This is a genomic window from Vibrio sp. 1727 (assembly GCF_033344415.1).
In the GTDB taxonomy this organism is placed as follows: Bacteria; Pseudomonadota; Gammaproteobacteria; order Enterobacterales; family Vibrionaceae; genus Vibrio; species Vibrio alginolyticus.
Genome location: NZ_JAWPOT010000011.1, coordinates 115,343 through 164,281, shown reverse-complemented (window position 1 = coordinate 164,281; position 48,939 = coordinate 115,343). Strand labels below are relative to the sequence as shown.

At 45.8% G+C, this 48,939-nt stretch carries 52 protein-coding genes (1 of these 52 running past the window's edge); 46 read left to right on the top strand and 6 right to left on the bottom strand.

The window, feature by feature from the left end; translation table 11 throughout:
- From R8O10_RS12605 to fliJ, 15 genes are all read left to right on the top strand, one after another.
- Positions 1-105 (top strand): flagellin (locus tag R8O10_RS12605; protein WP_254661342.1); only part of this gene is annotated, 105 nt, incomplete at its 5' end.
- A gap of 288 nt (positions 106-393) precedes the next feature.
- Positions 394-1,524, top strand: a complete 1,131-nt coding sequence (locus R8O10_RS12600) for a flagellin (RefSeq protein WP_005380449.1) — start codon at positions 394-396, stop codon at positions 1,522-1,524.
- Positions 1,525-1,616: 92 nt separating this feature from the next.
- The gene (gene flaG, locus R8O10_RS12595) at positions 1,617-2,051 is read left to right on the top strand and encodes a flagellar protein FlaG (RefSeq protein WP_005384493.1); all 435 of its coding nucleotides are present in this window, start codon (positions 1,617-1,619) and stop codon (positions 2,049-2,051) included.
- Between the two features lie 21 nt (positions 2,052-2,072).
- Positions 2,073-4,067: a flagellar filament capping protein FliD gene (fliD, locus tag R8O10_RS12590; protein WP_047102855.1), complete on the top strand. Its 1,995-nt coding sequence runs from the start codon at positions 2,073-2,075 to the stop codon at positions 4,065-4,067.
- A gap of 3 nt (positions 4,068-4,070) precedes the next feature.
- Positions 4,071-4,376 (top strand): flagellar protein FliT, encoded by a 306-nt coding sequence (locus R8O10_RS12585; RefSeq protein ID WP_005380456.1) that lies wholly within the window; start codon positions 4,071-4,073, stop codon positions 4,374-4,376.
- A gap of 12 nt (positions 4,377-4,388) precedes the next feature.
- Entirely contained in the window at positions 4,389-4,799 is a 411-nt protein-coding gene (gene fliS, locus R8O10_RS12580; protein WP_005380457.1) for a flagellar export chaperone FliS, read from the top strand.
- A 287-nt stretch (positions 4,800-5,086) separates the two neighbouring features.
- On the top strand, positions 5,087-6,553 hold the full coding sequence (locus tag R8O10_RS12575; RefSeq protein ID WP_318191446.1) for a sigma-54 dependent transcriptional regulator: 1,467 nt from the start codon (positions 5,087-5,089) through the stop codon (positions 6,551-6,553).
- Between the two features lie 199 nt (positions 6,554-6,752).
- Positions 6,753-7,784: a sensor histidine kinase gene (locus tag R8O10_RS12570; protein ID WP_005380459.1), complete on the top strand. Its 1,032-nt coding sequence runs from the start codon at positions 6,753-6,755 to the stop codon at positions 7,782-7,784.
- 36 nt (positions 7,785-7,820) lie between these two features.
- A complete protein-coding gene (locus R8O10_RS12565) occupies positions 7,821-9,230 on the top strand; it encodes a sigma-54-dependent transcriptional regulator (protein WP_005380460.1) in 1,410 nt (469 codons plus the stop codon).
- Between the two features lie 122 nt (positions 9,231-9,352).
- Complete coding sequence (gene fliE, locus R8O10_RS12560; protein WP_005384482.1) at positions 9,353-9,664, top strand: flagellar hook-basal body complex protein FliE; 312 nt, start codon at positions 9,353-9,355, stop codon at positions 9,662-9,664.
- Positions 9,665-9,678: 14 nt separating this feature from the next.
- Positions 9,679-11,421, top strand: a complete 1,743-nt coding sequence (gene fliF, locus R8O10_RS12555; RefSeq protein ID WP_005380462.1) for a flagellar basal-body MS-ring/collar protein FliF — start codon at positions 9,679-9,681, stop codon at positions 11,419-11,421.
- Entirely contained in the window at positions 11,414-12,469 is a 1,056-nt protein-coding gene (fliG, locus tag R8O10_RS12550) for a flagellar motor switch protein FliG (protein ID WP_005380470.1), read from the top strand. The genes fliF and fliG overlap by 8 nt, the downstream gene beginning before the upstream one ends.
- 71 nt (positions 12,470-12,540) lie before the next feature.
- Positions 12,541-13,341 carry a flagellar assembly protein FliH gene (gene fliH / locus R8O10_RS12545; RefSeq protein WP_104979602.1) on the top strand — a complete coding sequence of 267 codons (801 nt, stop codon included), beginning with the start codon at positions 12,541-12,543 and terminating at the stop codon, positions 13,339-13,341.
- Positions 13,342-13,344: 3 nt separating this feature from the next.
- On the top strand, positions 13,345-14,664 hold the full coding sequence (fliI, locus tag R8O10_RS12540; RefSeq protein WP_042524104.1) for a flagellar protein export ATPase FliI: 1,320 nt from the start codon (positions 13,345-13,347) through the stop codon (positions 14,662-14,664).
- Positions 14,665-14,670: 6 nt separating this feature from the next.
- Positions 14,671-15,114 carry a flagellar export protein FliJ gene (gene fliJ / locus R8O10_RS12535; protein ID WP_005380474.1) on the top strand — a complete coding sequence of 148 codons (444 nt, stop codon included), beginning with the start codon at positions 14,671-14,673 and terminating at the stop codon, positions 15,112-15,114.
- A gap of 40 nt (positions 15,115-15,154) precedes the next feature.
- On the opposite strand, the gene R8O10_RS12530 is transcribed toward fliJ, so the two are convergent.
- Positions 15,155-15,469: an NIPSNAP family protein gene (locus R8O10_RS12530; RefSeq protein ID WP_042524102.1), complete on the bottom strand. Its 315-nt coding sequence runs from the start codon at positions 15,467-15,469 to the stop codon at positions 15,155-15,157.
- 39 nt (positions 15,470-15,508) lie between these two features.
- A complete protein-coding gene (locus R8O10_RS12525; RefSeq protein ID WP_215666825.1) occupies positions 15,509-15,652 on the bottom strand; it encodes a hypothetical protein in 144 nt (47 codons plus the stop codon).
- A gap of 97 nt (positions 15,653-15,749) precedes the next feature.
- Here R8O10_RS12525 and R8O10_RS12520 point away from each other — a divergent pair, with 97 nt between their 5' ends.
- The 31 genes from R8O10_RS12520 to R8O10_RS12370 all read left to right on the top strand — a co-directional run bounded on the left by R8O10_RS12520 (position 15,750) and on the right by R8O10_RS12370 (position 44,578).
- Positions 15,750-17,603: a flagellar hook-length control protein FliK gene (locus tag R8O10_RS12520; protein ID WP_047102858.1), complete on the top strand. Its 1,854-nt coding sequence runs from the start codon at positions 15,750-15,752 to the stop codon at positions 17,601-17,603.
- A gap of 85 nt (positions 17,604-17,688) precedes the next feature.
- Positions 17,689-18,192, top strand: a complete 504-nt coding sequence (gene fliL / locus R8O10_RS12515) for a flagellar basal body-associated protein FliL (RefSeq protein WP_005380477.1) — start codon at positions 17,689-17,691, stop codon at positions 18,190-18,192.
- A 7-nt stretch (positions 18,193-18,199) separates the two neighbouring features.
- Positions 18,200-19,246: a flagellar motor switch protein FliM gene (gene fliM, locus R8O10_RS12510; RefSeq protein ID WP_005380478.1), complete on the top strand. Its 1,047-nt coding sequence runs from the start codon at positions 18,200-18,202 to the stop codon at positions 19,244-19,246.
- Between the two features lie 58 nt (positions 19,247-19,304).
- Positions 19,305-19,715: a flagellar motor switch protein FliN gene (gene fliN / locus R8O10_RS12505; protein WP_005380479.1), complete on the top strand. Its 411-nt coding sequence runs from the start codon at positions 19,305-19,307 to the stop codon at positions 19,713-19,715.
- A 1-nt stretch (position 19,716) separates the two neighbouring features.
- A complete protein-coding gene (gene fliO, locus R8O10_RS12500) occupies positions 19,717-20,130 on the top strand; it encodes a flagellar biosynthetic protein FliO (protein ID WP_017820812.1) in 414 nt (137 codons plus the stop codon).
- The gene (gene fliP / locus R8O10_RS12495; RefSeq protein WP_005380487.1) at positions 20,117-20,986 is read left to right on the top strand and encodes a flagellar type III secretion system pore protein FliP; all 870 of its coding nucleotides are present in this window, start codon (positions 20,117-20,119) and stop codon (positions 20,984-20,986) included. The genes fliO and fliP overlap by 14 nt, the downstream gene beginning before the upstream one ends.
- Before the next feature lie 24 nt (positions 20,987-21,010).
- Positions 21,011-21,280, top strand: a complete 270-nt coding sequence (fliQ, locus tag R8O10_RS12490; RefSeq protein ID WP_005380488.1) for a flagellar biosynthesis protein FliQ — start codon at positions 21,011-21,013, stop codon at positions 21,278-21,280.
- An 8-nt stretch (positions 21,281-21,288) separates the two neighbouring features.
- Positions 21,289-22,071 carry a flagellar biosynthetic protein FliR gene (fliR, locus tag R8O10_RS12485; protein WP_005384463.1) on the top strand — a complete coding sequence of 261 codons (783 nt, stop codon included), beginning with the start codon at positions 21,289-21,291 and terminating at the stop codon, positions 22,069-22,071.
- Positions 22,072-22,074: 3 nt separating this feature from the next.
- Complete coding sequence (gene flhB, locus R8O10_RS12480; protein WP_005380490.1) at positions 22,075-23,205, top strand: flagellar biosynthesis protein FlhB; 1,131 nt, start codon at positions 22,075-22,077, stop codon at positions 23,203-23,205.
- Positions 23,206-23,415: 210 nt separating this feature from the next.
- A complete protein-coding gene (gene flhA / locus R8O10_RS12475) occupies positions 23,416-25,515 on the top strand; it encodes a flagellar biosynthesis protein FlhA (RefSeq protein WP_318191447.1) in 2,100 nt (699 codons plus the stop codon).
- A 28-nt stretch (positions 25,516-25,543) separates the two neighbouring features.
- Positions 25,544-27,061 carry a flagellar biosynthesis protein FlhF gene (gene flhF / locus R8O10_RS12470; RefSeq protein ID WP_017635950.1) on the top strand — a complete coding sequence of 506 codons (1,518 nt, stop codon included), beginning with the start codon at positions 25,544-25,546 and terminating at the stop codon, positions 27,059-27,061.
- 14 nt (positions 27,062-27,075) lie between these two features.
- A complete protein-coding gene (locus tag R8O10_RS12465) occupies positions 27,076-27,963 on the top strand; it encodes a MinD/ParA family protein (RefSeq protein ID WP_318191445.1) in 888 nt (295 codons plus the stop codon).
- Complete coding sequence (locus R8O10_RS12460) at positions 27,956-28,690, top strand: RNA polymerase sigma factor FliA (RefSeq protein WP_005380499.1); 735 nt, start codon at positions 27,956-27,958, stop codon at positions 28,688-28,690. The genes R8O10_RS12465 and R8O10_RS12460 overlap by 8 nt, the downstream gene beginning before the upstream one ends.
- Positions 28,691-28,735: 45 nt before the next feature.
- The gene (cheY, locus tag R8O10_RS12455) at positions 28,736-29,104 is read left to right on the top strand and encodes a chemotaxis response regulator CheY (RefSeq protein ID WP_017635949.1); all 369 of its coding nucleotides are present in this window, start codon (positions 28,736-28,738) and stop codon (positions 29,102-29,104) included.
- Positions 29,105-29,222: 118 nt separating this feature from the next.
- Positions 29,223-29,963 carry a protein phosphatase CheZ gene (locus R8O10_RS12450; protein WP_318191444.1) on the top strand — a complete coding sequence of 247 codons (741 nt, stop codon included), beginning with the start codon at positions 29,223-29,225 and terminating at the stop codon, positions 29,961-29,963.
- A gap of 9 nt (positions 29,964-29,972) precedes the next feature.
- Positions 29,973-32,213, top strand: a complete 2,241-nt coding sequence (locus R8O10_RS12445; RefSeq protein WP_318191443.1) for a chemotaxis protein CheA — start codon at positions 29,973-29,975, stop codon at positions 32,211-32,213.
- Between the two features lie 29 nt (positions 32,214-32,242).
- On the top strand, positions 32,243-33,355 hold the full coding sequence (locus R8O10_RS12440) for a protein-glutamate methylesterase/protein-glutamine glutaminase (RefSeq protein ID WP_238970030.1): 1,113 nt from the start codon (positions 32,243-32,245) through the stop codon (positions 33,353-33,355).
- A gap of 8 nt (positions 33,356-33,363) precedes the next feature.
- On the top strand, positions 33,364-34,143 hold the full coding sequence (locus R8O10_RS12435; RefSeq protein ID WP_005380505.1) for a ParA family protein: 780 nt from the start codon (positions 33,364-33,366) through the stop codon (positions 34,141-34,143).
- Positions 34,133-35,209 carry a chemotaxis protein CheW gene (locus tag R8O10_RS12430; RefSeq protein WP_318191442.1) on the top strand — a complete coding sequence of 359 codons (1,077 nt, stop codon included), beginning with the start codon at positions 34,133-34,135 and terminating at the stop codon, positions 35,207-35,209. Before R8O10_RS12435 ends, R8O10_RS12430 begins: the two co-directional genes overlap by 11 nt.
- A 35-nt stretch (positions 35,210-35,244) precedes the next feature.
- Positions 35,245-35,739 (top strand): chemotaxis protein CheW, encoded by a 495-nt coding sequence (locus R8O10_RS12425; RefSeq protein WP_005380507.1) that lies wholly within the window; start codon positions 35,245-35,247, stop codon positions 35,737-35,739.
- Positions 35,739-36,233: a DUF2802 domain-containing protein gene (locus R8O10_RS12420; protein WP_031777229.1), complete on the top strand. Its 495-nt coding sequence runs from the start codon at positions 35,739-35,741 to the stop codon at positions 36,231-36,233. The genes R8O10_RS12425 and R8O10_RS12420 overlap by 1 nt, the downstream gene beginning before the upstream one ends.
- A 289-nt stretch (positions 36,234-36,522) precedes the next feature.
- The gene (ccmA, locus tag R8O10_RS12415; RefSeq protein WP_005380511.1) at positions 36,523-37,140 is read left to right on the top strand and encodes a cytochrome c biogenesis heme-transporting ATPase CcmA; all 618 of its coding nucleotides are present in this window, start codon (positions 36,523-36,525) and stop codon (positions 37,138-37,140) included.
- 1 nt (position 37,141) lies between these two features.
- Positions 37,142-37,810, top strand: a complete 669-nt coding sequence (ccmB, locus tag R8O10_RS12410; protein WP_005380512.1) for a heme exporter protein CcmB — start codon at positions 37,142-37,144, stop codon at positions 37,808-37,810.
- Between the two features lie 109 nt (positions 37,811-37,919).
- Positions 37,920-38,663 carry a heme ABC transporter permease gene (locus R8O10_RS12405; RefSeq protein ID WP_005380513.1) on the top strand — a complete coding sequence of 248 codons (744 nt, stop codon included), beginning with the start codon at positions 37,920-37,922 and terminating at the stop codon, positions 38,661-38,663.
- An 11-nt stretch (positions 38,664-38,674) separates the two neighbouring features.
- Positions 38,675-38,881, top strand: a complete 207-nt coding sequence (gene ccmD, locus R8O10_RS12400; RefSeq protein WP_005380515.1) for a heme exporter protein CcmD — start codon at positions 38,675-38,677, stop codon at positions 38,879-38,881.
- Positions 38,878-39,363, top strand: coding sequence for a cytochrome c maturation protein CcmE (ccmE, locus tag R8O10_RS12395; protein ID WP_005380516.1), 486 nt, complete (start codon positions 38,878-38,880; stop codon positions 39,361-39,363). The genes ccmD and ccmE overlap by 4 nt, the downstream gene beginning before the upstream one ends.
- Positions 39,360-41,336, top strand: a complete 1,977-nt coding sequence (locus R8O10_RS12390) for a heme lyase CcmF/NrfE family subunit (protein WP_021034009.1) — start codon at positions 39,360-39,362, stop codon at positions 41,334-41,336. The genes ccmE and R8O10_RS12390 overlap by 4 nt, the downstream gene beginning before the upstream one ends.
- Position 41,337: 1 nt before the next feature.
- Entirely contained in the window at positions 41,338-41,892 is a 555-nt protein-coding gene (locus tag R8O10_RS12385) for a DsbE family thiol:disulfide interchange protein (protein WP_005380518.1), read from the top strand.
- On the top strand, positions 41,889-42,374 hold the full coding sequence (locus R8O10_RS12380; protein ID WP_053306688.1) for a cytochrome c-type biogenesis protein: 486 nt from the start codon (positions 41,889-41,891) through the stop codon (positions 42,372-42,374). The genes R8O10_RS12385 and R8O10_RS12380 overlap by 4 nt, the downstream gene beginning before the upstream one ends.
- Positions 42,374-43,588 (top strand): c-type cytochrome biogenesis protein CcmI, encoded by a 1,215-nt coding sequence (ccmI, locus tag R8O10_RS12375; RefSeq protein ID WP_017820807.1) that lies wholly within the window; start codon positions 42,374-42,376, stop codon positions 43,586-43,588. The genes R8O10_RS12380 and ccmI overlap by 1 nt, the downstream gene beginning before the upstream one ends.
- Positions 43,589-43,804: 216 nt before the next feature.
- Positions 43,805-44,578, top strand: a complete 774-nt coding sequence (locus R8O10_RS12370; protein ID WP_318191441.1) for a VacJ family lipoprotein — start codon at positions 43,805-43,807, stop codon at positions 44,576-44,578.
- 74 nt (positions 44,579-44,652) lie between these two features.
- Here R8O10_RS12370 and R8O10_RS12365 read toward each other — a convergent pair whose 3' ends face one another.
- The 4 genes from R8O10_RS12365 to R8O10_RS12350 form a co-directional block, all read right to left on the bottom strand.
- Positions 44,653-45,969, bottom strand: a complete 1,317-nt coding sequence (locus R8O10_RS12365; RefSeq protein ID WP_042522518.1) for an outer membrane protein transport protein — start codon at positions 45,967-45,969, stop codon at positions 44,653-44,655.
- Positions 45,970-46,278: 309 nt separating this feature from the next.
- A complete protein-coding gene (locus R8O10_RS12360; RefSeq protein ID WP_186584741.1) occupies positions 46,279-47,538 on the bottom strand; it encodes an outer membrane protein transport protein in 1,260 nt (419 codons plus the stop codon).
- A 297-nt stretch (positions 47,539-47,835) separates the two neighbouring features.
- Positions 47,836-48,567 carry a DUF3379 domain-containing protein gene (locus R8O10_RS12355; protein WP_318191440.1) on the bottom strand — a complete coding sequence of 244 codons (732 nt, stop codon included), beginning with the start codon at positions 48,565-48,567 and terminating at the stop codon, positions 47,836-47,838.
- On the bottom strand, positions 48,560-48,939 hold the 3' portion of the coding sequence (locus tag R8O10_RS12350) for a sigma-70 family RNA polymerase sigma factor (protein WP_005380528.1). The gene runs 196 nt beyond the window's last position; only the last 380 of its 576 coding nucleotides appear in the window; the start codon falls outside the window, past its right edge — the gene reads right to left on this strand; the stop codon is at positions 48,560-48,562. The genes R8O10_RS12355 and R8O10_RS12350 overlap by 8 nt, the downstream gene beginning before the upstream one ends.

The window sequence follows — 48,939 nt, the reverse complement described above, 5'->3', positions numbered from 1 at the left end:
GAAACGACGGCAATGACCAAATCACAAATTCTATCGCAAGCGTCAAGCTCAATCCTTGCGCAAGCGAAACAAGCGCCAAACTCAGCGCTAAGTCTGCTAGGTTAATTTCAAACCTAAGACGAGAACCTCATTGGCTCGTGGTGAGAGATGAGCGAGTAAACCCAGCTTCGGCTGGGTTTTTTTCTGTCTTTTGGGCCCCCAGGATTTCTGCGAATCACGACATTAGAGCTTCATCACATTTCAGTAAGCCAAAGAAAATAATCGCAAAAAATTGAAAATTTCTTCTAAAGGATATTCATCGGTCGCCGTTAAAGGGACTGAGAGAAATGAGATGTACCTAAGTGAGGTGAGAGACACGACGGTACATTCACTAAAGCCTTAAGGAGATCAATTATGGCGATTAACGTTAATACTAACGTTTCTGCGATGACTGCACAGCGTTACCTAAACCAGGCAGCTGACGGTCAACAAAAATCAATGGAGCGTTTGTCTTCGGGTTATAAAATCAATAGCGCGAAAGACGATGCTGCAGGTCTACAGATTTCAAACCGCTTGAATGCACAAAGCCGTGGCCTAGACATGGCAGTGAAAAACGCAAACGACGGTATTTCTATTGCACAGGTTGCTGAAGGTGCAATGAATGAATCTACCAACATCCTACAACGTATGCGTGATCTTTCGCTTCAATCGGCGAACGGCTCTAACTCAAAAGCAGAACGTGTAGCGATCCAAGAAGAAGTAACAGCGCTAAACGACGAGCTAAACCGTATTGCTGAAACTACCTCTTTCGGTGGTAACAAGCTTCTAAACGGTACTTACGGTACTCAGTCTTTCCAAATCGGGGCGGACTCAGGTGAAGCAGTGATGCTGTCTATGGGTAACCTACGCTCAGACACTTCAGCAATGGGTGGTAAGAGCTACGCAGCAGAAGAGGGTAAAGACGCATCTTGGACTGTTGGTGAGAAAACAGAGTTCAAAATGAGCTACACCAACAAGCAGGGTGAAGAGAAAGAGCTATCAATCAGCGCTAAGCAAGGCGATGATATTGAACAGCTAGCGACATACATCAACGGTCAAAACGATGATGTAAAAGCCTCTGTTGGCGAAGATGGCAAACTACAAGTATTTGCTTCTTCTCAAAAAGTTGAAGGTGATGTTGAGTTTTCTGGCAACCTAGCAGATGAGATCGGCTTTGGTGGTCCGAAAGACGTAACAGTGAAAGACATCGACGTAACCACAGTAGCTGGCTCTCAAGAAGCAGTAGCGGTTATCGACGGCGCTCTTAAGTCCGTAGACAGCCAACGAGCTTCACTCGGTGCTTTCCAAAACCGCTTCAACCACGCAATCAGCAACCTAGACAACATTAACGAGAACGTTAACGCGTCTAAAAGCCGTATTAAAGATACTGATTACGCGAAGGAAACCACTGCGATGACTAAGTCGCAAATTCTTCAGCAAGCAAGTACTTCAATCCTGGCTCAAGCGAAGCAGTCTCCATCTGCAGCGCTAAGCTTGTTGGGCTAAGTGGTAAACCCAGCCTGAGGTCAACACCTTAGTGCTGAGGCACCAAAGCGATAGATTCTATCGTTAGCCCATAAGGTGGAAGGGAGATTGTAATGGATATATCCTCCTACGCATCGAACATCCAGCCTTACGGCACGCCAAATGGCACAAAGTTTGCAAATAAAAATGGCAATGATATAGGCACGTCTAGCCCAGCAAATTCAAATGGTGAGATTTCGCCGCAAAAAGCGAAAAACACCGAATACGACTTCTCTGTTCAAGCTGCGATCGAGATGGCTGAAAGCCGTCAAGAACTGAACAAAGAAGAACGTGAAAAATTGGTCGCACAAATGAATGAATTTGTAACGTCCATAAACAAAGGAGTCGCATTTCGAGTGGATGAAGAATCCGGACGAGATGTGGTGACGATTTATGAAGCCAATACCGGTGACGTGATTCGTCAAATTCCTGATGAAGAAATGCTAGTGGTATTGCGTCGCCTAGCTGAGCACACAGCCAACAGCGGGTTGTTGACTGAAAAAGTGTAAGTCGTTTTTAGAGGTGATTTGATGAGTTTAGGCCCTTTGGGGATGTCTGGCGGCATGGATATTAATTCCATGGTCAGCAAAATTGTGGATGCCGAACGCGTACCAAAGCAGCAACGCATCGACAACGAACGCACGACAATTAATGCCAGTATCAGTGCTTACGGGCGACTCAGAGAATCATTGGATACGATGAAAAATCTCATGGCGAACTTTCGTCAGGAGAAAGCATTTGCCGTTCGCACTGTCGAAACGACCAATGACAATATCGTATCTGCCACGGCAACCACAGATGCTATCGCTGGCAAATATGCTATCGATGTGTTGCAGCTTGCTCAGAGCCACAAAGTCGCTTCTGACGTATTGCCAGAAGACGCAAAATTTGGCCCTGGTAAGCTGCAGATTTCGCTTGGTGATGAGCGTTTTAATATCGATGTTCGTTCCCGATCTAAGCTCATCGATGTCGTACGCGGCATCAATGGCGCTAAAGATAACCCTGGCGTTCGTGCATCTCTTATTAACGACGTCGAAGGTCCACGCCTTATCCTTGCTTCTAACCTCTCTGGTAAGGATCATCAAATCAGAGTCAGTGTGGAGGCAGAAAAAGGCAACCCTCTTAAATATTTCGAATACCAAACACTTGAAGACCGCGTCAACGCGCTTGAAGAAGCTCGTTCAGCGGCGGAAGATGTCTTAGGTCCTCTTAAATTTCCGGAACAACCAGCAGAAGAGCTGGATGCAAACGGCAATCCTCTACCTCCAGAAGAGCAAAAAGCGGCAGACGATGTACAAGATGATGCATCGCAAGCGCCAATCTCTGCGGCGGGTGCAGAAGCAGCCAAAGCTGGTCAAGAAGCCATTGATGAAGCCAACCGACGCGCGAGCTTACGCCCTGAAGACAGAATTCCAGGGTGGACAGAAACTGCGTCAGGTACTTTGTTGGACTCTTATGAAGAACCAGAGCTTGAACTCGACGAAAAGGCAATAGAGAAGGCACCAGATGTACCAGGCTGGAATAATGCCGCATCGGGCACCCTAACCGATTCTTACGTTACGACGAAAGAGGCTAAGCAGCTTCTTGAGCAAGAAAAAGCGGAAATCGAGCAAAAAATTGCGAGTGAAAAGCAAGCGTTAGACGAAAAAGTGGCACGTGGTGAACTTTCCGAAGCGCAAGCTAAGCAAATTCATCGCGCTAAACTTGATCCTCAAGAACGTGAGCGTCTGGAAAAAATTGATGAAGCAGAAGCGAAAATCGCAAAGGCACAATCTGCTTTTGAAGAATACCTTGGAATGACAGAAGTACAAGCAGGGCAAGATTCAGAAGTTCTGCTTGATGGAGTGGCAAAGCTATCTAGCCACAACAATGTGATTGAAGATGCGATCGAAGGTGTTGATTTAACGCTAAAAGGCAAATCAGAACCGAATAAACCGCCTGCTGAAATTGGTGTCGAGTACGACCGTCAAAGTGTACGCAACGATATCGAAAACTTTGTGGCAGCGTATAACTCGTTTTATCAAACCTCCCAAGCGTTGGCGAGTGTGGATCCGGTAACTGGCCAAAAAGGGCCGTTGTCAGGTGACAGCACCGTACGCAGTGCAGATTCACGATTAAAATCGGTCTTTTCTACTCGAATCGATAAAGCACCTGAAAACCTAAAGTCCTTAACAGAATTTGGCATTACGACCACACGTCAAGGCACCCTAGAAATCAACTATGACATGCTAGACCGCCAGTTGAACAATAACTTCAACGAGTTAGAAAAGTTCTTCGGTGGCAACACAGGTTTTGCTAAACGAGTAGAAGATGCGATTCACGGTATCACAGGTATTACAGGCAGTATTCGTACTCGAGAAAAAAGTCTCACAGAACAAAACTACCGTTTGAGTGACGATCAAGCGGCATTAGATCGCCGCATGGAAAGCCTAGAGAAGCGTACTCATGCGAAGTTTACCGCGATGCAAGATGCGACCGGTAAAATGCAAGGCCAGTTAGGCGCTTTGATGAGTGCGTTGGGTTAATAAATGCAAAAAGAACTCATGGAAATTAGTGATATAGATCAACTAATTACGCAAGAATTAGAAAAAATTGATTTTAATGCTGAAGAAATTCTTCGCTTGGTCGATATCAGGGAACGGTTATTGCAAAACCTGTTACCAATTATTCATCAAAATCCTTTGGTTAAGCAGGATGCAGAGTGGCAAGCATTGCTAACTCGTACCAAAAGAATTGTCGAGCTGATGCAATCGGAAACGTCAAAGGTCGGAAAAGAGCTCCATAAGTTTCGTTATGGCCAGCGTTCACTTCAGCAGTACAAAAAATTTATTTAAAAGAGGATTACTATGCGCGGTTCTTTGCAAGCATACAAAAAGGTATCAGTCGACAGCCAGCTTAGCGCGGCTTCTCCGCACAAAGTCATTCAAATGCTTATGGCTGGTGCGATTGAGCGCCTTATTCAAGGTAAAGCAGCCATGCAAGCAGGCAATATTCCAGCAAAAGGTGAGCGCTTAGGTAAAGCGTTAGACATCATTATCGCGCTACGCAGCTGTCTATCTATGGATGACGGTGGTGATATTGCTTCAAACTTAGATTCACTGTATGAGTTTATGATCACGCAAATTTCTGCTGCTAACCATCAAAATGAGCCTCAGCTGATCGACGACGTTATCGACATTATCCGTGAGATCAAGTCCGCTTGGGACCAAATCCCAACAGAGTTTCATAATCTTACCGCTGCTGAAGTTGGTATTTAATAGTCAAAACAATGCGTTAAGATACTAGACGAATATATTTGTCAATTGCGCAACGAGTTGTGTAGCAAAGTTTCTATCAAGCTCACACCTCTCCATTGCTTGGTTGCCTTATTTTTATATTCAAATAAAATAGAAGCCATTAGTAGCCCTAATGGCTTTTTTGTTGCTGATTTTCCTATTTTGTCTATCGTAAATTGAGTGTGGTGGTTCTGCCTTCTTTAGCACCCAATTGCGCAAATCAAGGTTTGGCCGCAACGCACCTAAAATAAAGGCAATCATTCTTACTTATGCATGGTTTGGCAAAGCTGCTTGTAATTGATGATGACGCATCAAGTCGTTTAAATTTAAGCAATATATTGGAATTTGTTGGAGAAAATTGCGAAGCGGTCAGTTCTGATCAGCTCAGCGATGTTGATTGGTCTAGCGTATGGTCGTGCTGTATTGTTGGTAATATTCCAGCAGGTCAAGCGGCGAGTACGGTTATCTCTCATTTAAACAGCGCTTACCACATCCCTCTTCTAGTCATGGGCCGTTTTCCTTTGCCTGTTGATGATCTTCCAAATTTTGTTGGTGAACTAGAGCTGCCGCTTAATTACCCACAGCTTAGTGAAGCGTTACGCCACTGCAAAGATTTTCTGGGGCGAAAAGGAGTGAATGTTGTTGCTAGTGCACGCAAAAACACGCTTTTTCGCAGCTTAGTTGGTCAAAGTAGAGGTATTCAAGAAGTTCGACACCTGATTGAGCAAGCATCAAACACGGAAGCAAACGTGTTGATCTTAGGTGAGTCCGGTACGGGTAAAGAAGTTGTTGCGCGTAACATCCACTATCACTCTTCATACCGCGATGGCGCATTTGTACCTATTAACTGTGGTGCAATACCGCCTGAGCTCCTAGAAAGCGAATTATTTGGTCACGAAAAAGGCGCGTTTACTGGTGCGTTAACTGCCCGTAAAGGTCGATTTGAGCTCGCAGACGGTGGCACTATCTTTCTTGATGAGATTGGCGATATGCCAATGTCGATGCAAGTAAAGTTGCTTCGTGTATTGCAAGAACGCTGCTTTGAACGTGTAGGTGGCAATAGTACCATCAAGGTAAATGTTCGAGTTGTGGCGGCGACACACCGTAATCTAGAAAATATGATTGAAGAAGGCACGTTCCGAGAAGACTTGTTCTATCGTCTGAACGTGTTTCCGATTGAGATGCCAGCGCTGAAAGAGCGCAAACAAGATATACCATTGCTGCTGCAAGAACTGATGACACGTTTAGAGGCGGAAGGCGGACAACCTATCTGTTTTACCCCTCGTGCGATCAATTCATTGATGGAGCACAACTGGCCGGGTAACGTGCGTGAGTTAGCGAACCTTGTTGAGCGAATGATCATTCTGTACCCAAATAGCTTGGTCGATGTAAACCACTTACCAACCAAATATCGCTACAGTGATATCCCAGAGTTCCAACCAGAAAGTAATCCGTTTATTTCGGTTGAAGAACAAGAGCGTGATGTGTTCCAAGACATCTTCTCTGAAGATTTTAGCTTTGAAGATCAAGACGACCTTGATCACAGCATGAACGCCCCGCAAGCGCTGCCACCGGAAGGGGTTAATTTGAAAGAGCTGCTGGCTGATTTAGAAGTTAATATGATCAGCCAAGCATTAGAAGCGCAGGGTGGCGTTGTAGCAAGAGCGGCCGACATGCTGGGTATGCGACGTACTACGCTGGTGGAAAAAATGCGTAAGTACAACTTACAGCGCTAGGTAAAGTGAAGTTTTAAGACGATATCTGAATTATCACTTGTGCTAGTTAACATCGTTTTTCTGGCATCCAAAACCGTTATCTCTGAGTGTCAACTTATTGTCGATAGCTTAACATACTGATAAATATAAAGAATAGCTTGGTACGCTAATTGCTTACCAAGCTATTTTAGTTTTAGCGGCGATATTTCGACAGGCAGTAATGGATAACAACACCAATCAATCCCATTTAGATTCCGTAGAGAATCAGGTTGAGCGCTACAAACAGGTGCTCGATGTGATGCCTGCTGGAGTGATTTTGCTCGATACGTACGGAGTAGTCCGTGAAGCAAATCCAGAAGCGCACCGAATTCTTGAGATTCCACTGGTTAACGAAAAATGGTTCAACGTTATCCAGGCGGTGTTTGACCCACGTGAAGATGATGGCCACGAAGTTTCATTACGTAATGGCCGTAAAGTTCGACTCGCCATCTCGGCGTCCACAACAGGTCAATTGATCCTGATTACCGATTTAACCGAAACCCGTTTACTTCAAGCTCGTGTCAGTGATTTACAGCGCTTATCGTCGTTAGGACGTATGGTTGCGTCGCTTGCTCACCAAGTAAGAACGCCGCTGTCGAGCGCTATGTTATATGCATCCAATTTGGGAGCGCCAAATCTTCCTCCAGCGACAAAAGATCGCTTCCAAACCAAATTAATGGATCGACTGCACGATTTGGAAAAGCAGGTTAATGATATGCTGCTTTTTGCTAAAGGTGGTGATAATAAAGTCATTAAGCCATTTACGATTGCCCAGTTGGTAGCGGAATATCAGCCGATGGTCGAAACCGCGCTAAAAAACAACAGTATTGATTACTGCCTAGAAGTGGAAGAAGAACAAACTGAACTACTAGGCAATGCGAACGCCATTGCATCCGCATTGAGTAATCTGGTCATGAATGCGATTCAAATGTCTGGTAAAGAATCGCAAGTCGATATTTTTTTCCGCCCGGTAAATGGTGAGTTACGCATTTCTGTGCAAGACAGCGGACCGGGAGTGCCCGAAGAACTGCAAGCCAAAATCATGGAGCCATTTTTTACCACACGTTCTCAAGGAACTGGATTAGGGTTGGCAGTTGTTCAAATGGTTTGCCGTGCCCATGACGGTCGATTGGAACTTATTTCAGAGCAGGGTGATGGAGCCTGCTTCACCATGTGCATTCCGCTAGAGCGAGTGCAAACAGAAGCGCAATAAGCGGCTTTTGGTAATAACAATTTCTGGAGAATCATAATGGCGCAAAGCAAAGTGCTGATCGTAGAAGACGATGAAGGTCTTCGTGAAGCCCTAGTCGATACTCTGGCTCTGGCTGGGTATGAGTGGTTGGAAGCGGACTGTGCTGAAGATGCACTGTTAAAGCTGAAATCGAATACGGTTGATATCGTCGTTTCTGATGTGCAAATGGCGGGTATGGGTGGCTTAGCTCTGCTCAAAAGCATCAAGCAGAATTGGCCTAACTTACCAGTATTGCTAATGACGGCGTACGCCAATATTGAAGATGCCGTGTCGGCAATGAAAGACGGCGCGATTGACTACATGGCGAAACCATTTGCACCAGAAGTGTTGCTAAATATGGTCAGTCGTTATGCACCGATAAAAAGTGATGACAACGGTGACGCTATCGTTGCTGATGAGAAAAGTCTGAGCTTACTCGCGTTGGCCGATAAAGTGGCGCGTACAGATGCGAATGTTATGGTGCTAGGTCCGAGTGGCTCAGGTAAAGAAGTGATGTCGCGTTATATTCACAACGCGTCAAATCGTAAAAATGGTCCTTTTGTCGCAATTAACTGTGCCGCGATTCCTGACAATATGCTCGAAGCAACACTGTTTGGCTATGAAAAGGGCGCATTTACTGGTGCTGTTCAGGCATGCCCAGGAAAGTTTGAACAAGCGCAAGGTGGCACAATCTTGCTTGATGAAATCAGCGAAATGGACTTGAACCTGCAAGCGAAGTTGTTGCGTGTTTTGCAAGAGCGAGAAGTAGAGCGCCTAGGCAGTCGCAAAAGCATCAAGTTAGATGTTCGTGTGTTAGCGACTAGTAACCGTGATCTTAAGCAATACGTGTCAGAAGGAAACTTCAGAGAGGACTTATATTACCGCCTGAATGTATTCCCAATTGCGTGGCCTGCACTTAAAGAACGTAAAGGCGATATTGCACCGCTTGCCAAGCATCTTGCTGAGCGTCATTGCAGCAAAATGGGCATGCCAGTGCCTCAATTCTCGACCGTTGCGTTAGAAAAACTATTGCAATACCCTTGGCCGGGTAATGTTCGTGAGTTGGATAACGTGGTTCAACGAGCGCTGATATTAAGTGAAAATGGCGACATCGATGCTGAGCACATTTTGCTTGAGGGCGTAGATTGGCAAGATGCCAATAGCTTACAACACGTGGTGCAAAATGCAGATATGGTCGTGCCCAATGTTAAGCCAGTTGCTCAAGCTGAGAGTGTCAGCCGCCCAGTAACTGGTGGAGAAGGCTTAGGCAGCGAGCTGCGCGATCAAGAATACGCCATTATTTTAGAGACTTTGGTTGAGTGTAATGGTCGACGCAAAGAAATGGCGGAGAAACTGGGTATAAGCCCTCGAACCTTGCGCTATAAGCTTGCCAAAATGCGTGATGCTGGTATAGATATCCCGAATTAACACAGACAACGGCCATAAGACGAAAAGTGTAAGTAAATTGATTGCTAATGTCTTATGGCACGTTAATTGCTTTGTCAATAATCAGTTTTGTTAATAGTCAATCTTTTGGCTTAGAGGTGCTAATGAAAATTGATGGTATTCAGGCAGAAATGCGCGCCATGATGGTAGAAGCAACCAATACGGCTCCTACTGCAAGTGGGGCGAAAGTTGGAGCGGATTTTAACGATCTCCTAACTAAAGCCATCAATAACGTGAACACACTTCAAAAAGCATCTGGTGATTTACAAACCCGTTTTGATCGTGGTGATGCCGATGTATCCCTTTCTGACGTTATGATCGCTCGTAACAAGTCTAGTGTCGCTTTTGATGCGACGGTTCAAATTCGCAATAAACTCGTTGAGGCATATAAAGATCTCATGAACATGCCAGTGTAATTTAGGTAATAAGTGTGGCAGACAAGTCTACAGATTTAACCGTCACTGAAGGCGGCTCAGATGGTGCACTGGTAGCAAGTTCCGATGTGGATGTGGAGAGTCAAAATCCAGATCTAGAAGAGCGCAGTGCGTCAAAATTCGATATGGCAGTGGGCGACCTCGATTTACTTCGTCAGGTTGTGCTTGTGCTGTCGATATCCATCTGTGTTGCATTGATCGTGATGCTGTTCTTTTGGGTCAAAGAACCGGAGATGCGCCCACTTGGTGCGTATGAGACCGAAGAATTGATCCCCGTTCTGGATTATCTGGACCAGCAGAAAATCAATTATAAGCTTGATGGCAATACTGTTTCTGTTGAATCGAGTGAGTACAACTCGATCAAACTTGGCATGGTTCGTTCCGGCGTTAACCAAGCTACAGAAGCAGGCGATGATATTTTGCTGCAAGACATGGGTTTTGGTGTTTCACAACGTCTCGAGCAAGAGCGTCTCAAACTCAGTCGAGAGCGCCAATTGGCTCAAGCAATTGAAGAAATGAAGCAAGTTCGCAAAGCACGAGTGTTATTGGCACTGCCAAAGCACAGCGTGTTTGTGCGTCATAACCAAGAAGCGTCTGCGTCGGTATTTTTGACATTGTCGACAGGCACGAACCTTAAGCAGCAAGAAGTGGATTCTATTGTCGACATGGTAGCGAGTGCCGTGCCGGGAATGAAAACTTCTCGAATTACCGTCACAGATCAGCATGGCCGCTTACTCAGCTCAGGCTCCCAAGATCCCGCTTCTGCGGCGCGACGCAAAGAACAAGAATTAGAACGCAGCCAAGAGCAAGCGCTGCGCGAAAAAATTGATTCCGTACTATTACCGATTTTAGGTTATGGCAACTATACGGCGCAGGTTGATATCCAAATGGATTTCAGTGCGGTTGAACAAACTCGCAAACGCTTTGATCCGAACACCCCTGCGACCCGCAGTGAGTACGCACTCGAAGATTACAATAACGGTAACATGGTAGCGGGTATTCCGGGTGCGTTGAGTAATCAGCCTCCAGCGGATGCCTCAATTCCGCAAGATGTGGCTCAAATGAAAGATGGTTCTGTCATGGGGCAGGGGTCAGTTCGTAAAGAGTCCACGCGTAACTTTGAGCTAGATACCACCATCAGCCACGAGCGAAAGCAGACCGGGACGGTGGCTCGTCAGACCGTTTCTGTTGCGATTAAAGACCGTCGTCAAGTTAACCCTGATACGGGTGAAGTGACTTATACCCCAATGTCCGAATCTGAAATCAATGCCATTCGCCAAGTATTAATTGGTACCGTTGGCTTTGATCAAGGTCGTGGCGATTTACTGAATGTATTGAGTGTAAAGTTTGCTGAGCCAGAGGCTGAGCAGCTAGAAGAACCACCAATTTGGGAGCACCCTAACTTCAGTGATTGGGTTCGTTGGTTCGCAAGTGCATTAGTGATTATTGTGGTTGTGTTGGTTCTGGTTCGCCCAGCAATGAAGAAATTGCTTAACCCTACCAGCGATGATGAAGACGAAATGTACGGACCAGACGGCTTGCCGATTGGTGCGGATGGTGAAACTAGCTTGATTGGCAGTGACATCGAAAGCAGCGAACTGTTCGAGTTTGGCTCAAGTATTGATTTGCCAAACCTTCATAAAGATGAAGATGTATTGAAAGCGGTTCGCGCTCTGGTTGCGAATGAACCTGAACTGGCTGCTCAAGTAGTGAAAAACTGGATGAATGACAATGGCTAACGATATCGTACCTCAAGATGACAACGCCGCGGGAATGCCAGTAGAGCTGGATGTTTCAACCATTACTGGCGAAGAAAAAGCGGCAATTTTGCTACTGAGCCTTAATGAACAAGATGCAGCTGGCATTATCCGTCACCTAGAACCAAAACAGGTTCAGCGTGTTGGTAGTGCGATGGCTCGCGCGAAGGATCTCAGCCAAGACAAGGTATCTGCTGTTCATCGTGCGTTTTTGGAGGATATCCAGAAATACACCAACATTGGTATGGGCAGCGAAGACTTTATGCGTAATGCACTGGTTGCCGCTCTTGGTGAAGACAAAGCCAACAACTTAGTTGACCAGATCCTACTTGGTACGGGCTCAAAAGGCTTGGATTCTTTGAAATGGATGGACCCACGCCAAGTGGCGAGCATTATCGTCAATGAACACCCACAGATTCAAACTATCGTACTGTCTTATTTAGAAGCAGACCAATCTGCAGAGATTTTGTCTCAGTTCCCTGAGCGCGTGCGTTTGGATCTGATGATGCGTATTGCCAACCTTGAAGAAGTTCAGCCATCAGCATTGGCAGAGCTGAACGAAATCATGGAGAAACAGTTCGCGGGTCAAGCGGGTGCACAAGCAGCCAAAATTGGCGGCCTGAAAGCAGCAGCGGAGATCATGAACTACCTAGACAACAACGTCGAAGGTTTGTTAATGGAACAAATTCGCGATCAGGACGAAGACATGGCGACGCAAATCCAAGACCTAATGTTTGTCTTCGAAAACTTAGTCGAAGTGGACGACCAAGGTATTCAGAAGTTGCTGCGTGACGTACCACAAGACGTGTTGCAAAAAGCACTCAAAGGTGCAGATGACTCGTTACGTGAGAAAGTCTTCAAGAACATGTCTAAACGTGCTGCTGATATGATGCGTGATGATATAGAAGCGATGCCGCCAGTACGAGTGGCAGATGTAGAAGCCGCTCAGAAAGAAATCTTAGCAATTGCCCGTCGAATGGCGGATGCTGGTGAGCTCATGCTATCTGGCGGTGCTGACGAATTCTTATAATTTCTATTGCTTCGCAATTATCCTATTGCGGAGCACCCTCACTTCTTAATCGAACACACAATAGGTAACCCATGGCTGGCGATAGAAAACGTGGATTTATCCGTCCTGATGAAGATGATTCGATGATCGAACCTCAACGTTGGGGGCTGCCTGATTATGGCGAGCCTAAAGCCAAACAAGCAAAACAAACCGCGTTCAACTATGACCCGGGATGGGTGCCGAATTTTGATGAGCCTGAAGAAGAGCAGCCACTTGCGCTAACCGAAGAACAAATTGAACTGATTAAGCAAGGTGCTTATCAAGAAGGCTTACATCAAGGTCAGGAAGCTGGCTTTAAGCAAGGTTACGACAAAGGTAAAGAAGAAGGGTTGCAAGCCGGCCATGCTGAAGGTCTCGAGCTCGGAAAATCTGAAGGGGTAACTGCAGGGCAAGAATACATTCAGCAGCAAGTTGAAACCTTCATGAACTTGGCCAATCAGTTTGCTCAACCTTTGGAGTTGATGAATGCTCAGGTTGAAAAGCAGCTGGTGGATATGGTGCTCTGTTTAGTTAAAGAAGTGGTGCACGTTGAAGTACAAACCAACCCTCAAATTATTTTAGATACGGTGAAGCAGTCGGTCGAAGCGCTACCAATATCAGGCCACCCTATTACCTTGCACCTGAATCCAGAAGATGTCGCGATTATTCGTTCAGCTTATGGTGAAGAAGACCTTAATTGTCGCAACTGGACGTTAGTTGCTGAGCCATCGCTCAATCGAGGTGACGTCCAGATTGAAGCAGGTGAATCAAGCATTAATTATCGCATGGAAGAACGCGTCAAAAGCGTATTGCACAGCTTTTGTGGCGCAAACCGTCATCAAGAGGGTGAGTAATCCATGCAAGCACTCGCTGACCGCTTAAAAAGCTACAAAGTTGAAGGCCTTACGACGCGCCCTGTCGCCTCTGGCAAACTGGTGCGTGTGGTTGGGTTAACGTTGGAAGCAACCGGCTGTCGCGCACCAATTGGCAGTTTATGCTTAGTGGAAACCATGTCAGGTCAGATGGAAGCCGAGGTTGTCGGCTTTTCAGGTGACAACCTATTTTTAATGCCAAGCGAACAAATTACGGGCATTTTACCTGGCGCGAGAGTCACCCCTTTAACCAGTGACGCTGGTTTGCCTGTCGGCATGGAGTTACTTGGGCGCGTGATAGACGGGGTTGGGAATCCACTTGATGGACTTGGCCCTTTGTATACCGATCACCGTGCCTCTTTTAATGCCGAACCAATCAACCCATTGGCTCGAAAGCCAATTTCTGAACCGCTCGATGTTGGCCTAAAAGCTATCAATGGTTTGTTGACGGTTGGTAAAGGTCAGCGTATCGGTCTGTTTGCAGGTTCTGGTGTGGGTAAATCGGTCACGCTTGGCATGATGACGCGAGGCACCACCGCACAGGTTGTGGTCGTCGGCCTGATAGGTGAGCGTGGACGTGAAGTTAAAGAGTTCATCGAAGAGATCTTGGGTGAGGACGGTCGTCGCCGCTCAGTGGTGGTCGCGGCGCCTGCCGATGCTTCACCTCTAATGCGCTTAAAGGGGTGCCAAACGGCATTAACGATTGCTGAATACTTCCGGGACCAAGGGTTAGATGTTCTGCTATTGATGGACTCGTTGACTCGTTTTGCACAAGCACAGCGTGAAATCGCACTTTCTGTTGGTGAGCCGCCAGCGACGAAAGGCTACCCGCCTTCTGTATTTGCCAAGCTGCCAGCGCTGGTTGAGCGAGCGGGTAATGGAAGTGCCGAACAAGGCTCGATTACGGCGTTCTTTACCGTGTTGACCGAAGGGGATGATTTGCAAGATCCGATAGCGGACGCATCGCGAGCCATTCTTGATGGCCATATTGTACTTTCTCGTGAAATGGCGGATGCAGGCCATTATCCGGCGATTGATGTCGAGAAGTCGGTGAGCCGTGTTATGCCGCAAATCACGACCGAAGAGCACGTTCTGATGTCAAAAGCGGTGCGACAGGTCTTGTCTATTTGTCGCAAGAATCAAGATTTGGTCTCGATTGGAGCGTACAAACCGGGTACCGATCCTGCTATTGATGGCGCATTTACTTTGAAACCGAAGTTAGACGAATACTTGCAGCAGAGCATGAAAGAATCGGTGCCATACGATATGTGCATCAATATGCTTAGAAACATTTTGGGTGGGTGATAGCGCGTGAATAATGCGATGGAGTTTCTACTTGAGCAAACTAAGGATCGTGAAGACCAAGCTGTGCTTGCACTGAACAAAGCGCGTTCTGAACTCGAAGATTATTACCGTCAGGTTGAACAAATTGAAAAGTATCGGCTTGATTATTGCCAGCAACTCGTCGACCGTGGTCAGGCGGGCCTAACGGCAAGTCAATATGGACACTTAAATCGATTCCTTACCCAGCTAGATGAGACTTTATCTAAGCAAAAGCAAGCAGAAAGTCATTTCAAAGAGCAGGTTGAAAACTGTAAAGAATATTGGTTAACCGTGCGTAAAGAACGCAAATCCTATGAGTGGATGATAGACAAACGCGAAAAAGAGAAACAACTTGCTGAAGCTAAGCGCGAACAAAAGCAAATGGACGAGTTTTCCACCTTACTTTACAGTCGAAAACCACATCGTTTCTAAAGGTTATCGGTTCGATATTGCATTACGGTGTTGCAGTTGACTACATCTCTACCGATTCAAGTAAGGTAACTTTGATTGAGTCTTGTTCAATTAGCTCAAATACCTTCGGTCGAATCTCGCGAACCCACCACTCGTTGTATGTTTTTTCGTAGAGAGTCTGGCGTGCTTGTTCATTGTCGAACTCTCTAAGCCAAACAAAATAGTCATGTCCATCATCACCAGTGTGGACGTAAGTATTCAGTACACGCATGCCTTGTGAACGTTGATAGGGCAACAGTTCTTCCTTCATCCAACTTAGCCACTGTTCTGTTTTGCCTGCTTTGATTCTATATTGGCGTAATTCTGTGATCTTCAAAGTGATTCCTTAATTGTTAAGTCAAATGTCTGTTTACGCTTATCGTTTTTCAAAGTCAATCAAGTAGCTGTACATCATGTTAGGAACCAGGTTCTCGGATAGTACTGTTGATGTTTGTTCCATAAACATGCCATCTATTAGCTTACCGAGAATTGACTCAATATTGTGGTGTGATTTTTGCATTTTAGCTGTCAGTGTCGGGTCTTTTTGACCTTTGTTTGCCGCCAGTATTGCTGTCTGTCAGCGATACGCTCAGAGCCACGAGAACGAGAGTTTCTAAATGAGTGTGAATTTGTCCCATGTATCTGCGACTACCAAGACGCCAGTTTCTGATGTGTCCGCTAAAGCGTCCGCAGAGAGCACTGAGAGCAAGGGATTTTTAGAAACGTTAACCGATGCGTTTGCTGGTAAACAAAAGCCCGAAAAAGTAGCAACAGAATCGACAGTGGTTGAAGAAAAAGAAAGAGCGGATGTAGGCAGTACTTCTTCTGCTAACGTCTCGGACGAATTGTTGGCGCAAGAAAGCCAAGAATCCGTCAGTGACGAGACCCATGGTTTTGATGAAATATCAGCAAACAAACCGAATGCAACCTTAAGTGAAGAAGCAAGTTTACAAAAGGCGGGTAACAGCACACCTTTGGAGAATGATGTTGAAGCTATTGAAAAAGTGAAATCAACATCAATCGATACGAGCAACCCATCAAATACAATGGACGTAAAAAGCACTATGGGCGAAGGACAACAGCTTCTTGGCCGAATTGAACAAGCGAATCAAACCCTGAATGCGAGTAATGCATCCATCAATAGTGGCAAAGTTTTGCCTCAGAGCGCGAATTTAGTGCATTCGTTCCACGAGCAAGCAACCGTTTCGACAAACCTTGATGAGCTGGCTTTGAATGAAACGCCATCAGTTCATTCTCTTGAACAAGCACAGCTGATCCCAGGGCAAGACTTAGAGCCAATTTTAGATAAGAATGGTCAACCTATCGATGTCGACAAACTCTCGTCTGAGTTTGCTGCTTGGCAAGAGCTAGCGAAACAAGCCAGCCATCCGACGACTAAGAGCGCAGTCAGTGGTGAAGTAGCTAATGATCTGTCGCCGTTGTTAACAGATGTTGATTGTTCCAACATCGACGCGCTTCCACGAGTATCCTTGGATGAACTTGAAGTTATAGATACTAAGTTGGCGCAAGGAAAACCACTGACTCAGCAAGAAGCTCAGATCATTGAAGGGTTGAAACAAGGAAGGATCACGGCGGATATTCCTGATCAAGACCTTGCCCAATTTGTTGCGCTCCCTAATGACATTAAACAGATTCTCGCAGAGCAACAAGTACAACATAATTTAACTCGCCAGGCTGGACCTATGGCAGTGTCTCAGCAAATCCAGCATACAGCGGCTCAAGTACCCCAGCCACAAACTGCTCATAGTGGAGAAAAAGTCGCATTATCTCCAACGCCTGATACGTTGATAGCCGCGCAAGTGCCGACGTCGCTTCAAGGTGTGAAAGACGGAGAGATTAGCCAGAAAGTGATGAACGCAGCATTGGAGACTGGTGCGCTAAAGGCGACTGCGGATAAACAAGATAAGCCGGACCTCCAACATGGCTTCGCTGGACAACTTCAGGCTATGGCAGGTCAGCAAGGAATTAATGTGCAGCAACAAGCGCGTATTGATGCTGCACAACAAGCTCAGCTTCCGTTGCAACTAACTAAAGAGCTAGCCAACGAGCAAGTTGCGGAAAAAGTGCAAATGATGATGTCGAAGAATCTGAAAAATCTCGATATTCGTCTTGATCCACCAGAGTTAGGTCGTATGCAAATTCGTATGACCATGAATAACGACGTTGCCAATGTACATTTTACAGTGAACAACCCGCAAGCTCGTGACATTATTGAACAGACGCTCCCTCGTTTGAGAGAAATGCTAGCGCAACAAGGTATGCAGCTGGCTGATTCTTCCGTCCAGCAACAAAACAGCGGGCAACAGCAAGGTAGGTATACTGCTGAACAACATGGTCAAAGCGCGCAAAGTGGCGGTTTTTCTGGACAGTCCGAAGAGGGTTTTGAATCTGATGTCAATCTGGATTTGAATGTCGCTTCAAAGCGTGATGGAATTAGTTTTTACGCATAAAAGGCCGTTTAACGGCAATGGCATACGGTTACCAAGCAACTCACTAAAACGTCTTGGTAACTCAAAAGAACAATAAGAGACAAGAATGGCAGAAGAACAGTTACAAGGGGCCGATGCGCCGAAAGGAAAAAGCAAGTTACTTATCATCATCATCGCTGTTGTAGTATTACTACTTGGTGGCGGGGCAGCGGCATTTTTTCTAATGGGCTCTGATGAACCTGCTCAGGCTGAATCGTCTCAACAGGCTCAAGTGAAGGCATCGGATGCTGCGCCCATCGCGTATGTGAATCTTCCTCAGGCATTTGTATTTAACGTTACTGGGGATAGCCGCGATAGGTTGGTTCAAATTAAAGCGCAGTTAATGGTTCGCGGTGCAGAAAATGAAGAGTTGGCGCGGTATCACTCGCCACTGATTGAAAGCTCTATGCTATCAACGTTTGCTTCCGCGACGGTTGATCAATTGCGCTCTCCTACAGGACGAGTGGAATTGCGCGATCGTGCTTCCGAAGATATCAAAGCAGCGCTGAATGCTGCGGTCGGTAAGCCAGTGATTGAAAAAGTACTGTTTACAGATTTTGTTATTCAATAGGTAAAACGTGACCGATCTATTAAGCCAAGACGAAATTGATGCGCTATTGCATGGGGTTGACGATGTTGATGACGTCGATGAACCGATAGAAAACGACACTGAGGGCGCCGTCAATTTTGATTTCTCGTCGCAAGACAGAATCGTACGTGGTCGAATGCCGACGCTCGAACTTATCAACGAGCGCTTCGCACGGCACATGCGTATTAGTCTGTTTAATATGCTGCGTAAAACGGCAGAGGTGTCGATCAATGGCGTGCAGATGATGAAGTTTGGTGAATACCAGAACACATTGTACGTGCCAACCAGTTTGAACATGGTGCGTTTTCGTCCGTTAAAAGGCACTGCGTTGATCACCATGGAGGCTCGTTTAGTCTTTATTCTGGTAGAAAACTTCTTTGGCGGTGATGGTCGATTCCACGCCAAAATAGAAGGCCGTGAATTTACCCCAACGGAACGCCGCATCATTCAGTTGTTACTGAAAATTGTATTTGAAGATTATAAAGAAGCGTGGTCGCCAGTGATGGGGGTAGAGTTCGAATATCTCGACTCTGAAGTAAACCCAAGCATGGCAAACATTGTCAGCCCGACAGAAGTGATTGTCGTGAGTTCATTCCATATAGAAGTTGACGGCGGTGGCGGCGATTTTCATGTCGTTATGCCTTACTCCATGGTTGAGCCTATCCGTGAACTATTGGATGCAGGTGTTCAGTCCGACAAGATGGAAACGGACGTTCGCTGGAGCTCAGCACTACGTGAAGAGATCATGGATTGTCCGGTTAACTTCCGTGTGAACTTGCTCGAAAAAGACATTTCTTTGCGTGATCTCATGGAGCTGCAACCGGGCGATATCATCCCGATTGAAATGCCAGAACATGCGACGATGTTTGTAGAAGACCTACCGACCTATCGCGTAAAAATGGGTCGTTCGGAAGATAAATTAGCGGTGCAAATTTCTGAGGAAATTGAGCGCCCACATGTCGTCAAAACAGATTTAGCTTTCTTAGGTAAAGACATCATGTCCGAGCTTGAGAGTGAAGACGATATAGACCATTAAGATACCTTATTAAACAGACATGCTATGGCATGAGTAAGGCGTAACACAGGATAGAAAAATGGAACCAAGTGACGATCAAAAGCTAGCAGACGAATGGGCAGCCGCTCTTGGCGAAGACCCGTCTGCCCCTTCTGTAGACGTAGATGAAGTATTGGCTGCGCCACTGGAAGAGCTAAAAGACACTTCAAGCCCAATTAGCGAAGATGAGCGTCGTAAACTCGACACTATTATGGATATCCCGGTGACGATTTCGATGGAAGTCGGTCGTTCTCAAATTAGCATTCGGAACCTGTTGCAGCTTAACCAAGGTTCGGTTGTTGAATTGGATCGTCTAGCCGGTGAGTCGCTCGACGTATTGGTTAACGGTACTTTGATTGCTCACGGCGAAGTCGTGGTCGTCAACGATAAGTTTGGTATCCGTTTGACGGATGTGATCAGCCAAACTGAACGAATTAAGAAGCTGCGTTAAGATGAGTCGTTCAATCAAAATGCGATTGAAGCAAATCACTGGAGCACTGAGCTTAATACTAAGTGCTCCTTATGCATTTGCTGCCGCACCAAATAATCTAGATCTTGCGACGACACTTGGCTCGCTTGTGCTTGTAATCGGCGTGATTCTTTTGCTGGCTTGGTTGCTGAAACGTATGCAAGTGCCAGCGATGGGACAACAAAAGGGCTTGCGTATAGTGAGTCAGTTGCCAGTGGGTACAAAAGAAAGAATCGCAGTAGTTCAAGTGGGTGAAGAACAGTTTTTGGTTGGGATTACTAGCCAATCGATCCAAACTTTAGCCAAGTTAGATAAGCCACTGAAAGAGGAAGAGTTGGCGACCAATGCTTTTGCGACTCAATTTAGCCAGCTGATCAAAAAACATGACAAAGGGTAATCCAATTCGTTTGCTCCTGAGTACGTTGTTACTTTTTGTCGGCGTGCTGTTTTCTTCATTTACCTTTGCTGAAGCAGAGGAGTCAGCGCTGCCAGATAACTTAGCCGATGGAAGTAGTGTTACAGTTCAGGCTATGCAAAGTGATACTGGTGCTAGCCGTGCTATGTCCGTTTCTAGTGGCGGTGGTATTCCAGCATTCACCATGACCACGAACCCTGATGGCAGTGAAGACTACTCGGTTACACTACAAATTTTAGCGTTAATGACCATGCTTGGCTTCTTGCCTGCCATGGTGATTCTGATGACCTCGTTCACTCGAATTGTGGTGGTGATGTCGATATTGCGTCAGGCAATGGGTTTGCAACAAACGCCTTCTAATCAGGTTATTATTGGTATTGCGCTGTTTTTGACCTTTTTTGTTATGTCCCCTGTCCTGAACGAAATCAACGACAAAGCTGTTCAGCCTTATTTGAACGAGCAAGTCACGGCGCGAGAAGCGTTTGATGCTGCACAAGCGCCAATGAAAGCATTTATGCTTAAGCAGACCCGAATCAAAGACTTGGAGACGTTCGTAACCATGTCAGGAGAGCAAGTCGAGAATCCAGAAGATGTGTCGATGGCGGTGTTGATTCCGGCTTTTATCACCTCAGAGCTAAAAACTGCATTCCAAATTGGCTTTATGCTCTTCTTGCCGTTTTTGATTATTGACCTTGTAGTCGCTTCGGTACTGATGGCAATGGGTATGATGATGTTGTCACCAATGATTGTTTCGTTGCCGTTCAAGTTGATGTTGTTCGTATTGGTCGATGGTTGGAACTTGATACTCTCGACACTTGCGGGCAGCTTTGCCCTTTAGATAAGCGCAGATAGAGGATAAGACATGACACCAGAAATGTTTGTCGAGCTTTTCCGTGAAGCACTTTGGATGGTGCTTATCATGGTCTGCGCTATTATCATCCCAAGCTTGCTTATCGGCCTTGTAGTCGCGATTTTTCAAGCTGCGACATCCATCAACGAACAAACGTTGAGCTTCTTACCGCGTTTGATTGTCACGCTTTTGGCCCTGATGCTGTTTGGGCATTGGATGACGCAAATGTTGATGGAATATTTCTATGGCTTGATTGAACGCTTACCTCAGGTGCTTTATTAGAGGCGCCTATGGAGTACCCCACTAGCGTTGTCTTAGATTGGATCGCAAACTACTTCTGGCCCTATGTTCGTATCTCATCCATGTTGATGGTGATGACAGTAACCGGGGCCCGATTTGTTTCGCCAAGAATCCGCCTTTACCTCGGTTTAGCCATCACTTTCGCTGTCATGCCAGCTATCCCCGCCGTACCTCAAGACATTGAGCTACTCTCGTTTCGTGGCTTCATGACCATTGCCGAGCAAATGATCATCGGCATAGCGATGGGTATGGTTACTCAATTTATGATTCAAACCTTTGTCCTGCTGGGTCAAATATTGGGTATGCAATCAAGTTTGGGCTTTGCTTCTATGGTCGATCCCGCAAATGGTCAGAACACGCCATTGCTTGGTCAGTTATTCATGTTCTTAACGACAATGTTTTTCCTTGCCACCGATGGACACTTAAAAATGCTGCAATTGGTGGTGTTCAGTTTTAAAACTTTGCCGATTGGCTCCGGCTCGCTCAACGCGGTTGATTTCCGTGAAATGGCAGGCTGGCTTGGTATTATGTTCCAAACGGCATTGAGTATGTCTCTATCCGGCATTATTGCACTACTGACCATTAACTTGTCGTTTGGTGTAATGACCCGTGCCGCACCACAGCTGAATATCTTCTCGCTTGGTTTTGCTTTTGCTTTGATGGTGGGTCTATTACTTTGTTGGTACATACTGGCTGGTCTATACAGTCATTATGAAATGTTCTGGACAGTGGGTGAGGCGCAGATTTGTCGGCTCATTCGCTTGGAGTGCTAAGATTTGGCAGAATCAGACGGTCAGGAACGCACCGAAGAAGCCACGCCCCGACGGTTACAACAAGCCAGAGAAAAGGGGCAGGTCGCTCGATCTAAAGAGCTTGCATCAGCATCTGTGCTGATCGTTGGCGCCATTTCATTGATGTGGTTTGGCGAGGCGTTAGCACGTTCATTGTTTTCCATCATGAGCCGTTTATTTGATCTTCAACGAGAAGAGATTTTCGATACTGCAAAACTGTTTGATATCGCTTTGGGCGCGATGAGTGATTTGTTGTTCCCACTATTTTTGGTGTTAGCGACATTGTTTACCGCCGCCATGATTGGAGCAGCAGGTGTGGGAGGAATCAGTTTTTCTGCCCAAGCGGCCATGCCCAAGCTGTCGAAAATGAATCCGCTTAGCGGCTTAAAGCGAATGGTTGGCATGCAAAGCTGGGTAGAGTTGATCAAATCAATCCTTAAAGTGGTTCTGGTCACTGGTGTCGCCATCTATTTGATCCAAGCATCACAGGCCGATCTGATTCAATTGAGCATGGATGTGTATCCGCAAAACATCTTCCATGCTTTAGATATTTTGCTGAACTTTATTTTGCTGATCAGTTGCTCGCTATTGATTGTGGTTGCCATCGATATTCCATTTCAAATTTGGCAGCACGCCGATCAGTTAAAAATGACCAAGCAAGAAGTCAAAGACGAATACAAAGAGACTGAAGGTAAGCCGGAAGTGAAAGGCCGTATTCGTATGTTGCAAAGGGAAGCGGCTCAACGTCGAATGATGGCGGACGTTCCTCAAGCTGATGTTATTGTTACTAACCCAGAGCACTTCTCGGTAGCGCTTCGTTATAAACAGAAGACAGACCGTGCGCCAGTCGTGATCGCTAAAGGTACTGACCACATGGCGATGAAGATTCGAGAAGTCGCCCGCGAACATGACATTACGATTGTGCCCGCACCACCTTTGGCTCGTGCGTTGTACCACACGACAGAGCTCGAGCAAGAGATCCCCGATGGGTTATTTACTGCCGTCGCTCAGGTTTTGGCATTTGTATTCCAATTGAAGCAATACCGAAAACGAGGTGGACAGCGCCCGAAAATTCAAGATTATGATTTGCCAATCCCGCCCGAGCACCGTCATTGATACGAAAAGCTGTAAAGCCTTAAAAAAGCTCGTTTGATCAAAAGCTAAGCTCTATTTGAGTGTTTAGTCATTATTTTGGCGCTAATTATGGTACATAGATTGCTTAAAACGCTTTAATTATCAACCCTACCTAAACTTTTAGGCTAAAGCGGTCGCGTATTAATAGTAAGAGCTTACGTGACGCTTCAATCGATTGAGATCTCTCGCAGTATGAAGTTAAGCCTGCCGTTTGCAGATAAATTGCCACGAATCCCTCAACGTGAAATGCCAGCTATTGGTGCTCCGGTGATGGTTTTGGCCACCCTAGCGATGGTGGTACTGCCGATTCCAGCATTTTTGCTGGATATGTTCTTCACCTTTAACATCGCGCTGTCGATGGTGGTGTTGTTAGTGACCGTTTACACACGTCGCCCTTTGGACTTCGCTGCTTTTCCAACGGTATTGCTGATCGCCACGTTGCTCCGCTTGGCTTTGAACGTTGCCTCGACTCGTGTCGTCTTACTGCATGGTCATGAAGGCGGTAATGCGGCAGGTAACGTAATTGAGGCGTTCGGTAACGTCGTTATTGGTGGTAACTACGCGGTCGGCCTAGTGGTTTTCCTCATCTTAATGATCATCAACTTTATGGTGGTGACCAAAGGTGCGGGTCGTATCTCTGAGGTAAGTGCTCGCTTTACGCTTGATGCGTTGCCGGGTAAGCAAATGGCGATTGATGCGGACTTGAATGCCGGATTGATAGACCAAGAGCAGGCAAGAGTTCGTCGTTTTGAAGTGACCAAAGAAGCGGATTTCTATAGCTCGATGGATGGTGCCTCGAAGTTCGTAAAAGGTGACGCGATTGCCGGTATTTTGATTCTGTTTATCAACATCGTCGGCGGTCTGTCGATCGGTATGGCGCAATATGGATTGGGTTTCGGTGAAGCGATTGAAATCTATACCTTACTGACAATCGGTGATGGTTTGGTCGCACAAATCCCATCGCTATTGCTGTCAATTGCAGCGGCAATGATGGTGACACGCCAAAACACCGATGAAGACATGGGTGAACAACTGGTTTTCCAGATGTTCGACAACCCAAAAGCGCTGATGATTACTGCGGCTATTCTTGGTGTGATGGGCATCGTACCGGGCATGCCACACTTTGCGTTTTTGAGCCTGGCAGTCGCGGCCGGTGCAGCGGCATATTTCATCGACAAACGGCAGAAGCAGAAAGCGAAAGAGCCCGCTTTACCAGCAACAGCAGACGAAGGTACAGAACCTTCCTCACAGCGCGAACTGTCTTGGGATGACGTCCAGCCAGTCGATATTATTGGCTTGGAAGTCGGTTATCGCTTAATCCCTTTGGTGGACAGAGACCAAGGTGGGGAACTGTTAGAGCGCGTAAAAGGCGTGCGTAAAAAGTTATCGCAAGATTTTGGGTTCCTAATTCCAGCGGTTCATATTCGTGACAATCTTGAGCTGACCCCAAACAGTTACCGAATTACATTGATGGGGGTTGCGGTGGGCGAAGCAGAGATTCGTCCGGATCAAGAGTTAGCGATTAACCCAGGTCAGGTGTATGGCATGATTGATGGTGAGCCAACCATTGACCCTGCTTTTGGACTGGAAGCCGTATGGATCCGAGAAGATCAGCGTGAGCACGCGCAAGCCTTAGGTTATACGGTGGTTGATTCATCAACGGTATTAGCGACGCACCTAAGCCAGCTATTGACCAACAACGCATCACAGCTAATTGGCCATGAAGAAGTAGAGAATTTATTAGAAATGTTGGGACGCAGTGCGCCTAAGTTGGTCGAGAACTTTGTTCCTGACCAATTACCATTAGGTGTGGTGGTGAAAGTCCTACAAAACTTGTTAAACGAGGCCATTCCAATCCGCGATATTCGCACGATTGTTCAAACTTTGGCTGAGTACTCAAGTAAGAGTCAAGAAGCTGACATATTGACGGCAGCAGTTCGAATTAGTCTTAAACGTCTAATTGTTCAAGAAATCAATGGTATAGAGCCTGAGTTACCAGTGATCACTTTAATACCCGAACTGGAACAAATATTGCATCAAACTATGCAAGCATCAGGAGGCGAATCCGCGGGGATTGAACCGGGACTCGCTGAGCGATTGCAGTCTTCACTAAGCCAAGCGACACAGGAACAAGAACTGAAAGGCGAACCTGCCGTTCTGCTTACTTCTGGTGTATTACGCTCGACGTTGGCGAAATTTGTGAAGAACACAATACCTAATCTCCGGGTACTGTCTTACCAAGAAATCCCGGATGAAAAACAGATCAGAATTGTGCAAGCCGTGGGTAACTGATCTCACGCATCATTAATGGATTCATAGTTTGAAAATAAAGCGATTTTTTGCCAAAGACATGAGAACGGCGCTGCTCCAAGTGAAAGAGGAGTTAGGCGCGGAAGCTGTGATCATGTCAAACAAGAAAGTGGCTGGTGGAGTAGCGATTGTTGCGGCGATAGATAGTGAATCTAATCCGCCTCAAGCAAGCGCAGCGTCACAGCAAAATCGCGGTGCTTCTCAATCGAATCGCTATAACGAACATCGTCAAATGTCATCGTCTTCTGCTGATCGTTACCAAGATCGTCATTTAGATGAAGATAAAATTAGCCTGAACAGTAATAACAGTAACAATGAAAAAACAGGCTCAATGACGCAGCGATTCGCTAATATGCTTAAGCAATATAGCGGTGGTGCAGCAGATGCTGACGATCACGTAGCGGAAAATGAAGATTCGCTCTCTGCTTTGCTGCAACGCCAAAATAAGCATCGCGACGGCTACAACCAAGAAAAGCCAGCGCCATATCAACCAGATTCACCTTTGGCGAAGCTAATCGCACAGGACAATCGATTTGAACGTCCGACGCCCAAGCTGGATCCGACGCGATATGACCGACGTCGCCCAAGTGATGAGCGTGACGAATCGGCCGATGAGCTAGAAAGCATGCGCGAAGAGATGACGTCAATTCGTCGTCTGTTGGAGCACCAAGTTTCTGGCCTGATGTGGCAAGAAGTAGAACGCCGTGAGCCGCTAAGAGCAATGCTGATTAAGCGCTTAGAGCGAATGGGCGTTTCTCCGGAGTTAGCAGACCAGATGGCCTGTTATATTCCGGAAGATACAAAGCCAGCGCGAGCGTGGAAAGCGTTATTGTCGCTGGTGGCGGATCAAATCAATATTCCTAAACAGGACATTTTAAAACGTGGTGGCGTAGTCGCATTGTTGGGTCCGACTGGGGTTGGGAAAACAACAACCGTAGCGAAACTCGCAGCACGCGCAGCCATGGAATACGGTGCCGACAATGTGGCCCTTGTGACAACAGATACATATCGCATAGGTGCACATGAGCAACTCTCAATTTACGGAAGAATCATGGGTTGTCCCGTAAGAGTTGCTAAAGATTCTAACGAGTTAGCCGATGTTATATATCAGCTAAGAAACAGAAGACTGATTTTGGTCGATACGGCAGGGATGGGGCAACGAGATGTGAGGCTTTCCGAGCAGCTCGACACTCTAATGCAAGAGAGCGGAGAAGTGATTCACAGCTACCTTGTTTTGCCGGCTACCGCACAACGTCGTGTTCTACAAGAAACGCTGGATCACTTCCGACGTATACCACTTTCGGGTTGTATTATGACGAAGCTTGATGAGTCATTAAGCCTAGGCGAATTCATCAGTGTAGTGATTCAAAACGCAATGCCAGTAGCTTACATCGCTAATGGTCAGCGCGTACCAGAAGACATTGTGATAGCGCAACCAAAATATATGCTTGCGAAAGCAAATGAACTGTTAGAGAAGTCGACAGAGAACGAACCTCACTTTTGGAACAGTGACAGTGAAGGACTCTAAGGCGGCGGACTACTATGACTGAGAATATGATACACGATCAAGCAAGCGGCCTCCGTCGCTTAACACAACCATCGTTGACCAAAGTGATTGCTGTTACTGGCGGCAAAGGTGGTGTGGGGAAATCAAACGTAACACTGGGTCTGGCGATTTGTATGGCTCGCCAAGGCAAGAAGGTGATGGTTCTCGACGCTGATTTAGGTCTGGCCAATGTGGACGTGATGCTCGGAATTCGTGCAAAACGTAATCTAGGACATGTCTTAGCGGGTGAATGTGAGCTAAAAGATGCGATTGTCGAAGGGCCTTATGGTATAAAGATAATTCCTGCAACTTCTGGCACACAGAGCATGACAGAGCTTTCTCACGCTCAGCATGCTGGACTCATCCGAGCATTTGGTAGTCTTGAAGACGAAATGGATGTCCTGCTGATTGATACCGCTGCTGGTATCTCTGACATGGTAATCAGTTTTTTGCGAGCAGCTCAAGATGTGGTTGTAGTTGTGTGTGATGAACCGACGTCAATCACAGATGCCTATGCATTAATCAAGCTGTTGAGTAAAGAACACCAAGTTCAACGCTTTAAAGTTGTAGCAAATATGGTCAGAAGCTACCGTGAAGGGCGAGAATTGTTTGCAAAGTTGACACTAGTCACAGAGCGATTCTTGAATGTTAGCCTTGAACTCGTAGCATGTATTCCATTAGATGATAAAGTACGACAGGCTGTAAAAAGACAAAAAATTGTCGTTGATGCGTTCCCACGCTCGCCTGCCGCTTTAGCTATCAGCTCACTAGCAAACAAAGCGTTGACGTGGCCACTACCGAAAACACCAAGTGGACACTTGGAATTTTTTGTGGAAAGGTTGCTAAATCGTACCGAATTCGCAGAGGACCCTTTTGGTGAATAAAGCGATAACCTATGACCAACATGGCAAATTTAATAGCCAGCAGGCGTTCATTGAACGTTATTCAGTGTTGGTTAAGCGCATTGCTCACCACCTACTAGGCCGTTTACCGCCGAGTGTTCAGGTAGAGGATTTAATTCAGGCCGGCATGATCGGTCTTATCGAAGCTCAGCAGAATTATGATGGTTCTAAAGGTGCGAGCTTTGAAACTTATGCAGGTATCCGTATTCGTGGCGCAATGTTAGATGACATGCGTAAAGGCGATTGGGTACCGCGTTCTGTTCATAAAAATAATCGAGAGATTAACCAAGCGATTGCGGAGCTGGAAGGCGAATTAAATCGAGATCCTACTGATTCTGAAGTAGCCACGCATCTCGGTATGACACTGGATCAATATCATAGTGCTCTTACCGATATCAACTGCTCAAAATTAGTCGGTATTGAAGATTTAGGCGTTTCTGATGATGTGATTTCACCGGCGGATGAAACCGATGACAGCAACCCATTCAAAGGGGTAGTTGATGAATCATTTCGAAAAGCACTGGTTGAATCAATAAAACAGCTTCCAGAGCGTGAAGCTTTGGTTCTTTCGCTTTATTATGATGAAGAACTCAATTTGAAAGAAATTGGCGATGTGTTAGGCGTAAGCGAATCTCGCGTAAGTCAAATACTGAGTCAAGCGATGCAACGTTTACGTACCAAGCTCAGTGCGTGGACACAAAATGACTAAAAACACTGATTTTACGATTCAGTGGAGGCAATTTTGAATAAAAACATGAAGATCCTTATTGTTGATGATTTCTCAACAATGCGCCGTATTGTTAAAAACCTGCTTCGTGACTTGGGTTTCAATAACACTCAAGAAGCGGACGATGGTTTAACCGCATTACCAATGCTGAAAAAAGGTGACTTCGATTTTGTTGTAACTGACTGGAACATGCCAGGTATGCAAGGCATCGATTTGCTTAAACACATCCGCGCGGATGCAGAACTTAAGCATCTGCCAGTTCTAATGATCACGGCTGAAGCGAAGCGTGAGCAGATCATTGAAGCTGCTCAAGCAGGTGTAAACGGCTACATTGTTAAGCCATTTACTGCTGCAACATTAAAAGAAAAATTAGATAAAATTTTCGAGCGTTTATAACTCTCTCTTTCTCTTTGTTATTCGAGTCATTCATACCAATTATTAAATACCTATTAAATGACTCGTTTAGCGTTTTCAAAGTGATAAGAAGAACTAAACGTAAAAGGGTCTATTCAGAATGATCTCACTAGAGCAGGCGAAGTCACTCGTTCAAATGCTAGAAAACGGGGAACAAGACCAAGCCAATATGCTTGTTGCCTCGATCTACGAAGGTGCCGATAACCCAATGCTGCAAGAAATTGGAGCGTTAACTCGAGACCTTCACGAATCACTCAAGCAGTTCAGTCTCGATCAGCGCATGACCGAAATTGCGAAAGACGAAATCCCTAACGCTAGGGATCGTCTCAATTATGTGATCGAGAAGACAGAGCTTGCAGCCAACAAAGCAATGGATGCGGTCGACTGCTGCCTTCCTATCGCTGACAACCTGCATGATTGCCTTCTAAAAGTTCGTCCTCAATGGAATGAACTCATGCACGGGCGCATAGAATTAAGCGAATTTAAAGCACTGTGCCACCGAATCGACGGGCTATTAGTGCAAGTCGAAGGGGACAGCACTGAATTGCGCGGCCAGTTGACCGAAATTCTCATGGCGCAAGACTTCCAAGACCTAACTGGCCAAATCATTCGCCGCGTAATTACGTTGGTTAATGAAGTTGAAGGCCGCTTAGTGGAAATCCTAACCGTATTCTCTGGAAATAAACTTGAAGAACACATTCAAGTTTTGTCAGAACCGGCAGATAAAAAGAATACACAAACAAGCGAAGCCGAAGGCCCGATTCTTCATCCAGAACTGAGAGAAGATGCGGTTTCATCGCAGGACGAAGTCGATGACTTGTTGTCCAGTCTTGGATTTTAAAGGTAACGTATGAGCTACGATTTAGACGAAGATATTCTTCAGGACTTTCTCATTGAGGCTGGGGAAATTCTCGAGCTGCTTTCTGAGCAGTTGGTTGAATTAGAAAATAACCCAGAAGACAAAGACTTACTTAATGCTATTTTCCGCGGGTTTCATACCGTAAAAGGCGGTGCCGGCTTCCTTTCATTGGCAGAGCTAGTCGATACTTGTCATGGTGCGGAGAACGTGTTCGACGTTTTACGAAACGGTCAACGCACGGTAACGCAAAACTTAATGGATACGATGCTAAAAGCCTTGGATACGGTTAATACCCAGTTCCAGGCTGTTCAAGATCGTGAGCCGTTAGAAGCTGCGGACCCTGAGCTTCTTGAAGAACTTCATCGTCTATGCAAACCTGAGTCAGAAGATGAAGTAGCGGCAACCGTAGTTGAAGAACCAGTGGCTACTCCAGAGCCTATTATTCCCGAGCCTAGCATCGAAGAACCTGCTGCGCCGTCAGCACCATCAAGTGTCGGCTCTGTTGATGAAATTACCCAAGACGAATTCGAAAAGCTACTGGATGAGCTTCATGGTAAAGGTTCAGCGCCAGGCACCTCAATGTCTGCGACACCTACAACGCCATCTGAACCGCCTCAATCGAGTGCACCATCAGTTGAAAGTGGTGATATCACTGATGATGAGTTTGAACGTTTACTCGATGAACTGCACGGTGTAGGAAAAAGCCCTTCTACGGCAGAGGCTGCTGCATCTGCATCCGTACCAGTAGAGCCACCTAAAGCGGCAGAGCCTTCCGCTCCAGTGTCATCTTCATCAAATCAAGACAGTGACTTAATGACGGACGAAGAGTTCGAAAAGTTACTCGATGAGCTACATGGTTCAGGTAAAGGTCCAACGCTAGAAGAATTGGATATGGCAACGAAGCCAGCGTCAGCAAACGTAGAGCAAAGCCCTGCGAAACCTGAGCCTGTTGCTAAGCCAGCACCCGTTCAAGCAGCGCCAGCACCAAAGCCAGAATCTAAACCAGTCGCGGTAAAAGAAGAAGCCAAAACACCAGCGGTTAAAAAACCTCAGGCTGAAGCAACCGTTCGTGTTGATACCTCGACGCTTGATACCATCATGAACATGGTGGGTGAGCTTGTATTGGTGCGTAACCGTCTACTAAGTCTTGGCTTGAATAGCGACAACGAAGAGATGTCCAAAGCGGTCGCTAACCTTGATGTGGTAACTGCGGATCTACAAGGCGCGGTAATGAAAACGCGTATGCAGCCAATTAAGAAAGTGTTTGGCCGTTTCCCACGCGTTGTCCGTGACTTGGCTCGTAACCTAAATAAAGACATCGTGCTAGAAATGCGCGGTGAAGAAACCGATCTCGATAAAAACCTTGTAGAAGCATTGGCCGATCCGTTGATTCACTTGGTGCGTAACTCGGTTGATCACGGTATTGAAATGCCAGACGCACGCGCGAAGGCCGGCAAATCACGCACAGGTAAAGTGATTTTGTCAGCATCGCAAGAAGGGGACCATATTGAACTATCCATCGTAGATGATGGTGGCGGTATGGACCCGAACAAACTGCGTGGCATCGCGGTGAAGCGTGGCATGATGGATGAAGATGCGGCGGCACGTTTAACAGATAAAGAGTGCTTCAACCTTATCTTCGCACCTGGCTTCTCAAGTAAAGATAAAATTTCTGACATTTCTGGTCGTGGTGTGGGTATGGACGTGGTTAAGACGGCGATCAATACCTTAAACGGTTCAATCGATATCGATTCTGAGCTAGGCAAGGGCACTAAGATTACGATCAAAGTACCACTAACGTTAGCGATTTTACCGACTCTGATGGTTGGTGTTGGCGGTCATCCTTTTGCTCTACCATTGGCTTCGGTGAGTGAAATTTTCCACTTGGATCTTAGTCGTACAAACGTGGTAGATGGTCAGCTGACGATTATTGTGCGTGAGAAATCTATCCCACTATTTTACTTACAAAACTGGTTGGCATCCAAATCGCAAAACGTCCAAGAGCGTACTGGTCACGGTCACGTGGTGATTGTACAGATTGGTAACCAGCGCGTTGGTTTTGTTGTGGATACGCTTATTGGTCAAGAAGAAGTGGTTATTAAGCCACTCGATAATCTATTACAGGGCACTCCAGGTATGGCTGGTGCGACAATTACTAGCGATGGCCATATTGCATTAATTCTAGATGTGCCTGATTTACTTAAGCGATATGCTGCGGCTTCACGCCTTTAAGCAAAGCTGACGTTATTAAAAGGAATAAGATGGCGATTAAAGTACTAGTCGTTGATGATTCGAGTTTTTTCCGACGTCGCGTGAGCGAAATCATCAACTCAGAATCGCGCCTAGAAGTGATTGACGTTGCGGTAAATGGTAGAGAGGCGGTTGAGAAAGCCAAATCTCTCAAACCTGACGTCATCACGATGGATATTGAAATGCCAGTGATGGATGGCATTACAGCTGTACGTGAAATAATGGCCGCTGCTCCAACGCCAATTCTAATGTTTTCGTCCCTGACCCACGACGGGGCGAAAGCTACGCTTGATGCGCTAGATGCGGGCGCATTGGACTTCTTACCGAAAAAGTTTGAGGACATTGCGCGTAACCGTGAAGAAGCGGTGTCATTACTTCAACAGCGTGTGATTCAGATTGCCTCGAAGCGCGCTTTCATGCGTCGACCTATCGCTCGCCCAACAGCGAGTACCAGCACGACTACTCGATCATTAGGTTCAAGAACGGCTTCACCTGTGACTCCAACACCAACTCGACCTGCTGCGTCAAAGTACCGTGCTTCTGGTAAGAAGTATCAACTGACGGCAATTGGCACATCAACAGGTGGCCCCGTTGCTCTACAAAAAATTCTGACGCGCTTGCCGATGAACTATCCGCATCCGATTGTATTGATTCAACACATGCCAGCAACGTTTACTGCTGCGTTTGCCAGTCGTTTGAACACCTTGTGTAAGATTCAAGTGAAAGAAGCACAAGATGGCGATGTGTTACAGCCCGGTGTGGCATACCTTGCACCAGGTGGGAAACAAATGATGGTAGATGGACGAGCGGGCGCTGCTCGTCTTCGCATTATTGATGGCGGCGACCGCATGAACTACAAACCATGTGTGGATGTGACTTTTGGTTCTGCCGCAAAAGTATATGGCGACAAAGTGCTCTCTTTAGTGTTGACAGGCATGGGTGCAGACGGTCGTGAGGGCGCTCGCATGTTGAAGTCTTCAGGCTCAACAATTTGGGCACAAGATGAAGAAAGTTGTGTTGTTTATGGCATGCCCCAAGCGGTTGCTAAAGCAGGCATTTCTTCAGAAGATTTACCGCTTGACCGCATTGCTGAACGCATGTTGGTGGAAGTTGGCCTAGCTTAGGATTCATCATGATTGTTTGGAGTGTAGCTAACCAGAAAGGAGGCGTGGGTAAAACCACCTCAACAGTGACATTGGCGGGCTTATTGAGCCAGAAAGGCCATCGAGTATTGATGGTTGATACTGATCCTCACGCCTCACTGACTACTTATCTCGGTTATGATCCTGATGCAGTAACTTCGAGCCTATTTGATTTATTCCAGTTGAAGACGTTTTCTCGTGAGACGGTTAAGCCGTTGATTTTAGAAACAGAGCTGGAAGGAATGGATATCATTCCCGCGCATATGTCCCTTGCCACGCTTGATCGCGTAATGGGTAATCGCAGTGGTATGGGATTAATCTTAAAACGGGCGCTGCAAACTGTCTCACAAGACTATGACTATGTGTTGATTGACTGTCCGCCAATCCTTGGCGTGATGATGGTGAACGCGTTGGCAGCCAGTGACCGAATTTTGATTCCTGTTCAAACAGAGTTTTTGGCAATGAAAGGTCTAGAGCGCATGATGCGTACGCTAACCATTATGCAAAAATCTCGCCCGGGCGGTTTCAAAGTGACTATCGTCCCAACCATGTACGATAAGCGCACGAAAGCGTCATTGCAGACATTGATGCAACTGAAAAAAGATTACCCAAATCAAGTGTGGACCTCAGCGGTGCCTATTGATACCAAGTTCCGCGATGCCAGTTTAAAGCACTTGCCAGCGTCGCATTTTGCATCTGGTAGTCGTGGTGTGTTTGCCTATAAACAGCTACTGATTTATCTGGAGAGGTTGGCGTTCGATGAGCAGTAATGATGTGCTGTCCAGTGAACAAGCACTTGATGACTACTTTAATGCATTACTGGATGATGAAACTGAAATAACGACTCTTGAGGAAGACCTTGACCTGTTGGCTCAAGAGGTATCATCTGCAGAGCCAGAGCCAGAGCCAGAGCCAGAGCCAGAGCCAGAGCCAGAGCCAGAGCCAGAGCCAGAGCCAGAGCCAGAGCCAGAATTGCAGCTACAATACTCGGAGCCAGAAACGTACCAGTTTCAAGAAACATATCCGCCAGAGTTGGAAGCTCCAAACCTGGAAGATGTTCAAAGGCTATTAAGTCAGCTTGAAGCAAGCAACCCAGTGGCTGAGTTGGATATTGATAGTATTCTTGAACAAAATACGATTGATATTGCAGCAGAGATAAAAGCGGCTGAGCCTGAGGTACAAACCTTTACTGAGGTGCCTGAGCTTCAGGGTGTTGAGGAAATACAGGACTGGGTGATTGATGAGCCAGTTTTTGAGGAAGCTCAACCAGAGGTGGATGAACCTCACGCAGTGATCGAACAAAGTATCAATATAGAATCGAACGTCGATACTGAACTCGAAACACAAGCAGATTCCGATATACCAACGGTCTGGGAAAGCACGAAGCGAAGTGAGGACTTCCAAGTTCTTTACTTTGATGTGAATGGTGTCACGTTTGCTGTACCTCTTGATGAGTTAGGTGGTATTCATCGCATTAGCGAGCTTAACCATTTGATAGGAAAACCCGCCTGGTATTTGGGGCTACAAACAAATCGCGAGCAACAGTTTGATGTCGTCGATACCGCGAAATGGGTGATGGCAGATAAGCTTCGTGATGATAGCTATAAAGATAACTACCAATATGTCGTCATGCTTGGTGAGAGCATGTGGGGGTTGGCCAGTAACCAATTAATGGGGACTGAAACGCTTAATATCGACAAGGTTCGCTGGCGTGAGCAGGCGGGTAAACGCCCTTGGCTAGCGGGCATGGTAAAAGAAAAAATGTGTGCCTTAATTCATGTCCAGGCGCTCATTGACATGCTAAACGCCGGTTTAGATGTCAAATCACTGAATTAGATTTAAGTCGGGAACGACATTAACGAGGATTAACTATGTCTCAAGCTTTTGAAGTAGAAGTGAAGAAAGATGCATCGAATGACGAAGTTCTTCAGTGGGTGACGTTCCAGCTAGAAGAAGAAACGTACGGCATCAACGTAATGCAAGTTCGTGAAGTACTTCGTTATACTGAAATTGCCCCTGTTCCAGGTGCACCAGATTATGTACTTGGTATCATCAACCTACGCGGTAATGTAGTTACTGTTATCGATACACGTTCACGTTTTGGCCTGATGGAAGGCGAAGTCACCGACAACACTCGTATTATAGTGATCGAGTCTGAGCGTCAAGTGATTGGTATCTTAGTCGATAGCGTGGCAGAAGTCGTTTATCTGCGTTCTTCTGAAATTGATACGACGCCTTCAGTTGGTACCGACGAGAGTGCGAAGTTCATCCAGGGTGTGAGCAACCGTGACGGCAAGCTTCTTATCCTTGTGGATTTGAACAAGCTGCTAACAGATGACGAGTGGGACGAGATGGCTCACCTTTAATGGCTGAAGAGACTCTTTTATCTGCTCCATTCCTTGCGGGTGGCGTCGCTTTTATCGTGTTAGTATTGGTTGTTTTGCAACTGCGGATTCGCTCGGGGTTACAAAAGCAGTTAGACCAACAACGAGCTCAATCTCGACACGCAGATAAAGAAGTGCAAAAGTTGAGTAAGCAGTTACTCGAAGTGCGCTCGGTTGTTGTTGGTCTTGGACAAAAAGTGACGGAGCAACAAGACATTATTCAGCACTTAAACGAGAGAATTCGCGAACTCGAACACGCTGATACTGATGGTCGCTTGTATAGTCGTGCTTCTAAAATGGTTCAGCTTGGCGCTGATATCAACGAGCTGATTGAAGAGTGCGAACTACCAAAAGCCGAAGCTGAGTTGATGCTTTCACTTCAGAAGAAACTGGCGGGGAAAGAGAAGATTCCACCATTAAGTGGTCAGCCATCAGATGACGCAGAATATCCAACGCGTGGACGTCGTCGACGCTAAAGGTTATCAAGCGATAAAAAAGAGGCGTTATTACGCCTCTTTTTTGTTTTTAGCCGCTAATGCTCTTCTTAAATACAACCCTAGATAACCTTCAGTCGATCTTGCTCTTAGTTCTGGCCTCTCAAATTCAAAATGAGCGCTTATAACTACTTATAGTTAATTTTATTAAAGTGTGATGATTAATTAACAAAAATACATGAACTTACATGTAACCTAGCCCTCTTATCCTGTTTTGTCATAACTAAGCTGTGCTAATATAGCGGCTCGTTCATTTTTTAGTTGAAGCTCTATGTTAGAAGTGTCTAACCTGACAGCAATCCGTGATGAAAGGGTTCTGTTTGAAAACCTGCAGTTTGAAATTAAGCCTGGTGAATTGGTCCAGATCGAAGGGCGTAATGGTACTGGTAAAACTACATTGCTACGGATTGTGACAGGGTTAGGTGATAGAGAAGAAGGTGTCATTAAATGGAAAGGCGAAGAGGTTGAAAAATCTCGTGATGTTTTCCATCAAGATCTGCTTTTCTTAGGACATCAAACAGGAGTGAAACGAGAGCTTACCGCATTAGAAAACTTACGTTTTTATCAATCTATTCAAAATAATCGCTCTTCAGACGAAGAAATCTTTATCGCTTTGACTCAAGTAGGATTAGCTGGTCGAGAAGATGTGCCTGTAGCACAACTTTCCGCAGGTCAGCAACGACGAGTCGCATTGGCAAGGTTATGGCTCAGTAAGCAAATTTTATGGATTTTAGATGAGCCGTTGACTGCCATTGATAAGCAAGGTGTCAAGGTGCTTGAATCTTTGTTCGCAAGTCATGCTGATAATGGCGGTATTGTCGTGTTGACGACACATCAAGATATGTTTGCGGACAGCCCGAAACTTAGAAAAATAAAGCTGGGTGACTGATATGATTTCATCGATGACCACCATCATTCGTCGTGAGCTCCTAATCGCATTTCGCCGTCAGGCAGACATTCTAAACCCGCTGTGGTTCTTTATTATTGTCATTACTCTCTTTCCTCTGAGTATTGGACCAGAACCTAATTTGTTAGCACGTATTGCAGCGGGCATCGTTTGGGTTGCCGCATTGCTGTCCGCCTTATTATCATTAGAGCGTCTATTTCGTGATGATTTTCAAGACGGTGCACTAGAACAAATGATGCTAATGCCGATTCCATTGCAACTTGTAGTGGTTTCAAAGGTCATAGCACATTGGTTGTTAACAGGGTTACCTCTGATTTTAATTAGCCCATTATTGGCGGTTTTACTTTCGCTCGACTTCAATACTTGGCTATCGGTTGTATTAACCTTGATGATCGGTACACCAACACTAAGTTTTATTGGCGCCATTGGTGTGGCGTTGACTGTTGGGTTGCAAAAGGGTGGCGTTCTTTTGAGTTTGCTTATTCTTCCGCTCTACATCCCAATTTTGATTTTCGCAACATCGGCAATTGATGCTGCCGCACTCGGTATGGCGTATAACGGTCAACTAGCGATTTTAGGTGCGATGCTAATGGGGGCGATGACATTAACGCCTTTTGCCATCAGTGCCGCATTGCGAGTTAGTGTTAACTAACTCAATAAAGTGCCAATGAAGCGGCGCTTGATCAAAGAATTATTATTAAAGCACTGCTACGGTCTCAACCCTTTAGACAGTGTCCCTGAAGTAAGAGTGAGAACAAAACATGTGGAAATGGCTACATCCTTATGCCAAGCCAGAAGCAGCTTATCGTTTGAGTGGTAAGTTTCTGCCTTGGTTTTCTGTATTGGCCCTCGTATGCTTATCGGTTGGTACGGTTTGGGGGCTTGCATTTGCGCCTTCAGATTACCAACAAGGTGATAGTTTCCGAATCATCTACATTCATGTCCCATCAGCTATTTGGTCTATGGGCGTTTATATGTCGATGGCGATCGCTGCATTTATTGGCCTAGTATGGCAAGTTCGCCTATCTGATATGGCGGCACTTGCGATGGCTCCGATTGGTGCAGTATTTACTTTTATTGCTCTACTTACAGGTGCTGTTTGGGGCAAGCCTATGTGGGGCACTTGGTGGGTATGGGATGCCCGTCTTACATCTGAATTGATTCTTCTATTTCTCTACCTTGGTGTGATTGCGCTTTACCATGCGTTTGACGATCAAAAAACCGCCGCAAAAGCTGCTGGTATTTTAGCGATCGTAGGCGTAGTAAACCTACCTATCATTCACTTTTCCGTGGAATGGTGGAACACGCTTCATCAAGGTGCGACGATCACGAAATTTGAACAACCTTCTATTTCATCCGACATGCTTTGGCCGTTATTGCTGAACATCTTTGGCTTTGCGTTCTTCTTTGGTGCCGTGACGATGGTCCGTTTTCGTAACGAAATCATCAGTAAAGAAAGTCACCGCCCTTGGGTGCGCAAACTCGCAACAGAACAAACTCAGTGAGGTAACTGATTATGCATTTTGAATCTCTGAGCGACTTTTTTGCCATGGGTGGCTACGCATCATACGTATGGAGTGCGTTTGGTATTACTTTCTTATCCATGCTGATTCTTCTGATCACTAGCCTTCGCCGCGGTGATGCATTATTGAAAGAAGTGAAAGCAAAAATTGACCGTCAAGCTCGTATCGACGCAGCGAAGAACATGGAGAACACCTTATGAACCCGAGACGTAAAAAGAGGCTAGGTATTGTACTAGCGATCTTTATCGGTATTAGTGCCACCATTGGTTTGATACTTTATGCGCTTAACCAAAATATGGACCTTTTCTACACTCCAACGGAATTGGTTAATGGTAAGCCAGATGGCACCAAGCCAGAAGTAGGCCAGCGTCTGCGTATCGGTGGAATGGTGGTTGTGGGCTCAGTTCGTCGAGATCCTAATTCTTTGAAAGTGAGTTTTGACCTGCACGATGTCGGTCCGAAAGTGACGATTACCTATGACGGTATTCTTCCTGACTTGTTCCGTGAAGGGCAGGGTATTGTTGCTCAAGGTGTACTGAAAGATGCCACGACAGTTGAGGCATTTGAGGTCCTAGCGAAGCACGATGAAGAATACATGCCACCAGAAATTGCAGAAGCGATGAAGAAAACGCATGAACCGCTTCAATACAGCACCGAACAGAAACAAGGAAGCGGCCAATGATTGCTGAAATCGGTCACTTTGCTCTCATTCTTTCGCTTGCAATGGCAGTGCTGTTGAGCGTATTGCCATTGTGGGGAGCATCGAATAATAACACCATGCTCATGAACACAGCGCGACCGCTATCTTGGTCTATGTTCCTGATGCTGTTGTTCTCTTTCGCCATTTTATGTTGGGGATTTTATACCAACGACTTCACGTTACAGTATGTAGCGAGCAACTCGAATAGTCAGCTTCCTTGGTACTACCGTTTAACCGCAGTATGGGGTGCGCACGAAGGTTCACTGTTGCTATGGGTTTTAATCCAAGCTGCTTGGACTGTCGCTGTAGCGACGTTTAGTCGTGGTATGCCGCAAGAGTCGGTTGCACGTGTACTTGCTGTTATGGGCATGATCTCAGTGGGTTTCCTACTGTTTATCATCCTAACGTCGAACCCATTCCTACGTACGTTACCGTTCTTCCCGGTTGACGGACGTGACTTGAACCCTCTGCTTCAAGACCCTGGTTTGATTGTTCACCCGCCAATGCTTTACATGGGCTATGTTGGTTTCTCGGTTGCATTCTCTTTTGCGATCGCATCCCTAATGACCGGACGCCTTGATACGGCTTGGGCTCGTTGGTCTCGTCCTTGGACAACCGCTGCATGGGTATTTTTAACACTTGGTATCGCACTAGGTTCTTGGTGGGCTTACTACGAACTTGGCTGGGGTGGCTGGTGGTTCTGGGACCCAGTAGAAAACGCATCATTCATGCCTTGGTTAGCGGGTACCGCATTAATGCACTCTCTTGCCGTGACAGAAAAACGCGGCACATTTAAAGCGTGGACGGTACTATTGGCAATCTCTGCATTTTCGTTGAGTTTGTTGGGCACCTTCTTAGTCCGTTCCGGTATTTTAGTATCGGTGCACGCGTTCGCGTCTGACCCGTCGCGCGGTATGTTTATTCTAGGCTTCCTCGTTTTCGTTATCGGCGGCTCTTTATTGCTGTTTGCCGTAAAAGGGGCAGCAGTGCGTGTACGAGGTAACTTCGACTTAGTCTCACGTGAAAATGCGCTCTTAGCCAACAATGTATTACTTATCGCCGCTCTTGTTGTGGTGTTAGTGGGGACACTGTTGCCGCTCGTACACAAGCAGCTTGGTTTGGGGTCGGTCTCTATCGGTGCGCCATTCTTTGACATGCTATTTGCGTGGTTAATGATGCCATTTGCTTTTCTGCTTGGTATTGGTCCTCTTATTCGCTGGAAGCGAGACAGTTTATCTAAACTTGTGAAACCAATGCTCGTTTCAGGTGTGCTTGCTTTCGCTTTGGCCGCGCTATGCGTGTACCTGTTTGCCGATTTCTTCTCAACCATGGCTTACATTGGTTGGGTGATGGCGATTTGGATTATTGCGATGCATGGCTTTGAATTGTACGAGCGTGCAACGCACCGTCATAGCTTTAGTGAAGGTGTTCGCAAGCTGCAACGTAGCCACTGGGCAATGATGTTGGGTCATGTTGGTCTGGCGGTATCTGTTATCGGTATTGCGATGGTACAGAACTACAGCATCGAGCGAGATGTACGTTTAGCACCTGGCGAACACTTCCAAATTCAAGGTTATGATTTCTACTTCTCAGGCTTGCGTGATAAAGATGGTCCAAACTACGATGGCTACATCGCAGACTTTGAGATCACACATGATGGCAAATACGTGAATACGCTTCACGCAGAGAAGCGCTTCTACCGTACGGCTAAGTCTATGATGACTGAAGCAGCCATTGACCGTGGTATTAGCCGCGACCTATACATTGCAATGGGTGAACGTTTAGACGACAACCGATCTTGGGCTGTTCGTATTTACTATAAACCGTTCGTTCGTTGGATTTGGGCTGGCTCTTTGATTATGGCATTAGGCGGCGCACTAGCGATTTCTGATAAACGCTACCGCTTCCGTAAATCGCCGAAGAAAAATGCGAAGTCAAAAGAGCAGGAGGCATAACATGAATAAGAAAATCTTATTTATTCCGCTTGTCGCTTTCATGATTCTAGCGGGCATTTTCGCAACCCAATTAATGCGTAACCAAGAGGGCGATGATCCAACTAAATTGGAGTCGGTTTTGGTTGGCAAGCCAGTTCCTGAGTTTCATTTAGAAGACCTGGCTGAGCCTGGAAAACAGTACGACCAATCAATTTTTAAAGGTGAACCGTTGCTCTTGAACGTTTGGGCAACGTGGTGCCCAACGTGTTATGCAGAGCATAAATACCTAAACGAATTGGCGGGTAAGGGCGTTAAGATCATCGGTATGAATTACAAAGATGATCGTAATAAAGCAATAGGTTGGCTGAATGATCTCGGCAACCCGTACTTGATCAGCCTATTTGATGGCAGTGGTATGCTTGGCCTTGACCTTGGCGTTTATGGTGCTCCAGAAACATTCATTATTGATGCAAATGGTGTGATTCGCTATCGCCATGTAGGGGATGTAAACCCACGTAATTGGTCAGAAACACTGGAGCCGCTTTACAACAAATTGGTTGAGGAGGCGAAGCAATGAGAAAGCTAATTCTTGCCGTTTTTGCTGCGATGACATTATCTCTTGCTGCTCATGCGGCCATTGAAGTGTACGAGTTTGATAATTTGGAACAAGAACAGCAGTTCAAAGAGTTAAGCCATACGCTCCGTTGCCCTAAATGTCAGAACAACACGATCTCGGATTCTAACGCTGAACTTGCTCAGGACTTACGCCATAAGGTGTATGAAATGACCAAAGAAGGTAAGTCCAAAGATGAGATTGTTGATTACATGATCGCCCGTTACGGTAACTTCGTGACTTACAACCCACCATTTACGGTCGCGACTGCGATTTTGTGGCTAGGGCCACTCGCTGTAGTAATGGGTGGTTTTGGTTTGATTGTACTGCGTAGCCGTAAATCTAAAGTTAAGGCAAAAGCGAGCAGTGACGAGCAATGGGATGAGCAAAAAGAAGCTCGTTTAAAAGCATTGCTTGAAGAAGAGAACAACGGAGATAAGAAGTAATGACACTATTTTGGATTTCCACCGTTGCTCTCACGCTTATTGCTTGTGCGCTGGTGGCTTTGCCGCTGCTTAAACAAAAAGCGAACAATGATGATGTGTTACGCGATGAGCTTAACAAGGCATTTTATAAAGACCGACTATCTGAGCTTGCAGAAGAAACTGACGAAGGTCTAGTTGAAAGTGAAGACGAACTGATTTCTGATCTAAAGCAATCACTGCTTGACGATATCCCTGGTGATAAAGCGCAAAAAGAAACTAAGGTTTCTCCAATCGCGGTTTTAGTTCCATCGGTAATTCTGACGGTGGTGCTGAGCTATGGTTTGTATTATAAATTTGGCGCGTCAGACGATATTGTTCAATGGCAAGAAGTGTCTGCAAATCTACCTGAGTTATCGAAAAAGCTGATGTCGGCTTCTTCTGAGCCGCTGAGTGACGATGAAATGGCGGATTTGACCCTTGCCCTTCGAACTCGCTTACATTACCAGCCGGAAGACTCGACAGGTTGGTTACTGCTAGGTCGTATTGCGTTAGCAAATCGTGATGTCACCACAGCTATCGATGCGATGGAAAAATCGTACCGCCTAGAGCCCAAAGATCCTGATGTGATGTTGGGTTATGCACAAGCTCTGATGCTGTCTCAAGAGGAAATGGATCAAGCGACGGCTCGCTCATTACTCGGCAAGCTGATGCAGCAAGACTATGTCGATCTGCGTGTGTTTTCTTTGTTAGCGTTCGATGCGTTTGAGCGTCAAGACTTCCCGGCAGCCATCAAGTACTGGGGAATCATGCAGCAAATGATTGGTCCAGAAGATAGCCGCTACGAGATGTTGTCACGCAGTATTGAGAGTGCTCGTAAGCAAATGGGCGAAGCGGTTTCACCGGATAAGAGTGTAGCCGTGACAATTAATGTGGCACCAAATGCTCAGCTGGATCCAAACGCAGTTCTGATTGTGTCAGTACATCGTTCAGATGGCTCCCCGATGCCTGTGGCTGCTGCTCGTTATCCGCTAGGTACTTTCCCTCGCACAGTCGTATTAGATGATGGCAATGCCATGATGCAAGGGCAAAAGTTATCTTCACTCGATAAGCTAATCGTCCGTGTGCGTGTAGATTCTGACGGTAACGTAGCAACGCGTGATCAAGATTGGCACGGAGAAAGTGACGTCGTTGAATTTGGCGCACCAGTAGAAGTGACCATTGATCAGCAGTATTAATTGTTAACATCTGTCTCTGAAACATGACAACGAGGTAGAGTCAGTTGCCTTTAGTGGTATGACTCTAAACGATCGAGTAGAATACCGAAGGCCAGCGATTGCTGGCCTTTATTTATTCCCATATCTGAGTCATCTTTACTATGTATCCTGCTCAACATACGTACAATGGTTAATCGGGGTGACTTAGGTACATTAATAGTCGTTATGGAAAATAAAATGTATAACAAGGGTAATTCTACCTTCTTGTTGCTGTTAGCCGTTGGACTGGTTGGCTGTTCAAGTGCGCCTGATGAAGCAGTAACAGGACAAGAAACAAATCAAACGACTTCTGATGTGTATGACCCGTTGGAAGGCTTTAACCGAACCATGTGGGAACTCAACTACGAATATTTAGATCCGTATTTGGTTCGTCCTGTATCACTTGCGTATGTAGAATACACGCCAGTTCCTATTCGTTCTGGTATCGCTAACTTCTTATCGAACTTAGATGAGCCAGCAAGCATGGTTAATAACTTAATCATGGGTAATGGTACGAAAGCCGTGGACCACTTTAACCGTTTTTGGATTAATTCGACGTTCGGTATTTTCGGTTTATTCGATATTGCAAGTGCCGCGGGTATTACGAAGTACGACGAGAAAGCGTTCAGTGATGCAGTAGGCCACTATGGTGTTGGAAATGGTCCTTACTTCATGGTTCCGGGTTATGGTCCGTATACCTTACGTGAAGTGACAGATACCGTAGATAGTACGTATTTACCCCTCTCTTATCTCAACTTCTGGGCGAGTTTGGGTAAGTGGGCGTTTGAAGGCATGGAGAAGCGTGCTTTATTAGTGCCGCAAGAAGCGCAGCTAGACTCATCGCCGGATCCATATATTCTTACTCGTGATGTTTATATCCAGCGTCAAAACTTTAAAGCAGAAGTTGAAACGGTAGAAGAAGTTAACATCGAAGAAGAAGAGTATTTAGACGAATATCTAGAAGACTTTTAAGCGTTGTTCTTCACAATAGAGAAATGAAAAAAGGCTTAGCTGATGCTAAGCCTTTTTTGTATTTTGCAGCTTGGTTAGAAACGGTAGTTTGCTTGAACACCGATTAGCCAAACATTACCCGTAGTTTCGCCTACGAATTGGCCACCGACTTGTTCTGCAGTGTCGTCTGACTTGTAACCACGAGACTCAACGATTGGTGCGTCTTTCGCAAAAATATAGGTGAAGCCAGCGTCTAGGCTGAAGTCTTTCGTCCAATCGTACGTTGCGCCAATACTTAGCCAAGTACGGTCAGTTTCTGGAATAGTGATCGTACGGTTTTTGTCGCTTACCGCTGAAGTATCGTATGCAATACCAGTGCGTAGCGCTAGCTTAGGATCAAGCTGGTAAGTAGCACCAACAGCAAAGCGATAATTATCTTCCCAGTTTTCTACTTTAACCATATGCGTGCCTGCAGTATCTAGACGTGCTTCCAATTTCTCGAAAGAGCTCCAATCCGTCCAGTTAACGCTTGCGTGTAACGCAAGTTGGTCTGTTACTTGGTGGAAGCTTGCCAACTCAGCCGTTGCAGGCAGGTTTAGATACATGTAGCCGTTGTCGCGTTCAGAAGTACCGAAGCCAAAACCAAGACCTTCAGCATGGCCTTCAAGCTTCAGTTCAACTTCAGATTTGTACGCGAAGCCGATACGGTTATTTTCATTGATCTGCCATGCTGTACCAACTTGCCAGCCCCAAGCGGTATCGTCACCTTCCATGTATTTTAGAGCGGTACCTTGAGGAACACTGATTGGTTGATTAGTTTCAGGATTTAACCCTACAACGTTATTCTTAGGAGCTGCTGCGCCAAAGCTGCCTTCGCCGATGATGTAACGGATACCACCACCAACGCTGATTGATTCATTGACTTTGTAAGCTGCGTTCAAGTTCGCTTCCATTGTCGTTACGCTTGCTTCGTTACCGAAGTGCGAGGCACCAAAGCCTTTACCTAAATCGGTTTCCATGCCGTAGTTGGTGCCAAATGCCAAACCAATCGCGAATTTCTCATTATATTGGTGTGATAGGTAGAAGTTTGGAATGATTGCATCATGTGCGAAGTCATCTGAAGATGCAGAAGAAGTGCTACCGTGGAAGTTTACATCACCTTCAATATCAATATTTGGGTTCACATAGATTGCACCAACGGACACTTGAGTGCCTTCCAAATAAGTTAGCATTGCTGGGTTACGCCATTGTGCACTTGCGTTGTCAGCCATTGCAGCTTCACCAGCATATGCTCGACCTAGGCCTGTTGCAGAATATTCAGCAAGTTGGAAACCTGCTGCGTTAGCCATGCCCGTTGCGCCAAGTAGGCTTAATGCCACTGCTGTTGATAGAAGAGTCTTGTTGGTTTTCATTCGAATGTTCGCTGATTTGTTTATAACGTGGGACAAAAGTTTAAAGGTAGAGTTTTTACTTTAGAAATGAAAATCCAGCGTAAGTGGTCATTTGGAATATTATGCTTTTAAATGTTATTTGTGCGGTTTAATAATCTAACTGTGAAAGGCTTGTAAACGGAATTCAGCGAACAGCTGTGCGTCCTAATTGTGAGATTTAGATACACGTGTTCACTCAAATTGAGTGGGCAATAAATCGCAGATATGAAAAAAGGCTGGAAATCCAGCCTTTTATATAAAGTATTTTTCTACTAACTAACAGCGAAGCGTTTAGAAGCTACGGCTGTATTGTAAGCCGAATAGAATTGCATCAGCATGAGTTGTTGCTGTTACACCGGTAGAAAGAACAGGAGATAATTGAGTATTCTCATTAACTTTTACATCTTCACCTAACAAGTACGTGAAGCCAAAATCGATGTTTGAGCTATTATCAATATGGTAAGAGAAACCTGTGGAGAACCACTGGCGATCAGAGTCTGGTACCGAGATAGACGTTACTTTATCTTGAGCGCTTGTGTCGTACATGTAACCAGCACGAAGTGTCCAGTTGTTGTTTAGGTAGTAAGTACCACCAATTGCGTAGTGCCAGCCATCTTGCCATTGATAGTCTTTCGAGTAACCACCTTTAAGTAAACCCTGATTTAGGTTCTCAAAATCAATTTGGTCGAAATCTTTCCAGCCGATGTATTGGATGCTGTAGTGTACAGCAAACTTAGTGTCTTGGATTTTGTGGAAACCAGAAAACTCGGCCATATCTGGTAGAGGTAGCGTGATTTCCTGACCTTTGTCGTCTTTCGCCGTAAATTCAGGGCTGTAACGATACGCTAGACCAAAACGGTTGTTTTCATCTAGTTCGTACACAGTACCTACGTTAAAACCAACAGCCCAACCATCAGCTTTATCTACGTCCAGAATTTTTTGACCGCCAACCCTTGGGACTGAAGAGCTAGTTGTACGCTTCATTGTGCCTTGGCCGTAGATTAAATCTAAACCAGCACCAAAGCTCCATTGTTCGTTTAAACGGTAAGAACCCGCCAATCCAAAGTTGAAGCTTTTTACATCCGTAAGACCACCGTACTCTGTTGCGGTGTAGTTATCTGAAAATTCAGTTTTAGTGCCGAAATTAGAGTATGCGTTTACGCCCCATGCAAACTTGTCATTTACTGGAACGATTAGGTGAATGTTTGGAGCTATTGACGTATCACCCACATCATCAGTATCAGCAACACTTACAGTATTGGAGCCCAAAGGAGTATTAACGTTATATTTCGCATCTTTCACTTCAATCATTGAAGTAATGCTTTCGAAACCTAGCGAAAGTTCCATTTTATCAAACAGAGCCATTGCTGCTGGGTTACGAGCCATTACTGCTGCATTATCTGCGATTACTGCATCACCAGCAAATGCACGGCCGATGCCAGTTGCTGATTGAGCGTTGATTTGGAAACCCGCTGCCATCGATTGACCTGAGGCAAAAGCTACCGTTACTGCTAGGAGAGTCTTTTTAAACAGACGCGTGTTCTGAGTCATTTGTTTTTCCTTATTAGATTCGTCTCTTTGGACGATAAATTGAGCTTTTGCTCAGTGGCGCAGATAGTAGTATCAATAATTGCTTGGACAAATCCGACCATTGGATAAAATTGAATAAAAATTGCAGAAATGATGTCTAAAAGACGGGAAATTGCACTTAAAATGCATAATTTAGAGTTTAAGCTCTAAATGCTATAGCGGTGGTGAATGTTTTGTGCTCTATTTATACAAAAATGCCGCTAAATAAGATCATTTAGCGGCATTTAACCTTTTGAAAGCTGGAAATCGTCGAAGTTGTTACATCGGCTTAATCATTGATGCAAGAGTCGTAGCGATAGCATCAATATTTTCACCTTCTTCCCCGACTAAAATCAGGCTTGAACTCCCAACGGGCTGAACGACTCCGGTCATGCCATCCTTATTAAAGTCGGTACTTTGTTCGCTTGGAATACCAGTAATAAATAACGTTACTTTACCTTTTGGGCCTTGGAACACCATATGCACCGCATTAGATTCGCCAAAACCGCAGTGGTTTAGGTAGTAAACGTGATATGGAAAGTTTTCACTAAACTGGTAATGAAATGGCGACATTTTCGCATTAATTTGCGAGCTCGGTACATCCTCATCAAGATGACGAACAAACGGCTCTTCATGAATAACGTGTTTCATCGCGGTATCCGCTAAACTGGCTTGTGCTGGAGACACCAAAACATTTCCCCAGTTTACTTGGCCAACTAATAATCCTGCGGTGAACGCAATAGAAGCGGCAAGTGCCATTGCTTTGCGGACAAAGTTTGGTCTTACGACCCTCTCTTCATCAAGTGCACTCGACGTCTGGCTAAATAAAATCTTATCTGCGAGATCTTCGGGTACATCCACATTCATGGCTTGTTTAATTTTTACATCGAGATCCAAAACGTCATCAACAAACTTATTGTTGGCGTCGCTACCAGCTAAAGCTTGCAGAATCTCTTCATCCTTTTGTTTTGGATCCGACAAAATACGACGACGAAATTCTAAATCATCCATTCTTTTGTCCTCTCTTGGTATCTTGAGAATCCAACATCTCTTTAAGTTGATTACGAGCGCGAAATAGTCGAGTCATCACTGTGTTTTTATTTAAATCAAGAATGTCGCCAATTTCTTCTCCACTGAAACCACCGACAACTTGGAGAAATAAAGGCTCACGATATTCAACATCGAGCTTCATGATCTGTGCCTGCAGCCATTCTTGCTGATGATGTGAGTCATCGCTGACTTTAGCATCATTGCCGTAATCATCGATATCAACTAAATCAAATTGTTTACGTTCGAAGCGGCGCGCGTTTTCTCGTCTCAATATTGTGATGAGCCAAGACTTGGCAGCTTTTTCGTCCTGGAGGCTATCGAGTGACTTCCAAG

Excerpts from the sequence above, each read along its gene's own strand:
- R8O10_RS12565 (WP_005380460.1), top strand. The coding sequence starts at position 7,821 with ATGGCGCAAAGCAAAGTGCTGATCGTAGAAGACGATGAAGGTCTTCGT.
- fliO (WP_017820812.1), top strand. The coding sequence starts at position 19,717 with ATGAGTCGTTCAATCAAAATGCGATTGAAGCAAATCACTGGAGCACTG.
- R8O10_RS12425 (WP_005380507.1), top strand. The coding sequence starts at position 35,245 with ATGTCTCAAGCTTTTGAAGTAGAAGTGAAGAAAGATGCATCGAATGAC.
- ccmB (WP_005380512.1), top strand. The coding sequence starts at position 37,142 with ATGATTTCATCGATGACCACCATCATTCGTCGTGAGCTCCTAATCGCA.
- R8O10_RS12440 (WP_238970030.1), top strand. The coding sequence starts at position 32,243 with ATGGCGATTAAAGTACTAGTCGTTGATGATTCGAGTTTTTTCCGACGT.
- R8O10_RS12465 (WP_318191445.1), top strand. The coding sequence starts at position 27,076 with ATGACTGAGAATATGATACACGATCAAGCAAGCGGCCTCCGTCGCTTA.
- fliP (WP_005380487.1), top strand. The coding sequence starts at position 20,117 with ATGACAAAGGGTAATCCAATTCGTTTGCTCCTGAGTACGTTGTTACTT.
- R8O10_RS12435 (WP_005380505.1), top strand. The coding sequence starts at position 33,364 with ATGATTGTTTGGAGTGTAGCTAACCAGAAAGGAGGCGTGGGTAAAACC.
- ccmE (WP_005380516.1), top strand. The coding sequence starts at position 38,878 with ATGAACCCGAGACGTAAAAAGAGGCTAGGTATTGTACTAGCGATCTTT.
- R8O10_RS12385 (WP_005380518.1), top strand. The coding sequence starts at position 41,338 with ATGAATAAGAAAATCTTATTTATTCCGCTTGTCGCTTTCATGATTCTA.
- fliD (WP_047102855.1), top strand. The coding sequence starts at position 2,073 with ATGAGTTTAGGCCCTTTGGGGATGTCTGGCGGCATGGATATTAATTCC.
- R8O10_RS12365 (WP_042522518.1), bottom strand. The coding sequence starts at position 45,969 with ATGAAAACCAACAAGACTCTTCTATCAACAGCAGTGGCATTAAGCCTA.
- R8O10_RS12520 (WP_047102858.1), top strand. The coding sequence starts at position 15,750 with ATGAGTGTGAATTTGTCCCATGTATCTGCGACTACCAAGACGCCAGTT.
- R8O10_RS12525 (WP_215666825.1), bottom strand. The coding sequence starts at position 15,652 with ATGCAAAAATCACACCACAATATTGAGTCAATTCTCGGTAAGCTAATA.
- R8O10_RS12570 (WP_005380459.1), top strand. The coding sequence starts at position 6,753 with ATGGATAACAACACCAATCAATCCCATTTAGATTCCGTAGAGAATCAG.
- R8O10_RS12355 (WP_318191440.1), bottom strand. The coding sequence starts at position 48,567 with ATGGATGATTTAGAATTTCGTCGTCGTATTTTGTCGGATCCAAAACAA.
- R8O10_RS12445 (WP_318191443.1), top strand. The coding sequence starts at position 29,973 with ATGAGCTACGATTTAGACGAAGATATTCTTCAGGACTTTCTCATTGAG.
- fliG (WP_005380470.1), top strand. The coding sequence starts at position 11,414 with ATGGCTAACGATATCGTACCTCAAGATGACAACGCCGCGGGAATGCCA.
- R8O10_RS12390 (WP_021034009.1), top strand. The coding sequence starts at position 39,360 with ATGATTGCTGAAATCGGTCACTTTGCTCTCATTCTTTCGCTTGCAATG.
- R8O10_RS12575 (WP_318191446.1), top strand. The coding sequence starts at position 5,087 with ATGCATGGTTTGGCAAAGCTGCTTGTAATTGATGATGACGCATCAAGT.
- R8O10_RS12450 (WP_318191444.1), top strand. The coding sequence starts at position 29,223 with ATGATCTCACTAGAGCAGGCGAAGTCACTCGTTCAAATGCTAGAAAAC.
- R8O10_RS12360 (WP_186584741.1), bottom strand. The coding sequence starts at position 47,538 with ATGACTCAGAACACGCGTCTGTTTAAAAAGACTCTCCTAGCAGTAACG.
- R8O10_RS12370 (WP_318191441.1), top strand. The coding sequence starts at position 43,805 with ATGTATAACAAGGGTAATTCTACCTTCTTGTTGCTGTTAGCCGTTGGA.
- ccmD (WP_005380515.1), top strand. The coding sequence starts at position 38,675 with ATGCATTTTGAATCTCTGAGCGACTTTTTTGCCATGGGTGGCTACGCA.
- fliS (WP_005380457.1), top strand. The coding sequence starts at position 4,389 with ATGCGCGGTTCTTTGCAAGCATACAAAAAGGTATCAGTCGACAGCCAG.
- fliL (WP_005380477.1), top strand. The coding sequence starts at position 17,689 with ATGGCAGAAGAACAGTTACAAGGGGCCGATGCGCCGAAAGGAAAAAGC.
- R8O10_RS12585 (WP_005380456.1), top strand. The coding sequence starts at position 4,071 with ATGCAAAAAGAACTCATGGAAATTAGTGATATAGATCAACTAATTACG.
- flhA (WP_318191447.1), top strand. The coding sequence starts at position 23,416 with ATGAAGTTAAGCCTGCCGTTTGCAGATAAATTGCCACGAATCCCTCAA.
- cheY (WP_017635949.1), top strand. The coding sequence starts at position 28,736 with ATGAAGATCCTTATTGTTGATGATTTCTCAACAATGCGCCGTATTGTT.
- fliI (WP_042524104.1), top strand. The coding sequence starts at position 13,345 with ATGCAAGCACTCGCTGACCGCTTAAAAAGCTACAAAGTTGAAGGCCTT.
- ccmI (WP_017820807.1), top strand. The coding sequence starts at position 42,374 with ATGACACTATTTTGGATTTCCACCGTTGCTCTCACGCTTATTGCTTGT.
- fliN (WP_005380479.1), top strand. The coding sequence starts at position 19,305 with ATGGAACCAAGTGACGATCAAAAGCTAGCAGACGAATGGGCAGCCGCT.
- R8O10_RS12430 (WP_318191442.1), top strand. The coding sequence starts at position 34,133 with ATGAGCAGTAATGATGTGCTGTCCAGTGAACAAGCACTTGATGACTAC.
- fliH (WP_104979602.1), top strand. The coding sequence starts at position 12,541 with ATGGCTGGCGATAGAAAACGTGGATTTATCCGTCCTGATGAAGATGAT.
- ccmA (WP_005380511.1), top strand. The coding sequence starts at position 36,523 with ATGTTAGAAGTGTCTAACCTGACAGCAATCCGTGATGAAAGGGTTCTG.
- R8O10_RS12420 (WP_031777229.1), top strand. The coding sequence starts at position 35,739 with ATGGCTGAAGAGACTCTTTTATCTGCTCCATTCCTTGCGGGTGGCGTC.
- fliR (WP_005384463.1), top strand. The coding sequence starts at position 21,289 with ATGGAGTACCCCACTAGCGTTGTCTTAGATTGGATCGCAAACTACTTC.
- R8O10_RS12380 (WP_053306688.1), top strand. The coding sequence starts at position 41,889 with ATGAGAAAGCTAATTCTTGCCGTTTTTGCTGCGATGACATTATCTCTT.
- R8O10_RS12600 (WP_005380449.1), top strand. The coding sequence starts at position 394 with ATGGCGATTAACGTTAATACTAACGTTTCTGCGATGACTGCACAGCGT.
- flaG (WP_005384493.1), top strand. The coding sequence starts at position 1,617 with ATGGATATATCCTCCTACGCATCGAACATCCAGCCTTACGGCACGCCA.
- R8O10_RS12405 (WP_005380513.1), top strand. The coding sequence starts at position 37,920 with ATGTGGAAATGGCTACATCCTTATGCCAAGCCAGAAGCAGCTTATCGT.
- fliE (WP_005384482.1), top strand. The coding sequence starts at position 9,353 with ATGAAAATTGATGGTATTCAGGCAGAAATGCGCGCCATGATGGTAGAA.
- fliQ (WP_005380488.1), top strand. The coding sequence starts at position 21,011 with ATGACACCAGAAATGTTTGTCGAGCTTTTCCGTGAAGCACTTTGGATG.